The following is a 57,671-nucleotide window of genomic DNA, read 5'->3' on the forward strand; positions in this document are numbered from 1 at the left end:
GTTCACCGTGAATGCCTGTTGGACAGTTTGTAGGACAAAGTCCATTTCCAGCGTCTGATCCAATTCCCAGCTAATAATATAACGGGAATACCAATCTATAATTGCTGTTAAATACATCCAGCTATGATGCAGACGAATATACGTAATATCAATACTCCAAACTTGGTTGGGGCGGCTGATATTCACTCCTTTCAATAGATAAGGATAAATACGATGCTGCAGATTGCGTTTACTCACATTGGGACCGGGATAGATGGCTTGAATCCCCATCTCACACATATGACGTTGTACCCTTTTACGATTAATTTTCACTCCTTCCTGGTTTAATAATTGGGTAATCCTGCGTGAACCGAAGAACGGAAATTGGGTGTAAATCTCATCAATACGGTGCTTCATGTTCGGCTTTCATTTTTTCCAAGTCTTTGTTTTGCTTCTCAAAGATTTGAGGCATATCTTGCAGGAACTGTGTCTTCCATTTATGAATCTGGTTCACATGGATTCCGTGTTCCGATGCAATTTGACTCATAGATTTTTCTTCCTTTAAGGCTTCTAACACGATTTGTGATTTAAATTCGGCTGTATATCTTTTTCGTTTCATATACCTACCTTAGCATCTCCTTTTTTCGTGTCTAGATTCTTGGGTTCATTATAAAAAGCAGCATTATTCCATTAAAAAATGCGGCAGCCTCAAAATAAAGGTTAATTAAAAATACCAAAAAACCAGATTTTTAGATAAATAAAAAGAATCCATTTTGAAAAAGATTGATCAAAATGGATTCTTTCCCATAAGTTTATTTTTTATAAAGTAAAGGTAAGCTTATTAAAAGCATAAAAATCCCTAATGCTAAAAAATAAAGTGGCATCGCAAGCACTGTACCATTATGGAAAACACTCATACCATAGGTTGCAGCACTGACGAGTAAATAATAACCTAAGCTAAATATCGCACCCGCAGAACCAATGACATCTTGAAATTCAATGAGCGCTAAGCTTAAACAGTTTGGTAAAGCCGTTCCTGTGCCAAATAGAATAATAAATATACTAACAATCATGGTTGGCATTTGTAATGAAATCGGTAAAAAGTGTACTAATGTAGCAAGCACTGTACCGACGAACATAATGGCTAACCCGAAAACGATAATCTTCTCAGGTTTTGTGTGGCTGACGAGTCGTTTAGACAGCATCGCACCTGCGATAGAAGCGAGCGCAACGACAATACCTAAAAAACCATACATTGCACTTGTTAGTGTAAAGTATTGCGTGAAAATAAACGGTGCTTCAGTATAATAGCTAAATAATACACCGTTAATACCACCTATTATTACACCATAGCGCCATAGACGGGCATTTGTAACCATACGTTTTACTATTGGCAGCAGAGGCTTCATCTCGATATTAGCTAACGCTGTTTCAGGTAAGCGAAAAAACGTATAGCAAAATACAATAATACTCATAGTTACCAATACCAAAAATGTCACTTTAAAGCCAAAATAATAATCGGTAAAGCCACCTATTAACGGGCCAACGGCAGGTGTGAAGGCCATAGCAGCCGAAATTTGAGCGAACAATTTATGTCGTACAACGCCTGAAAAGCTTTCGCGTAATATTGTTTGTGTCACGACAGAACCAACACTTGCACCAAATGCTTGAATAAAGCGCGCGACTAATAAAACCACCATTTCACTTGCTATTAAACAAAGTACATTACCAACAAAATACAAAAACAGCCCATAAAGCATTGCCTTGCGCCGGCCGATTTTATCTGATAAACGCCCAAAGAAGAATACCCCGAAGGCAAAAGCAATAAAGTACACACTCATCGTAAGCTGTGCATCATTCATAGAAGTTTCAAATGCTTCTGCAATAGAAGGTAATGATGGGCTAAAAATAGTTTCACTAATTTGTGGAAAGCCTACTAATAAAATTAATAAGAATAAGCTGGGTGTTTTGTCCCCGATGTTTTTCTTCAATACAATCCTCTCCTAGATAATTATAGGTTTGAAAGAAAAACATCGCAGCTCGGGAATTGGCGGCTTCATGAGCTTAATTTTTTCTAATTCACTCATGAATTCACTTCCTTCTAATTTAAAATACAAAAAAATTGTACCATCAAAGACTAAAACAGTACAACTTTTTTTGAAACTGGTATAACTTTATTGTAAGGTGAATCACCATGTTATTCTATGTCAATTTTACAGCCGTTATCAATCTGCATTTGTTTTTTCTTTTCCACAGAATAAGATATACTGGACTAAGCAATAACGCAGGTTTCTTGTCTTTTCATCATTGACAATTTCAGCAAGCCCATTGAAATATTAATATTACCTTTTTATCCTGTAATAGAAAAACCACATCCTCACTGTCTCCCTCATAGTAAAATAAAATATCCCTAATTCCAAATTAATAGAATTAAGGATTTACTGCTTGAATCAAGCAATTTTATATTTAACTACATATCACATTTCTGAAAAAACCTTATTTACTTATGATACGGTTCCCCCCGATTAATCCGAAAGCTCCGATAAACCTGCTCCAACAGCGCCAGCCGCATCAACTGATGAGGAAACGTCATCTTAGAAAATGATAAAGCCAAATCACTTCGCTTTCGCACATCCTCACTAATCCCAAGCGAACCGCCAATCACAAACACAACCTTGCTTTTTCCGTAAGTCGCCAGCTCATCCAACTTTTTTGCCAGCTGTTCCGAGCTCAGCATCTTCCCCTCGATCTCAAGCGTAATCACAAAAGCATCCGGATGAACCTGGGCAAGAATACGCTCTCCTTCCTTACGTTTTACCTCTTCCATTTCCGCTTCACTCATCGTCTCAGGCGCTTTTTCATCTACTACCTCTACTATATTCACTTTCGCATAAGCACCTAACCGCTTTTTATATTCGTCTATACCTTGCTTTAAGTATTTTTCCTTCAGCTTTCCTACAGTGACAAGGGTTATATTCATTAAAATCTTCCTTTATGTTAAAATAATATTTTTCGTCATAATCTCCTTCTATTTTACCATATCCCCACCCCCTGAACACTTATTTCCCGACAACACACAAAAAGAGATACCTGATATTTTTCAATAAATATACAGACATCTCTTCTATTAAAATCACAATCTATTTTTCTATAAAAATACACACCTAAAACAAACTATCCTCTACAGCAAGACACAAACAATGATAAATTGGCAAATGTAACTCCTGAATCTTATAAGTCTCCGTCTCTGGAACTAAGATATTACAATTTGTATACTCCCCAATTGTTCCATGTTCCCGGCCGCTTAACAGAATAACATTCATTCCAATCATTTTCCCTATCATCGCTGCATATTTTACATTTTTCGAAGTCCCAATAAGCGCTTTAAATTGTCATCAATAAATGTATTATCAGTACTGTTAATTCCACGACCAGCAAAATGGCCCCATACTGATTCAATAGGATGATATTCAGAATTAGATACTAGATTAGCCTCATATTCATTATTATCTGCAGTGCAGAAAAGATCTGTACTTCCCGGCATGATATAAGTAATCGCTTCTATGCTTTTTAGTGCTTCATCAAACTCTCCATTATACACGGAGTTAGCACTAATATCTGCATGTTGTCCTGTCCATAACATGGCTAGTACATTGTGCGGATCCATACTCATAAAACTATTTTCCCAAACTCCTACTGCAAAACCTTCCAAGGAGTCAAATCCCATTTCTCGGAAAAGTTCTTCTTTATAGAAAGTCTGTGATAATCCCCATCCTGCATAGACACGCCCTACTGCACGCATGTCTTCAGAGGTCAATTGGTTTAACTTAGTAGAATTTGAGTCGATTGAGGCCATAAGCGCAGCCTTAAGTCCATCGAGGACCACATACGTTTGCGGCCAAGTCTTTGCATTTCCACAGAATGAGGCAATTCGTTCTACCATATCAGGATAAATTGCCCCCCATTGAAATGACTGAAGACCTCCCATTGACCACCCAACAACAAGAGCAATCTTCTGAACGCCAAATTTTTCGGTCACTAGTCGATACTGCAATTGAATATTGTCATAGATTGTTACCTGTGGAAAATTAGCCTTATCGAACGGTGCTGGCGTATTACTTGGAGACGAAGATAACCCGTTCCCTAATAGATTTGGAACAATAATGAAATATTTCTCAGGATCCAATGCCATCCCGTTTCCAATTAACCATTCATTATTAACATGCTGGTCACCAAAAGCCGTTGGATAAACGATAACGTTATCTTTCCTTTCATTTAATGTTCCATAAGTCTTGTAAGCAAGAAAAGCATTTGGTAATGTCACTCCAGACTGCAATGTTACTTCACCTAAATTATAAAGCTCAAAATCCTCCATGAGTTGTCACTCCTTTCTAAATGAAACACAACATTAAGAATGTATTTCTTGTTATTAAGTATAAAGCTGTGTTACATTCAATAAAAGTGAACAAAATTAATAGTAGCATTCAAAAATATTGAAAGCGAGAGGGGGAATTATGATGGAATTACGCCAACTGAATACATTTCATACGGTTGCAACAACTTTAAATTTCAGTCGAGCTGCTGAAGCACTAAACTATGTACCTTCAAACGTCACGATGCAAATAAAAGCATTGGAGGAAGAGCTTAATGTTCGTCTTTTTGACCGCTTGGGAAAGCATCTCGTTCTCACAGCTGCGGGTAAACGTTTTTTAACTCATGTCCAAGACATTCTAAACAAATTAGACGAAGCACGCAGCTCCGTTCATGACAATGAAATTCTTAGTGGTACTCTAACGATTAGTGCCAACGAGGTTGTTTGTGCCTATCGACTTCCAGAGGTCTTTAAACTTTTCCGTTTTCGGTATCCGGGAGTTCGCCTTATCTTTCGCTCTGTTTCAAATCAACAACTTAAACAAACGCTCTTTGAGGGTACCTCAGATGTCGCCTTTATACTTGACGAACCCATTCAATCAACGGGACTTGCAGTGGAAGCATTGACAGAAGAAAATTTTCGCTTGTTCGTTGCTCCAGATCATCCACTGGCTAAACAAACTGCAATACAGCTTGAAGATTTTTACGGAGAGGTGTTCCTGATTAATGAAAAAGGTTGTCCCTATCGAACAATGTTTGACCAAACATTTAAGAAAGGAGACATTGACAGTATTTCATCTTTAGAGTTCCAAAGTGCAGAAGCCATTAAACAATGTGCAATCTCAGGAATTGGTATTGCCTTTCTTCCTAAAATAGTAACTGAAGTCGAAGTTGAACGTGGCGAACTTGTTGCTCTTCCTTGGCCGTTTCCAAATTTGGATGTATATACACATATGGCATGGCATAAAGACAAGTGGCTTTCACCAATTATATTATCTTTCATTGAAACAGCAAGGGAGATTCTAGCTTTTACGGAAGACAATATGCCAAAGTAGTTTTTTAACTTTTAATAGCAGGGCTTTTTTCAGGTGCTTTTCCCAACAACTTGATCACACGTTTATATTTTTGTTTCTTTTCTTTATCTTCTTCACGAAAAACATTCATAACAAGAATGGGTCTATTCCCTCTTTTTGTTTGAACTAATACTATATCTCCCTGCGCAATCGGCGTATCTCTTAATCTTATATGAATATGCCAGTGATACATTTTATCTGTATTTAATTTCAAATTTCCATTTTCAAAATAAATATCCATTGCCTAGATCAATATCTAAGCAATGGATATTTATTGAAGTAATTTTATTGAGGAGCAATGTATATATGCATAAATAGATAAAACTTACTCTCTTTATCTATATTTGAGGGTATTAATTTACCGTTATTTATGGTAAGGAGCCCCTCTAATAATCCGAAAACTCCGATAAATCTGCTCCAACAGCACCAGCCGCATCAACTGATGAGGAAACGTCATCTTAGAAAACGACAAAGCCAAATCACTCCGCTTCCGCACATCCTCACTAATCCCAAGCGAACCGCCAATCACAAACACAACCTTGCTCTTCCCGTAAGTCGCAAGCTCATCCAGATTTTTGGCTAGCTGCTCTGAGCTCAGCATCTTCCCCTCGATTTCAAGCGTAATCACAAAAGCATCTGGATGAATCTGGGCAAGAATACGCTCGCCTTCCTTACGTTTTACCTCTTCCATTTCCGCTTCACTCATCGTCTCTGGTGCTTTTTCATCCGCCACCTCGACTATATTTACTTTTGCATAAGCGCCTAACCGCTTTTTATATTCATCGATGCCCTGCTTTAAGTATTTTTCCTTTAGCTTTCCTACAGTGACAAGGGTTATATTCATTAAAATCTTCCTTTATTTTTTTCGATTTTATCCACATCTTTTATTTTACCACGTATTTTCCTGACAGCTATACATAAAAACCGGGATTTCCTGCATCTATAACGCAGAAATCCCGGTTTTCTATTTTTATTCCATTTTCTCAAAGCCTTCCTTTATTCAATCAGCCCGCACATCTTCAATCCTTCCGCAATCCCGTCATCATCATGCGATTTCGTAATATATGTCGCGGCTTCCTTAATCTCTTCCACTGAGTTTTCCATTGCCACCGATGTTTTCACAAACTGAAACATTTCCAAGTCATTCAATCCATCACCAAAAGCATATGTATTCTCTTTGGAAAATCCAGCGGCTTCCAAGAATTCCTTTATACCTGTTGCTTTGGAGATGCCTTTTGGAAAGACATCGCAGTTATAAGGAGAGTTTCGGACAAAGTTGAGCTCCGGGAATTTTTCCTGATACGCTTCTTCGCCTTCCTCAATGAATACTTCGACCTGATAGACCGGCTTATTCATATAAATGTCATCATCAACCACTGGTATCTCTCTGTCGCAATACTCACAGTCCTTTTTTAACAGCTCGGATTTATCATTTGTTGTGTAGATCCGTTCAGCTGTGTGGTAACAGATTGTTACACCTCTTTGTTCTGTATACTCTTCCAGTTTCTTTAATTCAACAGGATTTATTCGGTTTCGGTAGATAACCTCTCCTTCATGCACAATGAACTGTCCATTCATTAATACAGCTGACTGAATCCCTGTTTCTGCCTGCAATTCCTTTGTTTCAAATACAGGTCTTCCAGTTGCGAGGACAGGTATGCCGTTATTTTCAATTAGTTTTTCAATTGCTTTTACGCTGCTTTCTGCTACTTTTTTTTCACTTGTCAGTAATGTTCCGTCTAAATCAAAGAATACGATTGGTCTCTTTGTCAATTTTTGACCTCCTCACATGTCCTGATGGAGTAATGTACCCTTATTCTAAAAGATAACGGGAGGAAAAGCTAGGCTTTCTGTCTTTTTCCGAATTGTTTTCATTTCCAATTTTTCCTATGCTTACAAGTTTCATGTTCTCCCTACCGTGGAATAGACTAACTAGGCAAAAAAATGTAGTTTGAAGCCGTTTTACCGCTTCATTGATATAAGAATTAAAATGCTCATAAAAAGGAGATGTGTTTTATGTTTGATGATCGTGCAGGAAAAATACTCGTTGAGTTGCTCTCAGACTGGGGTGTGGACCATATTTACGGAATGCATGGGGATTCGATTAATCATCTGATGGAAGAGCTGCGGAAAGCAGAGGATAAGATAAAATATATTCAGGTTCGTCATGAAGAAGCCGGGGCACTGGCTGCCTCTGCTTATGCAAAATTGACCGGCAAGCTTGGTGTTTGTTTATCAATCGCTGGACCGGGAGCAATTCATTTATTAAATGGCTTGTATGATGCGAAAAAGGATCACGCTCCTGTTCTAGTACTTGCCGGACAGGTCCCGACCGATCAAATTGGAACGGACAGCTTTCAGGAAGTGAATATGGAACGTATTTTTGATGATGTCGCAGTCTACAACAAACAGGTTGTCTCGGAGGAGCAGCTCCCTTCTATGGTCAACCAGGCCATCCGCACGGCTTATGCGGAAAAAGGCGTGTCTGTGTTAACCCTGCCGGATGATATTTCTGCAGAGAAAATTAAAAATAAGGTGCAGAAAAATGCCGTGATATATGAAGCACCAGAGCTTGCACCGGACACTGCTGCAATGCAGGAAGCTGTGTCTGCAATAGAAAAGGCGAAGAAGCCGATTATTTTAGCGGGAACCGGAACAAAAAAGGCAAAGGAAGAGCTGGCGGCATTTTCCGATAAGATTGCAGCTCCTGTCGTTATTTCTCTCCCTGCTAAAGGGGTTATGGAGGATGAACATCCTAATTTCCTTGGCAACCTGGGGATGATAGGCACTAAACCGGCCTATGAAGCGATGGAGGATGCCGATTTACTGATATTGATCGGCACGTCTTATCCGTATACGGAATTTTTACCAGAGGATGTCACCTGTATTCAAATCGATAGCAATCCGCTTCAAATTGGTAAAAGATATCCTGTTGATATCGGTATAGCCGGAGATGCGAAAAAAACGCTCACCTGGTTCAATGAACAGCTGCATCAGACGGAGAAACGTGATTTCTTAGAAAAGTACCAGGAGAAAATGGCAGACTGGTGGAAAGAAATGAGGGGTGATGAAGAACAGACCTCCACACCTATTAAGCCGCAGCAGGTCATTCATGAAGTACAGAAAATTACAGCGGATGATGCTATCCTATCTGTTGATGTCGGCAATGTAACTGTATGGGCAGCACGTCACTTCCGTATGAAAACAACACAGGATTTCCTAATCTCCAGCTGGCTTGGTACCATGGGCTGCGGACTTCCTGGAGCGATTGCAGGGAAGCTGGCTTTCCCTGACAGGCAAGTAATCGGTCTCTGCGGTGATGGCGGATTTACAATGAATATGCAGGATTTCCTGACTGCGGTGAAGTATAACCTGCCAATGATTATTGTCATTTTTAATAATGAACGGATCGGTATGATTAAATACGAGCAGGAAGCTGGAGGAAACCTGGATTATAAGACAGGCTTAGAAAGCTTTAACTTTGCCCGTTTTGCAGAAACCTGCGGCGGCAAAGGCTATCGCGTAGAGAAATTCGAGGAACTGAAGCCGTCTCTGGAGGCTGCTGCATCCTTTAACCAGCCGGCGATTATTGATGTCTGTATTGAGGATGAACCGCCGATTCCAGGCAAGCTTTCTTATGATCAGGTAACCAGCTATTCCAAGCAAACGATTAAGAAACTGTTTGAAAAAGGGAAACTGGAGCTTCCGCCGGTTCGTAAGGGGTTAAAGCGGATGTAAGGATATATTCCTTTACTTCGAAAAAGAAGGCATGACCAATTGGTTATGCCTTCTTTTTATACTGCCATCAACATGACACATACGCTTATAATCTTTCTATTGTTTCCAACATACTCATAAACGACCCTTTATCTGTTATCTGAATAAGTTTCTGCAGACTTTCCGGATGCTCAATTAACTTGCTGATCATTTCATAAAGCGGCTGCAGGTCTTCTATGCTGTTCTTCTTCACACTGAGCAGCAGCACAAATTGAACTGTCTTTTCTGCTGTCCATGAAATTGGCTCTGTTAAGGTGGCAATCGAAATAAAAGTCTGCTGCGACTGCGGTGTTAATGGATGCGGAATTGCCACCAGGTTGCCAAAGGCAGTGGGGGCAATTTTTTCTCTTTCATAAATGGATTCAAGAAATCGAGTTCTTTTTCTATCATCTGATTCTATTTTTCTGATCATAAATTCAAGAATATCTTCTTTGGCAGGGAATGATTGATTTAAAAATAAATAGTCCTCTTGTAAATAATTCTGAATGACGTTGGATGAGGTTCCGGCTATATAGGATGAAATATGCTGAAGATCCTCCTTGCTGATGATTGCATTCACTTCCACAATAGGAATACCTAAATCCTCATGAATCGGTATGGTCGTTATAATAAAATCAATATCCTCTAATGGATATGTGGATAAGCGATAATATTCTGTCGTTCCTGCGATATCCATTTTTCCATCAAATTTTGACTTTAGCCGATAATAAATTAATTGCGACGTGCCCATTCCGGAAGCGCAGACAATCAGACAGCGCTTTGGCCCCTGCTTCAGCTTCTGTCTCTCCATTGCCGCTCCAATATGAAGCGCCAGATAGGCGATTTCATTTTCATCAATGGCGATCTCTGTATGTTTCTCAATAACAACTCCAGCATGTACTGCCGCCTGGAAAGCAAGCTGATAGTTTTTCTTAATGCTTTCCAGCATAGGGTTTCTAATATTCATCCCATATTTATACCGATTCATTGCCGGTTTCAAATGAAGTCCCAGGTTAATCATCAGCTCCCTGTCATGGCGGATATTTAAGTGCATCTCCAGCTCAATCCGGTTTAACATGGCAATAACTAGTTCATAAATTACCGGATCAAGAAGGCTTTCTATATCCTGGTTTTCTCCTGTATCAGCAGCTGTAAGTATCTTTGTCCCCAATAAATGCAATGCAATATAGGAGGTTTCCGTCGGAGGAAAGGTTACTCCTAACTCCTCCTCTATATCCTCGACAATTTTTTCTGCAACTCTGTATTCTTTTGTGCGGTTTACCTCCTGCTTCGGATTAGCTTCATTATCGACCGGATGGCCGTTTTGAATACGCAGCACCGCAATAGCAATATGAATAAATAAATTCTGTATCGCTATATCTGAAAGGGTCATATCCTGCTCATCCAGACGCGCAATAATCGTATGCTTAATAAAGTCTGTCTGTTCCTTTGGCAGCCTGATAAAGCCGTCATACATATCGCCGCTAGAGTCACTTCCTCTTTGAATCAGGTATTCGGCCATACAAAACCGTATTTTAATCTCTTCCCCGATAATTCTAATCCCGTAATTCGGCTTCACACGAATATCCAGATAGAAATTAGATAAATGCTCTCTTACTAATTTCATATCGTTTTGAATGGTTGCTTTGCTGATGTACATCTCATCTGCCAAGTCTTCCAGCTTCAAATAGTCCATGGTTAAAAGTAATTTCTGAATAATATAACGTACACGCTGATCCGGTGTATTTGGGATTTGTTTCTGATCTTTATTTTCATATAATGCCGTGGTTAAGAAGTGGCGAAATAACTGCTCATCCTCGATATGCAAGTGATACCCGCGGCCTTTTATCGATTGAATCGATGCTCCGTGCGAAAGAAGCTGCTGATTCAATTTTTTTATATCTTCTTGCGTGGTACGCGGGGTTACTTGATTAATATTTGCTATAAATTTGCTTGTCAAAGCTTTCTTTGCCTGAATTAATTCCTTCAATATAGAACGAAGCCGCCTGTCCATCATGACACCCCTCGCGAAAGAGAAGACGTCTTAAAAACATCTTCTCCCTATCTTTGTAACGAATCTATCTATATTATACTTTTTTCTTCCATCTCGTAATTATTTTTCTTCGTCAAAGCCATTTTCTTCACTTATACGCTTAAACCAATGGGCACTTTTCTTTGGCGTACGCTCCTTCGTTTCCAGATTGACAGAGAAGAATCCATAACGATTTTTATAGGCATTCGCCCAGGACCAGTTGTCCATTGTTGTCCATAGATGATAGCCCCTTGCATGACAGCCTTCTTCCATCGCCTGGTGCAGCCATTTTAAATGATCTCTGATAAACGTAATCCGATAATCATCCTGAATTTGCCCATCTACTATAAAGCGCTCTTCGTTTTGCACACCCATCCCGTTTTCTGAAATAAATGAATCGATATTATGATAGTTATCTTTTAAATTTATCATAATATCATAGATTCCCTTCTCATAAATCTCCCAGCCGCGATATTCGTTCATCCGTCTTCCCGGCATTTCATAATTATCAAAGAACCAGTCCGGCATAAACGGCCCATGCGGATTCGGGAGATGTTCCTTTGCCTTCACTCTTCTTGGCTGGTAGTAGTTCACACCCAATAAATCAATCGTATTTTCTTTAATTAGGGCTGCGTCGCCATCCTTTGTGTGAGGGAGATGGCTGTATTCAGCCAGCAATTGAATCAGATCCTTGGGATAATGCCCCAACACAGCCGGGTCTAAAAAGCTTCGGTTAAAAAATAGATCGGCAATATGGGCTGCTTTTTTATCTGCGGGATGATCACTCCTTGGATAGGACGGTGTGAGATTAAGGATAATCCCGATTTTCCCGTCCTTTATATCAAGCTCTTTAAATGCCTTCACGGCCTTCGCATGAGCGATAATTGTGTGATAAGCTACCTGAAAGGCCCGTTTGGCATCGACAATATTCGGATAATGAAAATTATATAGATAGCCGCCTTCCACAGGTACAATTGGTTCATTAAATGTAAACCACTTCTTGACACGATCACCGAAAAGCTCAAAGGCTGTTTTGGCATATTGCTGATACATATCGGTGACATCACGGTTTTCCCAACCGCCTATTTCCTGTAGTTCAAGTGGCATATCAAAGTGAAAAAGATTTACAAAGGGCTCAATCCCCTGCTTAATCAGTTCATCAATGACATGGTTATAAAAAGAAACAGCTTCCTGATTCACTTCACCTGTACCGCCTGGAATCAGCCTGGACCAGGAAATGGATAAGCGAAAAGAGTTATGCCCATATTCCTTCATTAATGCAATATCCTCCTGATACCGATGATAAAAATCAGAAGTATACTCCGGACCCACTTGGTTATAAAACCGCTCAGGCTCTATCTCGTACCAGTAATCCCAGATGTTTTTTCCTCTTCCGCCTTCATCAGCCGCCCCTTCAATCTGTGTTGCAGAGGTAGCACTTCCCCACCAGAAATCTTTTGGAAATTGATATTGTTGTGTTGTCATATAGAAAACCCTCCATTATTTCATTCGATATAGCTCAATAATTTCAACTGCCAAATCGCGTGTCGTCATTGCATTCATTAAATGATCCTGCGAATGTACAAGCAACAGATTAATTTCCTGCTTATCCCCCTTCGCCTCATCTTGCAATAATGCAGTTTGATAGTGATGTGCATTCGTTAATTCGTTTCCTGCTGCTTGAATCAGCTTATCTGCTTCCTCAAATTTTCCTTCTTTGGCAACCTGGATTGCTTCCATTGCATTTGATTTCCCATTACCAGCATAAAGGATAATTTGAAAGGCGGTTTCTGTCATTTTTGATTGATCCATATTTATCTCCCCTACCTGTACAAGATTGCTTCTTTGGTGTATCTTTTCGATCAGCTTGCTTTGGTTTCTTCTCCTGATTTTTCTGTTTCATAATAGTTTTTATCGAGAATTTTCAGGAACGGCCACCAAATAATCATCACAACGAAGAGATTAAATGCCTGCAGTACAGCGCCCTGCCATGCATTTCCTGTAGCCAGAAAACCGCTGAGTAATGGCGGTGTTGTCCATGGCACGATAATCCCCGCAGGTTTTGGAACGAGCCCCGTCGACATGCTTACATACGTAATGACAGTTACCACCACTGGTGCAATAAGCCATGGAATAAGCACTAAGGGATTCATAATAATTGGAAGCCCGAAAATAATTGGCTCATTCACATTAAAAACGCCTGGCGGGCCGCCTAATTTCCCAATTTCTTTTAATTGTCTGCTTCGCCCGATAAGTATAATCAAAATAATGACAGCTAAAGTCATTCCCGAACCGCCCATTCCGACAAGAAAGGAATCAATAAATTGCTTGGTAATTATGTTAGGTAATTCTGCTCCAGCTTGAAAGGCAGATAAATTCTGTTCATTCAGGCTGTACCAGATAGGATCAAAAACAGAGTTTACGATAATTTGTCCATGCAATCCAAAGAACCAGAATACTTGGATAAGCAATACTGCAATAATTGTCGCCGGTAATCCGCTTCCCAATTGGGTCAACGGTTCCTGAACAACTGTGTAAATAAAGTTTTGGACCGTCTCAAATGGTGTAAAGCTCATCAGAATGCGCACGAGAAGAAAAACAGAAAGTGTGAACGCAATCGGCAGTAACGCACTAAATGACTTGGACACTGCTCCCGGTACACCGGCAGGCATTTTTATCATCCAATTCTTTTGGACAAAAAAACGATATAATTCCGCAGAAATAAAAGCAGTGAATATCCCTAAGAACATCCCTTGAGCTCCCAATGCTGATGCAGGGATCACCCCGGCTACTCCCTCCAGCACCTGGGGAGTTAAAATAATAAATGCAGCAACTGCCACTACACCGCCATAAATCGCCTCTCCTTTGTAGTGCTCAATTAATTTATAACCGATACCAATAATGACAAACAGTCCCATAATACTTAACGTTGATGCTGAAGCAGGCCCCAGAGCCTCCTGATACCGAGCGAACGCATTCTCACTCATCACAGAATCCAGGAACGGGAAGTTGGCGATAACCACAAAGATCGAACCAAATATAATTAATGGCAGCGCAACCATAAAACCATCTCTTAACGCGGATAAATAACGGTTATTATTTAATTTATCCGCAATTGGGAGCAGTATATTCTCTAGCATCTGCATAAATTTACTATTTTCCATCCGAATAAACCTCCTTTGTATTCAAAACATTTTTCCGCCCTATCAGGAAAATAAAGACAATGCTTTCTCTAATACAGCTGCTCCATCCACTCTCCCATATGCTACAGGATCAATCACGTCGACAGGGATGCCTTCCTCAGCGGCAGCTTTTTCAAATTTCTTTTTTAAGAATCGCATTTGCGGACCAATTAACAGAACGTCTGCCTTTCCCAATTCCGTAAAAGCTTTATCCTGTGCCACTGCCCAGATTTTTACATCTATTCCCTTTGCAGATGCCGCTTCTTCCATTTTTGATACTAGCAGGCTTGTTGACATTCCCGATGAACAAGCTAATAAAATGTGCTTCATTGTTATTCCCCTCCTTGAGTTTATCTTGTTTTTCTCTACATTCATTGTATTAAATAAGCGCTTACATTAAAATCGATTATTTTTCCGCTGCTTAACGGAAATGGTTATAAAATGAAATTTTTCCTTACTGACTCATCCCGCAAGCAATAAAATGCTTTCCCAATGTGAACGGGAAAGCATTTTCTACTTTTTCTCATGATACTGTAGGCTCGGATAAAGATCGATAATTTCAGATGTGTTCTTACGTTCTGCTTCTATATTTCTAATAAGATGCTTCACTAAACCTTCAGCAATTTGTTCGGCTGGTACACCGACGGAATAAATCGGCATCTCGATGGACTTAAATTGCTTGATATTATCGTAGGCAATAATGGTTTTCCGGGATTCCAGTCCATCGATATGATGTAAAGCTCCCATCGTAATATCATAACTCCCGCAAATAATACCGTCATGCAGTGTCTCCGTTTTTAAAAATTCTTTGACAGCCTGCTTTGTTGCCGTTTCGGTTAACCCGCCGGAATCAATGAGACGATAGTTTATCTGCTTCTCCCTGCAGTAATTTTCAATGGTTTCTTTCTTCACAATCTGCCGGATATCCTTTGTATGCAGCTCACCGATATAATCAATACTTTGATGCCCTTTTTCAATCAACAGGTCTACAGCCTGCTTCATGGCCCAATTATGATGGACGTTAATAATTGGATAAGGTAACTTCCGGGCAACCCCATAAGCAATGACAGGAATATTATTCGTGATTTTCTCTGGCAAGGTAGTAGCCTCTCCCTCATCAAAAACAATAACGCCATCAAAGCGTAATTCTAAAAACTTACTCGCTGCTGTAATTGGATTATCAATAGAGACAGCCATAAAGTATCCAGCCTGCTTTAATGCCTCATTTACCTGCGTTGCCAACGTTGTTATCGCTACTCTATCCACTGCCGGCCAAATCAAACCAATTGTATGACTCTTGTTTGATACGAGCGATCGGGCAGAGTTATTTGGAATATAATTCATCTCTTCTGCTTTTTCTTTAATTTTTCTTTTGGTTGCTTCTGTGACGAGCGGAGAATCCTTCAACGCCTTGCTCACTGTGGAATAACTCACCCCGCACTCGGTCGCAATATCCTTTAAAGTTACAGCCATTTGTTTACTCCTTAAAAATTATCTATTGATTTCTTCTTGATATAATTATATCATAAGGAATAGGAAGTTTGATTTTTTTTATACCCGAATAACAACGTTGTTATTTTAAGAGGAGGATAAATATGCGTATTTTTTTATTATGCATTGTAAGCGTTTTAACTTTATTGACAGGTTGCGCACAGGCGGATAGTTCAGGGGATACCAAGGAATTTGTTCTTGCTCATAACCAGCCTACCAACCATCCAATTCATGAATCACTGCTTGATTTCCAGAGGCTTTTAGATGAAAAATCAGATGGAAAGCTAAAGCTTAAAATTTATGCAAATGGACAGCTTGGCAGTGAACGGGAGGTTATTGAAATGACCCAGACCAACGCAGTACAGTTTACGAAAGTATCTGCAAGTGCATTAGAAAGTTTTTCAGAATCTTACTCTCTGTTTAGTATGCCATATCTATTTGATTCTCAGGAACAGTATCGTGATGTCATGAAAATGCCGGAAATTCAGGATGCTTTCTACAATAAAACAGAAGACAATGGATTTATCGGCATTACTTATTATGATGCAGGTGTACGGAATATGTATACCAAGGATCGAATGCTGGAAACCAATGAAGATATGCATGGCATAAAAACACGTGTTCAACCAAGTAAAACAAGTGTTCAAATGATTGAAGCGCTTGGTGGTACACCGACACCGATGGGATTTGGTGAAGTTTATACTGCTTTGCAGTCCGGGTTATTAGATGCAGCAGAAAATAATGAGTCTGCTCTGACTGATAATAAGCATGGTGAGGTTGCCAAGCATTATTTCTATACGGAGCACGCGATGGTTCCTGATATTTTAATTATGAATGTGGAAGCTTATAACCAGTTATCGGACGAGGAGCAGCAATGGGTTCGGGAAGCAGCAGAAGAATCCTCCGTTCTGCATGAGCCGCGTTGGGATGAGCGTATGCTGGAAGCTCGTGAAATTGCTGAGGATGAAATGGGAGTTACCTTCCACGAGATTGATAAAAGCAGCTTTATGGAAGCTGTAAAGCCATTACAGGATTCCTTCCAGGAAAATGAAGCTACGAAAGAACAATATGACTTAATTATGGGAGAGAAAGAGAATGAGTAATATTAAAAAGTATATTGATAAATGTCTTCTCGTCTTAACAGGAATTTTAATTGCTGTCATGTCCGTTCTATCTGTTTGGCAGGTTATCGCACGGTATATTCTTAACACACCCAGCACAGTCAGTGAAGAAGTCATCCGCATGCTTTTAATCTGGTTTGCTTTAACAAGCGCTGCGTATGTATTCGGCCAGCAAAAGCATATTGCAATTGTGTTTATCAAAGAAAAGCTGGCTCCGAAGGCACAGCTGGCGCTTCACCGTCTATCGAATGTTATTTTATTACTTGTTGCTGTTGTTCTTATGATTTGGGGAGGGATTCAGGTTATCAGTCTTACCTTGACCCAAACTGCTCCTTCTACAGGCATATCCATGGCATGGATGTATGGAGCCCTTCCAATTTCAGGACTCTTTATTATATTTTATGCTATCTATAACTTAGCAGTCGGGGATATGACATCATCTGAGGAAGGAAGTGAACAGCTATGACATTAATTGCAGGACTGGTACTATTTATTTCGTTTCTTGTAATGCTTATTTTGAGTATTCCGATTGCGATATCGATTATTTTAAGCTCCCTTTTGACAATGCTTTTGATTCTGCCCTTTGATGTAACTGTTGTTACTGCTGCACAAAGAATGGTTACAGGAATTGATAATTTTACAATGCTGTCCATTCCACTTTTTGTACTTGCGGGGATCTTGATGAATAATGGCGGGATTGCTTTCCGGCTGGTCAATTTCGCAAAGGTGTTAGTTGGAAAATTGCCTGGTTCCTTAGCTCATACAAACATTGTTGGGAACATGCTTTTCGGTTCTATTTCTGGATCAAGTGTAGCTGCCGCTGCCGCTATGGGTCGTATCATGACTCCTTTACAAGTAAAGCAAGGCTATCGGAAGGATTATTCTGCTGCTGCAAATATTGCTTCGGCACCGGCAGGGTTATTAATCCCGCCGAGTTCTTTATTAATCGTATACTCATTAGTTAGTGGCGGAACATCTATTGCAGCTTTATTTATGGCAGGATATATTCCAGGTATTTTATGGGGTATTACAGGAATGATTGTGGCTTATGTCTTAGCGAAAAAGCATAACTACCCTATATCTGAGAAAATCAGCTGGAAGGATCGTTTCTTTCTTATTCTGGATGCTATCCCAAGCTTGTTGCTGATTATTGTTGTTATTGGCGGTATTGTTGGAGGAATCTTCACTGCAACAGAAGGAGCTGCAGTTGCTGTTTTATACGCTTTTATTCTGTCTCTTATCTATAAGAGCTTTAAAATCGCTGATATCCCAACGATTATCAAAGAAACAGTTGAAATTACAGGTATGATTCTTTTATTGATTACCGCTTCCGCTCTATTCTCATTAGTAATGAGCTTTACAGGTCTGCCGGAAGCCATTTCAAATGGAATTCTATCACTGACAGAGAATCCGATTCTCTTATTACTTTTAATGAATCTTATTTTATTGCTTATCGGAACATTTATGGATATAACACCAGCAGTACTCATTTTCACACCAATTTTCCTGCCGATTGCAACATCTATTGGCTTAGATCCTGTTCATTTCGGTATCGTTATTGCATTCAACCTGTGTATCGGTAACATTACACCTCCTGTAGGAAGTGCATTATTTGTCGGAGCTAGTGTTGCCAATGTTAAAATTGAAAGTGTCATTAAGACACTTGTCCCTTATTTCATAGCGTTGATAGTGATGCTGCTCGCAATTACATTTATTCCGCAATTATCACTATTCTTACCGAATTTATTTGGACTATAAAGCAAGGAGAGTATATTTATGACACTCATTAATGAAAACTTTTTATTAACAACAACGAAAGCAAAAGAGCTCTATCAAGCTGTTAAAGATATTCCGATATATGATTTCCACTGCCACTTAAGCCCGCAGGAAATCTATGAGGATAAAAACTATGCCACAATTACGGATTTATGGCTCGGGCATGATCATTATAAATGGCGCCTGATGCGGGCTTACGGTATTGATGAAGCCCTGATTACCGGAGATGGCGACAGCTTTGAGAAATTTAAAGCGTTTATCGGTATGCTTCCAAAAGCCATCATGAATCCGATGTATCATTGGTGCTATTTGGAGCTTGCCCGTTACTTCAATCATTATGAAGGTGTACAGCATAGCGATGCCGGAGAGCTTTATAAGAAATTAAATGAAAAGCTCGGACAGCCAGATATGTCTCCGAGAAGTATCTTGCGGAAAAGCAATGTACAAGTAATATGCACCACAGATGATCCTTGCGATGACTTATACTATCATCAGCAGCTGGCAGCAGATAAATCCTTTGATATAGAGGTCCGTCCAACTTTTCGTCCGGACTTCTATGTTAGCCTGAAGCAGGAAACCATAGAGACCGCAATTCAGAAATTGCAGACAGCAACCGGTTCAGAAATTAATAGTTTATCTGATTATCTCGGTGCTCTTGAAAACAGAGTAGATTACTTTAACAAACATGGTGCAAAAAGCGCTGATCAAAGCTTTGCTCAAGTAGTATTAACAGGATTATCTGAAGAAGCAGCTGCAGCATACTTTACTAATTTAAAAAATGGAAAAGCACTTGATAACCGGGAAACACGCGAACTGGCTGGCTGGCTGTTGTCCCGCCTAGCAAAATCATATAAAAAATATGGCTGGGTCATGCAGCTGCATCTCGGACCGCTTCGAAATAATAACACGCTTCAATATGAGAAAATTGGTGCGGATGCAGGCTTTGACAGTCTTGGAAATTCGCTGAATGCAGAAGAATTGAATCAATTATTAGATTATCTGCATCAAAAAGACTGCTTGACCAACACCATTATTTACCCGCATAATGCCAATGATCATTCCATGGTACAGGCTGCTGCCGGTAATTTCACTTCAAAAGACGTGAAGGTACAGCTTGGTGCTGCCTGGTGGTATAATGACACGAAAGACGGGATGCTTCAGCATTTAATAGACTATGCAAACATCAGCCTGCTGTCAGAATTTGCAGGGATGCTTACTGATTCTCGAAGCCTGTTATCCTATTCCCGGCATGAATACTTCCGGCGTATTCTCTGCCAGCTTATCGGGTCTCTTGTGGAAAAGGGAGAAATTGAAGATGACCCGGTATTGCTGGAAGGTATTTTAAAGGATATCTGCTTTAACAATGCAGCACGCTTATTTAAAGTTGAAAATATTAAGGAGGTTTACTGATGCAATTGTCGTTTAGATGGTATGGAGATACCGATCCTGTTACCTTAGACAAAATAAAACAGATTCCCGATATGAAGAACATCGTTTCTGCAATTTATGATGTTCCCGTCGGTGAGGTTTGGCCAAAAGAGCGGATTGAAGGCTTAAAGGCTTCGATAGAAAAGGAAGGACTCTCTCTGGCTGTGATTGAGAGTCTGCCTGTTCACGAATCTATCAAACTTGGTGAAGCTGATCGGGATAACTATATTGCCAATTACAAAGAATCTTTGAAGAATCTTGCTGAAGCAGGAATCAAAACTGTCTGCTATAATTTTATGCCGGTTTTTGACTGGACAAGAACAGATTTAGAGCATGAATTAGAGGATGGCTCTACTGCTTTATTATATGATCATGATTTTATTAAAGAAATTGATCCTGTTACGACAAACTTGAATTTGCCCGGCTGGGATGAAAGTTATACAAAAGAAGATATGGCAGCTCTGATTGAAAAGTACCGCCAGATGACGGATGAAGATTTATGGGATAACTTGACCTATTTCTTAAATGAAGTATTGCCGGTTGCTATTGAGCATGATGTTGACCTGACAATTCATCCAGATGACCCACCTTGGTCTATCTTTGGGATTCCTCGTATCATTAAAGGAAGAGAAAGCTATCAGCGGCTGATTTCCATTAATGATGCAAAAAATAACGGAATCTGCTTCTGTACCGGTTCTCTTGGCTGCTTAGAAGAAAATAATCTTCCTGCACTTATTCGTGAATTTGGGGAACACATTCATTTTGTTCATATGCGGAATATTAAGCGGCTAGAAAACCATTCTTTTGTAGAGACAGCACACCTGTCTAAACTGGGATCGGTTGATATGAAAGAAGTTACGCGTGCATTAAAGGATATTGATTACACAGGAACCATTCGCCCAGATCATGGCAGAATGATTTGGGGCGAAACAGGAAGAGCGGGCTACGGCCTCTTTGACCGTGCATTAGGTGCAGCCTATATTAATGGCCTGATTGAAGGAGTCGAATAAGCTATGAAGTTATCATTTGAAGGACGGAATATTGTTATTACCGGAGCAAGTGGTGTGATTGGCAGTACTTTTGTGAAAGCTCTTGTTCAAGAAGGAGCGCATGTCGGCTTGATCGGCCGCAGCCGAGAAAAGCTTGAGAAGTTGATGGGAGAGGTAGACACGAAGAGCACACACACGATTGCTTTAGAAGCCGATGTGTTAGATAAAGCTTCTCTTGAAAAAGCAAAGCAGGCCTTTAACGCAAAGTTCGGAACAGTGAACGCGTTGATTAACTGTGCCGGAGGAAATCATCCTGATGCGACAACTGATGATGAGCACTATGAGAAGGATATCAAGAAAAACTTGTTCGGATTAAGTGAGGAAGGTGTGGAAAGTGTCTTTCGTTTAAATTACACTGGAACCTTCCTCCCTATCCAGGTATTTGGATCAGATTTAACAGAGGGCGAAGGAAATTCAATTGTTAACATTTCCTCTATGAATGCTTTTCAGCCTTTAACAAAAATACCGGCATATAGTGGTGCCAAGGCAGCAATCAGTAATTTCACACAATGGCTCAGTACTTACTTTGAAGGGAAAGTTCGTGTTAATGCCATCGCACCAGGGTTCTTTGAAACAGCACAGAATAAAGGTCTTTTACGTAATGACGATGGCTCTTATTCCGAGCGTGCAGAGAAAATTTTAGGGCAAACACCGATGAAACGTTTTGGTGACCCGGAAGATTTAGTCGGAACATTGCTATGGCTGCTTGATCCAAACGCAAGCCGATTTGTTACTGGAATTGTAGTACCTGTTGATGGAGGATTTTCTTCGTATTCAGGAGTGTAAAAATAAAGGGAGAGGACGTTAATTTAGCGTTCTCCCTTTTTAATTTAGTAATAAAGCTGATTCCCAAAAAAACCATCTGTATTCCAGTAAATAATACAGATGGTTTTTCCAGTTTATTAAAATGTCTTTGTTTCTACCTCTGTCAGCTCATCATTATACATCGGCAGGGAAGCTCCTTTTTTAACAAAGAAAGGAATATTAGCAAGCGAAACATCCAATGTAATCGTTCTTCCCCCTTCGTAAACATCGCCAGTATAATAATCGACCCAGCCTTCCGGATTTTTCGGCAGGTAGATTTGCCGTTCTGTTTGTCCCTTTTCTACAACAGGGCAGACAAGCAGTTTATCCCCCAGCATAAAATCATCACTATCTTTATACGTTTTCTCATCCTCTTCAAAAGCATAGAATGTCGGAAGAATAATTGGCTCATAATTATCGTGAGAATTTTCTACCAGACTTTGAATATAAGGATTCAGACGTTCATGAAGATGCATTGCTTCCTTCACTTCCTCCAGCACCTCTTCATGCATCCACGCCTCGTTTACAGACCCATCATCATTCCATGAATGAATAGAGAATCTAGGATAAAATACACCGCATTGCACCCATCTCAAAAACAATTCAGGATCTGGCTTTGGTCCCGAAAAGCCGCCGATATCATGCCCAAAATTATAAATACCGGATAAGCTCAATCCAAGCGCTATTTTATTATTAAACTTCAGTGTATGCCAGCTTGTCCTATTATCTCCTGTCCAAGTCTGTACATACTTGGACATCCCCGCACAGCCTGAACGGCTGATAATATAAGGGTGCTCCTCTGTATTGTATGCAAGCTGCACCTCCCGGGATGCCTTCATCATCAAGAGTGGCATGATGGCACGATAATCCTGGAAGTTTCCGCCTTTTCCAAATCCATGCACCTGCGCTTTTTGATCCCAAATTTCAAACTCGTTATTATCATTCCATGTGCAATTAATATGATTATCTAACAGCTTGGTTTTAATCTGATGCTTCCACCAGTTGATTGTATCTGGATTGGTAAAGTCTAAATAATATCCTTCATCATCCCAGAACTGAACCAGCAAAGGCTTTCCGTGTTCATCTTTAATAAACCCGTCAAACGCTAAAACCTCATCAAGCAAAGGATGGTTCAGCATAAGTGATGGTTTAATATTTGCTACAATTTCTACACCTTCATCAGTAAAATGCTTTCCAAATGCTTTGGGATCCGGGAACTTATCATAATTCCAGTTAAACACATAGCGTTTCCCGTCAATGGAAGTATAGCCGGAAGAAAGATGGAAAGAGCGCACTTTTATATCATGACGGTTACATTGCTCCAGAAACCCATTTAGTAACTCTTGTGAATCCGGCAAATCTGTATACTGCATCGTAGAGCCAGAATAGGAAATCGCCCATGCCGGCATTTTAGCCGGTCTTCCTGTCAGCCAGCTGAATCGCTTTGTTACATCCTTGATTTGCGGTCCGGCGATCACATAATAATCTAAGAAATTACTATTTGTCTCATAATAGCGGTAATAACCATGATAATTATCCAACTCCTGGCCAAAATCAAAAACCGAGTTCTGGTAATCATCATAGAAAATTCCGATAGATTGACGAATTTCCGGCTTATAAGTGATATAAAACGGAATATGCTTGTATAACGGATCTGTTGTTTCCGCATTATATCCCATTGCATCAATATTATTCATCCGAAATCTTCTTCCATGTCTATCAGCAGCACCGGCTTTCTCTCCTAACCCGAAATACATCTCTTCTAAACCACGTTCAAGATAGTGGCATGTAGGCTGATTGGCACTAATATGATGCTGGTAGCTCTGCGTCTTGCGGTCTGTCATCACCTGTTCAAAGGATCCATCAGCATTTTTTTGAAACCAAGTTAAATAGAATCCTTCCTTTTGAATATCTAATTTTAATTCTTCTGTTGTAATGGTAATCGACTCATCCGACTCTGAAAAGCTGTATTCTGGCAAAGAGAACGGTTTCATATTTTGACGTGAAAGTCCTTCAAATGGCAATTCCGTATCTCCTGGCGTAATTGTCCAGGTTGGAAAGCTGATTTCTTCTTCCGTACTTACTCTTACATTAATAATCGACGGCTCCAGCACACGAATATGCGTATATATTGACTGCTCCTGATTATGCAAAATAATCTGATTCTCTTTATGAGCGGTTACATCAAACCTTTTCATTCTATTCCTCCTAAAATAACAACGTTGTTATTTATAATATGACATAATTTTAGAGAAAAAGAAAGGGATAATACTTTCTTTCCAGAAAAAACATCTTCTTTTCATCCATAAAAATAAAGAGAGAGAAGAATCTTTTTTCTCCCCTCCCTTTTATTCGAAAGGAAACAATCAATCGTCTCCTTCCTCCCATTGCACGCGCTGCATAAATTCTGCCGAAGCTTTATAGCCCTGCTGCTGCAGGTACCAGTTATTTGCAGCTGCTTCTACTAACCCAGCTACATCCCGCCCTGGCTGGAGCTGAATTTCGATTCTTGGAATTTTCACACCCATGTATTCCTCATGATCTGTTTTTAACTCCAAATCATTATTGAGTGCATCCTTCTCCCACTTTGTCAGTTCAATATCCAGAGAAATACGTGATTCGTCCTGGAATGCCTTTCTGCCGTACATACGGACAACATTTAAGAGACCGACGCTGCGAAGAGCAAGAAATTCCCGGTTAATATCATTATGTGTCCCGAGAATTGTCTGATGGCTCACTTTTTTCAATATAACAATGTCGTCGGAAACAAGACGATGACCCCGGCCAATTAAGGTATGCGCCAGCTCACTCTTCCCTACACCGGACTCCCCGCGGATTAAAACACCAATGCCGGAGACATTCAGACATACACCATGAACGGCAATTTCTGTTGCCAGCTGACGTGTTAAATAATTATCTACTTTGGCGATAAAATCAACTGCCGTATCCGCTGTGCGCAGAAGAGGAATGTTCTCCTCCTGACAGAATTTAGTTAAATAAGTAAGCCCCTCTTGATTTGAAGTAACAATAAAGCATGGAGGATGATAACTCACCACATGGTCTATCCGTTCCTTCCGTTCTTCAATATTCTGCTGCTTCAAAAAGTTAATTTCTTTTTTCCCTAAAATCTGCACACGCTCCATCGGGAAAAAATCAAAATAACCAATAAACTCCAAACCTGGGCGATGTGTCCTGGCCTTTTTGATGGTACGATCTAATTTTTCTCCTCCAGCCAGCACTTCTAATTGAAATTCTTTTACTAAGTCATTTACACTGATAGATTTCAAAGCTCCGCACTCCTCTCTACCCTGCTAGTTTCCCTATATTATAACGAATTATAGGATAAAGAGACAGGCTCATGTAGGAAAAATCGCTATTTTGCGCATTTTATACCGTCAAATTTTGGACACGATAAAAATATGCTTGAATTTTTTCACTTCATTAACAAAAAGGAGCAGGAAAGCTGTGCGAGATCATATCACCTTTCTACACACTCTATTTAATAATTTGAACACGTTTAATATAGCGTCCATCTACTTCTAAGATGCAAAAGGTTAAATTCTCGCGTTCAAGAACATCTCCTTCTTCCGGGAAGGTAGTGAAATTTCTCAATATATATGCTGCAAGTACATCATCTTCTTCTGGGATATCCGTATCAAATGTATTGTTTAACTGATGCAGCGTAATCTTCCCATCACAGATAATTTCCGTTTCTGTCTGTTTTTCAATCAAAGCATCCTCTTCTATGTCTGTCTCATCTTCAATTTCCTGTCCAATCATCACTTCAATAATATCCTCTTGTGTTACAATACCTTCTGTACCGCCATATTCATCCAAAACAATGGCCATATGCTTTTTTTCCTCCAGCATTTTATGAAATACCCATTCGGTATTATTAAATTCATACACACGAAGCGGATCCATATCACTATAATTTGCCAGCGTTTTTTCTTTGTCATCGCTCCAGGCAATTAAGTATTTGGAATGAAAAACCCCGACAATATCATCGACATCCTCTCCAAAAACCGGATATCGTGTAAACGGACTGGAAAGAACTAATTCTTTGACCTCCTGGTAGCTTGCTTCATGCTCCAGACCGACAATTTCGACACGGGGGGTTTTAAGAACATCCTTTACATTCAAATGATAAAAATCAAATACACCTCGAATCCGTGATGACTCCTCTTTTTGAAAAGCTCCTTCTGAGTCTGCAATATCAACAATTGCCCGCAGTTCTTCCTTGGAAACAGATTCAGCCTGTACTTCTCCTTTGGATAGTGCATTGGTAATCAAGCTTGTCAATCCATTTAATAAAAAGGTGACTGGTTTAAGGATAAATACAACCGCCTGGATAATTGGGTATACGATAAATGAAATACGGTTTGGAAAACTGGCTGCCACAGATTTTGGCAAAACCTCTGAGAATACAATAATGGTGACTGTAATAACAGCTGAAGCAATACCTATGTTCCAACCATAGTCTATTGCAATGATTGTAACCAGTGTAGGAAGGATAATATTTGCAATATTATTTCCAATTAAAATAGCTGTAATAAATTCACTGGGCTTAGAAATAAGATGAAGAATTTTTTCTGCTTTTTTATTTCCATCGTTTGCCTTTGCCTGCAACTTAACTTTGTTTGCCGCAGTTAAGGCTGTTTCACTTCCTGAAAAGAAAAAAGAGACAAATAATAAGAAAATGATCGCAATGATCACGAGTAAATTCCTCCTAAATAAGATAAAGTTTTTAGTGTGCTGATAATGCTTTCTAAGTAGAGATAAAAAGATAGCTTTCCTCGATTTGAAAACTATCTTTTCTATACTTGTCGGGTCTTAAAATTTATATTTATAATAAATTCTGAATGAACACCCGGATAACATCCGCTCCGCCGATAAGTGTTCCTAAGGAGCTTCCAATATTGGCAAATACGACAACAAGCAGAATGCGTGTTACTTTGTTATTCCAGAAGCCTTTTACAGAATGCACATCATCTGCTAATGAATCAAAATCTCCTACATTTGGCCGCTTAATATAAGCCTGAACGAATCCTGCAAACCACCCGGCTGCAAGTAATGGATTCAGCGAAGTAAATGGCGCTGCGACAAATGCTGTTAAAGCAGCTAATGGATGCGCCAACGCTACAAATGCTCCGATAGCTGAGAGCGAGCCATTCCATAGCACCCAGCTGATTGTTTGTTGCCAGCCTGCGGACGGGTTCATCATAAATGTATAAGCAATAACCCCAATAATTAGAATAGGGATTGTCCATCCGATTACTTTCGGCCACTTTGATTTTGGCGGGCGCTCCCGCAGCTTTTCTAAATCCTGTTCTTTTTCAATTTCTTTTGTAATACCTGGAACATGCGCAGCGCCAAGTATAGCTACAACCTTCTCACCCGGAGCTTCTTTAATTTTTTGTGATAAATACTGGTCCCGTTCATCAATTAATGGCTTCTTTAAGTCTGGAAAATGCTCGGTAAACTCCTGAAGCATCGCATTAATCGTATCCTGCTGCTTCATTTTTTCTAATTCTTCTTCAGAAATTTCCTCTCTGCTGAAAATACTTCCAAATACCTGCATTAGCAGCATTGCCTTTCCTTTAAAGCTGATGTTTCCCCAAATTCTTGAGAATGTAATTTGAATATCCCGATCAGCTAAAACAAGCTCTGCACCTGTTTCTTCTGCAGATTCTATACCTTGTATCATTTCTTCTCCCGGGCGAATGCCGAATTGCTTAGCCATCCGCTTCTGAAAGGAAGAAACCGCCAAGTTCATTAATAGCATCACTGCTTTTTTATCCCGGATGACTTGAAAGATATCTGTGTTTTTCCATTTATTATTATCCTTCACAGATTGAAAACGCTGGGCGTCCAGCTCAATACATACAGAATCTGGATGCTCTCTTTCAATGACTTCCTTAACCTGCTCCGCACTATTTTTCGAAACATGGGCTGTCCCAATTAAAATATATTCTTTCCCATTTAAATGGATTCTTGTGATATTCTCCTCACTCATGTACCATCCTTCTTCCTGCTATGATAAAATCCAAAGCATTGTTCCTTTTTAAAGTTTGTATAACCTATTGTAATACATTTTCAACAAATAATTAAACATCAGCTCACAAATAACGTATGATATAGGAAGTAAGATAATAAAATGATTAAAAGTGCATGTTCAAAAAGCTGTCAGAGGAAGTCTTACAGGTTCATGTGAAATGCCTTTTTGAACATCCTCTAAAAAAGACACAAATATGGAGGATTACTTATGTTTCACTATCAAATAAATGAAGATTTGGTGATACGGCAGCTGCAAATGTCCGATGCGAATGCCTTATTTAGAACGGTAGAAAAATCCAGAGGCGAACTTCGTGAATGGCTTCCCTGGATTGAAACGACAAAAAAACCGGCGGATTGCTTAGCCTTTATTGATTTATGTCTTCAGGGCGCCCAGCGCAGACAGTCGCTCAATCTTGGTATTTTTAATCAGGATAAGCTTATTGGCTGTGTGAATTATAATTTTATTGATTGGCAAAATGGCAGCACCTCCATTGGTTACTGGTTAGATCCCGACTATCAAGGAAAGGGTGTTATGACAGCAGCTGTTCAAGTGTTGATTGATTATGCTTTTTACACATTACAGCTAAATCGGGTTGAAATCCGGGCAGCAACACATAATAAAAAAAGCAGAGCCATTCCAGAACGGCTCCGTTTTCAAAAAGAGGGCATTATCCGGCAGGGAGAATGGTTATACGATCATTATGAAGATTTAGTTGTTTATGGGCTCTTGGCAAGAGAATGGACACATTAATACTTTAAAATACAACAATTTTTGACACTGCTTTATTTCTGCGTTTCTCTCATTTTCACTTCAATAATTTCTTTTGTACTGGTTTTAAAATAAATATCAATAATCACGCCAAATTCTTTTTCCTTACCGACCAGCCATAGCTTAAATGTTTCGACAGTTTGTTCTCCTTCTGTTTGTCTGCCTACATGCAAATAATCTACAATTTTATCTTGAGGATATTTCGCCTTGACTTCTTTCATGGCAACCTGTCCCCATTCTGCATATTCCGGTTCTTCTGCATTCACCCATGTCCCGATCAGCAAAGGAATGATAATAATACCGGCAAAAATAAGCGCTCGATACATTCGGTTCATCATGCCACCTCCTAATTAACATTAGCTTTTGTTATTTTTATGTTTTTATGCTAATCAGATGCTCGCATTTATTTCCCGGGAAATGGGCGCACTGCTTTTCTGTAAATAGTTATCCACAAGGCAATAACTCTATAATTTCTTGCAACGCTAAAAAAACAGGCTGTGCTTTACCACAGCCTGTTCGATTATTTCATCTGCACCCCATGCAGGTGAGCAAAGATACCTTTTTTCTGTAAGAGTTCCTCATGTGTTCCTTCTTCTTCAATGCCTTTTTTCGTCACAACCATAATGCGATCTGCCTCTTTAATTGTCGCAAGACGGTGGGCAATAACAAGTGTAGTACGGTCGGCTGCAAGCTCGTTCAATGCTTTTTGAATGATCATCTCTGTTTCTGTATCAAGTGCAGAGGTGGCTTCATCCAAAATTAGGATTGGTGGATTTTTCAAGAACATACGCGCAATCGCTATACGCTGTTTTTGACCTCCTGACAGCTTCAGTCCCCGCTCTCCGACCTGTGTTTCGTAACCGTCTGGAAGCTCATTGATAAAATCTTCCATATGTGCACGTTTGGCCGCAAGCTCTATTTCCTCATTCGTTGCTTCTAAATTACCATAAGCAATATTCTCACGCAGCGTTCCAGTAAATAGAAATACATCCTGCTGAACAACACCTATATTGCTGCGGAGGGATTCCTTTGTCATATCCCGGATATCCATTCCATCAATCGTAATCGATCCCTCATTCACATCATAAAATCTTGGGATTAACGCAGAGATAGTGGTTTTCCCTGCCCCAGATGGTCCGACAAAAGCAACTGTTTCTCCTGGATTAATATGAAAGCTGATATCATTTAGAACAGGTTTTTTCGTTTTATCATAGCTGAAGCCGACTTGATTAAATCGGATATCTCCTTTTAAATCACTGACTACTGTGGCATCCGGCTTGTCCTCGACGTCCGGATTCACTGCCATCATATCTGAAAAACGTTTGAAGCCTGCCATTCCTTTTGGATACAGCTCCAAGAGTGCTGTAATTTTATTAATCGGTGTTGTTAATACATTTACAAACAAGATAAAACTGACTAATTCTCCATAGCTGAGACGATCCGTATAAGTGAACCAGGCACCTACTACAAGTACAAGCAGTGTCATTAAACGCATAAGCAGGAAAATATTCGAATGAACAATTCCCATTATTTTATACGCTCCTACCTTCACAAGGCGGAACTTTTCATTATTCTCCTGGAAGCGTTCCTTCTCAAATTCTTCATTTGTAAAGGATTGTACAACGCGCACACCTGAAACAGCGTCTTCTATCCTCGCATTAACTCCCGCAATATTTGCATACATTTTCCTCCATGCCTTATTCATGCGAATGTTTCCAAACGTAATAAGGAAAATCAATAGAGGTACAGTAATAAGAACAATAAGTGCTAAAACTGGATTAATAGTGAACATAATAAAGAATGCACCCATAAATGTCATAATCGAGATAAAGAAATCCTCTGGACCATGATGAGCCAGCTCTCCTAAATCGAATAAATCGTTGGTAATACGGCTCATAATATGACCTGTTTTCGTATTATCAAAGAAACGAAAAGATTGTCTCTGTACCTGATAGAATAAATCCCGGCGCATGTCTGTTTCTATATTAATACCGAGCTTATGCCCTAAATAGGAAACAACATATTGCAAGTAAGTACTGATAATATAAATAATCAACAGCAATACAGAGGTGACAACAATAGCATTCCAGTCCTGACCAGGCAACAGCTGATCGATAAACCACTGAACAGCTACCGGAAATGCCAATTCAAGCAGTGCTACAACTACTGCAGCTGAGAAATCTATAATAAATAACCGCTTATGTGGTTTATAATATGAAAAAAATTGACGCAGCATTCTTATCTCCCTTTCTTTTGTTTTTTTATAATGGTAAGCACATATTAATGAATTATATATTTAATCTCTTATGAAAACAATATACTTAACTTCATATTCGAATAAAAAACGCAGGCCACAGCCGATTTTAAAATGCAGAGACTTACTCGAAATCTTAATTTGCAGTCTAATTTAGCTGCCCTTGAATAAGAATAAAATTCCGCTAAAATGATACTTTTCCAATGTACTGAGAAAGTTTGTCCCAGTCCGTGCATACCATTAAAAAAGGGGGGCGTTTCACGTGAAACCAATGAAGCTTATTTGCTATCTGGTGGGGTTTGTTTTTCTCGTTTCCGGACTGATGAAATTTATAGACCTGTCGATGGTCAGCAGTTTTGAACAGATGGGGGTGCCTTTATCTAATTATGTTTATTTTTTTATAGCTCTTTTCGAAGTGATGGCGGGGATGCTATTAATCGGCAGAATATTTATCCACATATCCATTATTCCGCTTATCTTTATTATGCTTGGTGCACTCTTTTTTACAAAGGTGCCTGTTCTGACTGGCGATGGAGTATTCGCATTTCTCTTTGCATCGCGATTAGATATTACGTTACTTATATTGCTCATCCTCCTTTGGACACAACGCAAGGAAAAAGAAGCCTTTACTTAACTTTCCCACAACCAGATTGTGGACAACATCTGTGTAATTCTAAAAACCTGTATATATCCTATGGATAAACCAACTTTATCCACAATTATATCCACATATGCACAAATGTTCGCCGTTATCTTGTATAGGAACATGTTTTCCACACTAAATATAGAAAAAAGAATAATATTTATCCACCGTTTGTGCATAATTCTTTATTTCTGTGGATAATTAACAAACACAAAAAGAATGGATGATTCTTCTTTTCATCCATTCTTCTCTCATTATTCTTGAACCTCCAGCACAATCTCCGTTTGATTAAGCTCCCCGTCCCGATAATAGTCTACTTTTATATGATCTCCAACGTCTTTCTGCTCATAAAGGATTTTTCGCAAATCAATCGTGTTATACACAGGCTCGCCATCTAACGCTACAATGACATCATATTGTTCAATACCTGCTTTATCCGCTGGAGATGCGTTTTCCACACTCCATACATATACACCGCCATCTACTTCTAATGGCAGCTGCAAAGTATTTCTCCATTCATACTGAGGCAGCTCCTCAATTGAATAAATCTCTACACCTAAAAATGGACGGACGACTTCACCATGCTCCTCCAGCTCCTGCATAACAGGAAGAGCACTATCAATTGGAATCGCAAATCCTATCCCCTCTACTGCTTCTTCATTAATTTTCATGGAATTAATCCCAATTAATTGTCCATATAAGTTAATCAGTGCTCCGCCACTATTTCCCGGATTAATCGCTGCATCTGTCTGAACAACTTCTGCCTGCCAGTCAGGCTGCCCATCAAAATTAAAATCCATTGGAATTGTGCGCTCTGTTCCACTGATTACTCCTTGGGTAACTGTGCTCGATAAGTATGCTCCTAACGGGTTTCCAATAGCAATCGCGGGCTCTCCCACTTTTAAATTTGCTGAAGAGCCTACTTCCATTGCCTTATCTTTATTTCCACTCTCCATTTTAAGTACTGCTAAGTCTGTAAATAAATCACTTCCAATAATATCTGCTTCCATATGTGTATCATCATACATAATAACTTCCACTGCATCTGCATCTTCAATAACATGGTGGTTTGTTACAATATACGTTTCACCATTCTCTACTTTATAAATAACACCTGACCCAGTCCCTGCTTCAATACCATCTGCACCGGCTCCCCATGAAACATTCTGCTGAATATTGGTAATGCCGACTACAGCCGGGGTTACTTGTTCAATAATATCTGTCAGCTGCGTGGAGACATCTACCTGCATTGGCTGACCTGCTGAATCATCATTGCTACCGGAAGTCTCATTGTTTTCTTCTTCAGCAAGATTTGCCTGCTCAGTTTTCTCATTATTAAGAAAATCAGGGTTAATAAGCATCACAAGTATTCCACCAATGATAATACCTAATAATAGCGGGACAAGCCATTTATTTTTATTGCCTGGCGGCTGTGGTGGCTGTGGCTGATCCGGTTGATCATTATATTCCATATATCCTTCTCCTTATCAATTTATCTACCTAAGTATTCCCAAAATTCCTTTAGTACTAAACCCATAATTCCTACTTCTTTATTAAATAAAAAGGACTGCATTGGGCGGCTAATTTCAGTTTATGCATAAATGAAATTTTTATCCCAATACAGGCCTCTGTACCTTTTCCTTTGAGAAATTCTATCCCGTTCAGACACGCTCCGTTACAGTACTGACCTCGTAAAGCGGTGTTGGTGCTTCGGGGTCTGTATCATGCAGTTCTAATTCAATTCCCCGTTCAGCTAGAATCTGATTGACAGACATGCGCGCCAGATCCTTCATATTATTGTCTAAGCTAAGGTGAGCTAAATAAATCCGCTTGGTGCGGTTAGAGATAATATCCGCCAGAGCGAGGCCGGAATCTTCATTTGAAACGTGCCCGGAGTCTCCCAGAATACGTCGTTTTACATTCCATGGATAACGCCCCATCCGCAGCATCTCTACATCATGATTCGCCTCAAATATATAAGCATCTGCATCTTCGACAGTTTTCTTAATCCGTTCAGATACGTAGCCTAAATCTGTAACCAGTGCAACCTTTTGCCCGTTACTGCGAAAGGTATAAAACATTGGCTCTGCAGCATCATGAGATACACCAAAGGATTCGACTTCTATATCACCAAAGCTCCGGATCGAATCCATATCGAATTGAAACTTTTGGTCAATTGTCAGTTTGCCAAGGGAATTATCCATTGCCTGCCATGTTTTCTCATTTGCATAGATAGGCAGATTATACTTTCGGGCAAAGATACCCAGACCTTTAATATGGTCACTATGCTCATGTGTTACAAGAATTCCGTCAAGACGTGACGGATCAACATCAATCTCCCCAAAAAGTCCATCCATCTTTTTTCCGCTTAAGCCAGCGTCTACCAACAGGCGCTGCTGTTCTGATTCTATATAAAATGCGTTGCCTGTGCTCCCTGATGCAAGCACACTAAAACGTAAGGTCATTCTGACTCACTCCTAAAAGGCTCAATCTTATTCTCTATGACAGAAATAAGGTTATCAGCTAGAGAATCATCCTCATCCGCCATTAAATAGAGTTTTCTTAAATAATTATCCTCTAGCATTTTCACAAGATAATCTTTATAATTGCCGGAATACGTAGAGGATTCGGCTGCATTAACAAAATAATCACGCTCATCATCTACAGTTATTTTATAGGTCGGTGCGAATACTTGCGTTCCCTCTTCCGCTTCCGCAATTCTTGAGTAATAGCCATAGCTGACATCTGTTATATCATCTTCTGCATTTAAATAACGACTTTGAAGCAAGGAACTAATAGCAATCTTAGGAGTATTTAAGGTTGGGCTTCCCTGTGTATCGGTCTCCCCTAACATGGTTTGTGTATAATGTGTAATTTCATTATTATCATTAACATAAAAAGTAAGCATTGCATGTCGATTTAAGTAAATTGGATGCCCTTCCTTATTTTGAAAGAAAACAATAATATTTAAATCATCGTCCCATGCTCCAAAGGAAAAGTCGGATGCGTCTAGAATATAAGGGCTGACCAGACTGGAAAGCGTTTCTTCATCCGCATTGTCAGGAATCTTTAATGGAGAAGAAAACTCTACTATTAATAATTTACTGTCCAGGGTCTTCTCGGCCTTGATATCCTTGTTATCATTTAAATTACTGATTTCCGATCCTGTAAATTTCTTTTGTGCGGAGGAAATATAACTCAGTTCCGGGACCTCAAAATCAACATCAGCAGAAATAGTAATGTTTTCCTCTCTCAGCTCTTCGTCCAGGTCCATATTACTCGTATCCAGCTCTGGAATATTCATTTCATCCTGTTTGCTGATAAATTGATATAGTAAATATCCATTCAGGACAAGGAAGCTGAGGATAAACAGTGTTTTAATATGTGACCATCGCATCTCAGCTTCCTCCTTCAACGTTCTGTGTTCCTGTATTTTTTTCTGGTACTGCTGACCAGCTGTCATTCACACGCTGGTACCAATCCGGCTCTAATAATACATAGTCCTCACCATTAACATCCTTTTCAACCGTCAAACGATATCCAATCTGCACATCCTGAATATCTGCTATATTTTTACTCTGCTGAATGCTCGAAATGATTTCATCGCTGTCTCTTAATTTTTTGCTGGATGTATTAGCAACAGTATCCAATGTTATCAATGAACGGGTGTATTCACTCAATTGATCACTCTGCCATCTTTGATAAATTGTTGATAAATCCATATAAGAATTATTTATAACAGGATATTGAAACCGATACAAACGGTAAGTAACACTGTCATTCGTATAGCTGTCCAGACGATAATCATCTGTAAACCCTGCATGTTCATTAATATTTTCCAAGCTTTGCTGAAAGACACTTTTGTCTACCGGTTCTTTATTCCACTCAGCAACATTGATAAACTTCATCCCATGCCCTGTAATATTTAACTGTCTATCATCTGTCCGATACATAATTGATTCCGGAGCAGATTTCGATTCACTCACCAGATTGGGACGGGTGAACATGATATTTCTAACATCAGCAGAATTAGTCCTATCAAAGGTATACTTAAATGATTCCATTGATTTTTCTTCAACTGGAATATATATATTTCTGGCAGTCTCCGTCAATAAATAATTTTCTTCAAATTTTTTATCTGTCAGATTACTAAACATCGACAGCAATTGCTCATAGTTTGTCGTAGAATGGATAGTGCCTTCAACTGCTTCATCCCCATCCAAAGAAACAAAATAAACCTTTAATAACTGATCTTCTTCTTGTAATTGAATATAAAACCGATCTACATAAAAGTTCATATTATTCGACAATGTACGGTCTATATTTAAAATATTTTCAAATAAAGATAATGGAACTCCTGTTGGAAATATAATTTCTACTTCTGCATCAGCAGTCTTTTCTTCTGCATCTGTATTTTGCAAATCGGTAATTTCCCATGTCTGGATATCTTCAAATAATTCGGCACTATCTTCTGGATCCACATAGCTGTAGAATTCTCCGTTTATTTTAAAAACAACGTCATTTGGTTTTATAACATCATTTTCTTGCTTTTGCTCGCCGCCCAGATCAGCTTTATCAACCGACTCATCGTCATTTAGCGGTTCATACTCTGCTCGATAATTCCACATTCCAAAAGTGAGAATTAAGCTCGTTCCTATTAATATAATCAGCAACAATGATTTTGCAGTCTCTAACTTCATTTGCCTTTCCCCCGCTTCGAACCCATGAGTGGCAAGGTAAATAGAATTGTCGTTCCACGCCCTTCTTTACTTTGCGCCCAGATTTTCCCGTGATGGGCTTCTACAAGCTCTTTCGTGATAGCCAGACCAAGACCGGTGCCTCCAAGCTTTCTTGTTCTGGCGCGATCGGCACGGTAGAAACGATCAAATATTTTATCAAGCTTATCATATGGAATACCCACACCTTCATCCAGAATACTGATAATAACAATATGACGTCTTACATCGAGATTTACACGAACCTTTCCGCCTTCCGGAGAGTATTTGAAAGCGTTGGTAATAATGTTGTCAAACACCTGGGTAATTTTATCTCTATCCATCCATACAAATGATTTTCCTTTTGGTATATTACGCTCTAACGTAATTGTTTCGGGCAGATTCATTTCGTACCGGTCCAAAACCTGATGCACATAGCTCATGAATTCGGTTCTTTCCTTGTGCATCGGCAATTCATCCGAATCCATTTTAGATAGCTGCAGCAGGTCGTTTACCATCCGGATCATACGGTCTGTTTCTTTCTGTGTGACCTCTAAAAATCGCGGCGCAATTTCTTTGTTTTCCCAAGCGCCATCAGATAACGCTTCTAGATAACTTTTCATTGTTGTCAGCGGCGTCCGGAGCTCATGTGACACATTCGACACAAAGTCTCTGCGTTCCTGATCAATTTTCTCCTGCTCAGTAACATCACTAATCACGGTGATAAAACCAGTCGTTTCTTCTTCCTCATCAACAACTGTAGAAAAATTAGCCCGTATAATAAACGGCGTTTCTTCATCACTGAAATCAATAATTATCGAACCGCTATCCGGCAGCTTACTGATATCGACAACTTTTTCTTCCAGCTTTAAAACATCAATTAAGTCCTCTCCAATGACATCATCCGGATTTAAACCAATCATTCTGGCTGCAGCATCATTCATCAATGTTACGGCCCCAGACTCGTCTGTAGCAATAACCCCGTCACTCATATAGGAAAGAACAGAGCTTAATTTCCTCCGCTCCTCTTCAATGGTGGCATAGGAGTGCTTCAGTCTGCTGTTTAAATCATTAAATGCCTCCGCCAGCTGTCCGATTTCATCCCGGCCATAGATCTCGAGCTGCTGTGTAAAGTCTCCATTCGACATAATCAATGCTTGTTCACGCATTTCCTGAATCGGTTTAGTAATTGTACGTGCTACCAGAATCCCAAGTATTGCCGAGATACTTATCGCTAAGATGGAGCCCTGGAGAAAGATATTATTAATTCCTTCAATCTGATCATAAACCTCCTCCATAGAGGCTTTAAATTGAATTGCGCCGACTGTATTTCCTTCATCTCCGACCAACGGTTCCACATGTACATAGACTCTGCTATCTGTCTCCCGGTCAAAATATGGTTTTTGCTGGGATTTATCGAAAAGTAAGGTATTCCTTACATCGATATCTGTGGTTTTTCTCCCGATTTCCGATCTCCCATCGATCCGGTTTGTCCCTAAAGTCCTTCTTTGATTATCATATACATGGATTGTCGTTGCCAGATTATCTGTGTTGACATCATCAATAATTGTCTGAATTTCCTGCTCTAAACTCGGATCTTCTTCAGAACGGTCTCTTATAAAGGCTTGTTCCAGATTATAGCTCAGCATTTCGACACGCTCATTAATTGATTGTTTAAAGGTCGTCGTCAAGTCATCTTCCAACCTGTTGGTAAAAAAAGACCCAATAACCTGTACAGCTAAGATTAGCAGCAGGATGTAAATAATAATAAACTTTAACTGGATCGATCTGAAAAAACCAACTTTATTCATCATGCCTTACTCCTGCTCAGGATTACGTAAATAATACCCGACACCTCTTCTTGTTACAATCCATAATGGGTTACTAGGGTTTTCTTCAATTTTTTCACGCAAACGGCGGACCGTAACATCTACAGTACGCACGTCTCCAAAATAATCATAGCCCCACACAGTTTCTAACAAGTGCTCCCGTGTCATTACCTGTCCGATATGACGTGCCAAATAGTGTAAGAGTTCAAATTCACGATGGGTTAATTCAATTTCTACTCCTTTACGAGAAACAACATACGCATCCGGATGAACGGCTAAATCTCCGATGACAATATCCTTCGTTGTTTTTGCCGGCTCTTCTGTAACATTCTCACGACGCAGATTTGCTTTGACACGTGCAATTAATTCACGATTGCTGAATGGTTTGGTTACATAGTCATCTGCACCCAGTTCTAATCCAAGCACTTTATCAATTTCTGCATCCTTTGCAGTCAGCATAATAACCGGGATACTCTGTGTTTTACGCACTTCACGCAAGACCTCATTCCCGTCTTTTCCAGGCAGCATGATATCTAGTAAAATTAGATTAGGGCGCTCTGATTCTGCGAGTTCAATCGCTGTATCTCCATCATTTGCCACCACTACCTGATAGCCTTCTTTTTCTAAGTTAAATTGTAATATATCTGCAATTGGCTGTTCATCATCGACAACTAATATTTTTTGACTCATTGGTTGCACATCCTTTTTTAGTTAAATAATTTATAAAAATGTTATTAGATTGGAATTAAAATTTTGCCTTTATAGCCTTCGCTACTGAAAAACACTACGCTTTTCCACAGGATTTTCCGTGTTTTTCCTCCGCTAATTATAGTACTTAACCGTGGAATAAATGATTTTTATACAAATATCAAAAGATTTATTAATTATACTTCTGGTATTTGTATAAAATAATTTAATTGGATTCACTAAAATATAAATCCATATTATGAACAATGCTATTTCTACAAAGTCTATAGAAATAGAGACTTACTCTCTCTATTTTAACGTAAAACAGCGCTTCTGTCTTGTTGGCTGAATATAAATATACATTAGAAAAAATTGGATACATTATTTTTCAAAACTTACTTCATTCTATTTTTACGGAGTACCAGAAAAATAATCAGTCCAAAAGTAATATAGATTATAATTGCTGCTATCCCTAACCATGTATAGAGGCGGAAAAATTCAATTAGCTGATAGATAACACCAAAAACTATAAAGATATAAAAAATAAAATAACCAGGCTTCTGCTTGCCTCTTTTTAAGAAAGAATAAACAAGCGTCGCTGCCAAAAAGGTGAAAATGATTAACATAATAATCGATAATATTAGCATAAAAACATCGAACTCTGCCCCTGGCTGGACAAAATTCATCGCTATCTCTCCTTTATCACTTTCCCTCATTTTAACATAGATTAGAACGTTCATTTTTCTCCGCACAGGAAAAGGAGCTGATCGCAAAAATCAGCTCCTTTTCCTACATTCATTACTTTATTATGGACGATACACACTTCTTACTACGTTTGTCTGCGAACGATCCGGACCAACAGAGAAGATAGATAATGGAATTTCTGTCAGCTGAGAAATCCGCTCCAGGTAGTGACGCGCATTGGCTGGAAGTTCATCCAATGTCTTCACTCCAGTAATATCCTCTGTCCAGCCTGGCATTTCTTCATATACCGGCTCACATTCTGCTAATGCTTTTAAGCTTGCAGGAAATTCTTTAATAATTTCCCCTTTGTAGCGATACGCAACGCAGATTTTTAATGTTTCAATACCAGTCAGTACATCAATAGAATTTAGAGATAAATCCGTAATTCCGCTCACACGGCGTGCATGGCGGACAACGACACTGTCAAACCAGCCTACACGGCGCGCGCGTCCTGTTGTTGTACCATATTCACGCCCGACCTCACGAATTTGATTTCCCACTTCATCATGTAATTCTGTTGGGAAAGGACCATCACCAACACGTGTTGTATATGCTTTTGACACACCTACAACATGATTGATTTTTGTCGGGCCTACACCAGAACCAATCGTCACACCACCGGCAATCGGGTTAGAAGACGTTACAAACGGATACGTACCTTGGTCAATATCAAGCATAACACCTTGTGCACCTTCAAACAGGACACGTTTACCCTCATCAATAGCGTCGTTTAAAACAACAGATGTATCTACAACATAAGGAGCCATTTGCTGCCCATATTCATAGTACTCGTCTAAAATATCCTCGACTTGAATGGAATCGGACTCATATACTTTTTCAAATAAACGATTCTTTTCTTTTAAATTCTGTTCTAATTTTTCACGGAAGGCTTCTTTATCCATTAAATCAGCAATGCGGATACCGACACGTGCTGCTTTATCCATATAAGCAGGGCCGATCCCTTTTTTCGTCGTACCGATTTTATTAGCACCTTTTTCTTCTTCTTGAAGAATATCCAGCTTCAAATGGTATGGAAGAATCACATGCGCGCGATTACTGATACGAAGATTATCTGTAGAAACATTACGCTCATGTAAATAAGCAATTTCTTCTACAAATGCTTTTGGATCGATAACCATTCCGTTTCCAAGAACACAGGTTTTTTCACTAAAGAAAATTCCTGATGGTATTAAATGTAACTTGTACGTTACATCATCAAATTTAATCGTATGACCAGCGTTATTTCCGCCTTGATAACGAGCAACTACTTCTGCATTTTGAGATAGGAAATCGGTAATTTTACCTTTCCCTTCATCTCCCCATTGCGTACCTACAACTACTACTGAGGACATGGTGCACCTCCAAGATTGATTTTATATATGAAACTTTTTGTCCTGCCCATTTTTTGCCTTTTGATAATATAAACAGCTGAACAATCATTTATCATTATTTGTATTTTACTCACTAGTTAATATTTTATCAGTTAAAAAAATAAACGTCAATGTAGAACACGAACGTTGTTTTTCATTTTAACTTTATCATACGCTTAATTCGTCTATTTATATTTGTTACAACTTTAAAAACACGAACTAAATACAATAACAAAAATGGTAATGTTCGGATTTCATCTATAAATATAAAAAGACAACCCCAATATAATTATTGGAGCCGCCTTTCAAAAGGACATATCTATTTATTCAATACCTTCTGTCCATTCAGCTACTTTATCCTGATTAGCTTCTACCCAATCAGCTGCTGCGTCTTCTGGAGAAGCACCTTCGTTAATAGCTAGCATAACCTCTTCCATATCATCTGTATCCCAATAGAAGTTATCTAATACTTGATATGCTTCCGGAGCGTCGTCTTCTAAGCCTTCACGAACCATTGTTTCAATAGATTCTGCTTCACCGAAAACACCTTCCGGGTCTTCAAGATATTTCAAATCATATTTTTGGAATTTCCAGTGTGGAGACCATCCAGTAACAACAATCTCATCTTCATTATTAATAGCACTGCCTAATTCTGTGGCCATTGCACCACTGGAAGAAGTTTGTACAGTCCAGCCATCCAGATTATCATATTCTTCCACTGCATTTTCAGCAGCATTTACAACACCAGCACCAGCTTCAATACCTGTAATGGTTTGACCTGCTTCATCGGTTAGATCTTCAATAGAATCTACATCCATATATTCCGGTACGACAAGACCAATTGCTGCTCCTTCTAAGTTAGGTCCAAGCTGTTCAACTTGGTCACCATAAGCTTCGAATTGCTCGGCATGTGTTCCTGGTAACCAGGCAGCTACCATTCCGTCTGCTTCACCGCTTGCAACTGCTTCCCACATAATGGCATTATCAAGCGGGGTTAATGTCACATCATAACCTAAATCTTCTAGTACTTTTCCCACAACATTTGTAGAGGCTACCTCTGTATCCCACTCTACATAGGCTAATTCGATTTTGCCATCTACTCCGCCTTCTGCAGAATCACTATCTCCGCCATCGCTGTCATTACTTCCACAACCGGCAACAACTAGTCCAAGTGCTAATGAACCAATAAGTCCAGCACGTTTCAGACTCCATTTAGACATAAATAAAACTCCCCTTTTCTTAAAATTATTTTTCTATATTGACACTTTTCATATCAACAGAGGAATGAACCACTCTTAATTGAAAAGATTGTCATGCAGATTTATCTTTTTGCTTTATTCATATTTTGTGTAATACGGTCAATAATAATCGCCAGAATTACAATTCCGATACCAGCAACAAATCCGGTACCGACAGATGCACGTTGGAGAGAAGAAAGCACTTGACTTCCAAGTCCCGGCGCACCAATCATTGACGCAATTACAACCATTGAAAGTGCAAGCATTACCGTCTGGTTAATACCAGCCATAATCGTTCCTTTTGCCATAGGTAATTCTACTTTAAACAGCTTCTGTGACCCTGTAGCACCGAATGAATCAGATGCTTCAATTAAATCATTAGAAACCTGGCGGATACCTAAGTTTGTAAAACGGACAGTCGGCGGTGTCGCAAAAATAAGAGATGCGAATACACCTGGAACCATCCCGATTCCGAAGAATGCTACCGCCGGGATTAAATATACGAATGCCGGCATTGTCTGCATAAAGTCTAATACTGGTGTAAGAATCGAATTGGCAATTTTGCTTTTTGCCATTAATATTCCCACTGGTACACCAATAATGACAGACAATAAACTTGCTAAAATAACCAAAGTCACTGTAGACATTAACGCATCCCATAATCCCTGGTTATATACAAACCATAGACCAATGATAGAGAACACCGCTAATCCTAACTTCTTACCGGAAACAAAGAATGCAATCACGGCAACAATTAAGATAAACAGAATTGGCGGGATACCTGGCAGTAGATCTCCAGATACAAAGTCCATAAAATTGCCAAAATGGTCTTTAATTGGTTCGAAAAGAAATGCAAATGTATCCTGAATCCAACTTGTCGCTGACTCAGTCCATTCTGCTAATGGTATTTTATCCATAAAATCAAGCATCCATATTCACCTCACCATCATTTGCAAGTGCGGCCAATACCGCTCCCCGGACAATAATTCCGTTTAAACGATTATCATCGCCCACAACTGCAATCGGGATAGGAGTATCGTAAATCATAGAGAAAATTTCTTGCATCGGTGTATCCGGTGCAACTTTTAATATATCTGTTTTTAAGATTTTTTTAATATCTGACACTTCCTTTTTACGAGCTTCGGAAGCATCGTCTGCTGTGACATAACCTTGTAATCGTCGTTTTTCATCAACAACAAGAATGCTTGAGATTCCTTCCTTGCGCATTCTTTCTAACGCTGCTCTAGGACCGTGCTTATCAATATTGATTGTCTCCGGACGCTTCATGATATGACTTGCAGTGAGGATTTTCGAGCGGTCTACATCTTCCACAAATTTCTCAACGTAGTCATTTGCCGGATTCATTAGAATTTCTTCCGGTGTTCCGATTTGTACAATAACTCCATCCTTCATTAACGCTATTCGATCTCCTAAACGAAGAGCTTCATCAAGGTCATGCGTAATAAAGATAATGGTTTTCTTCATCGTAGATTGTAAATCAATTAACTCATCCTGCATTTCTTTACGGATAAGCGGATCAAGTGCTGAGAAAGCTTCATCCATTAACAGTACTTTTGGATCGTTAGCCAAAGCACGGGCCAGTCCTACACGCTGCTGCATCCCGCCAGATAGCTGGCCAGGTTTCTGATGCATATAGTCACCTAATCCCACAAGCTTTAATGATTCTTCTGCACGTTTTTCCCGTTCAGCTTTATCAACGCCTTGTACTTCTAAACCGAATCCTGCATTTTGTAAGATGGTACGATGCGGAAAGAGCGCGAATTGCTGGAATACCATTCCTAATTTTTCACGACGTACTTGTCTTAATGCTTTTTTATCTAATGTCGCTAATTCTTTTCCATCAATAAGGATAGATCCTTCACTTGGATCAATTAAACGATTTACTAATCGGACTAAAGTAGACTTCCCACTACCTGACAGCCCCATTATGACGAATATTTCTCCTTCTTCTACAGAGAAACTGGCACGATTTACTCCGACAGTATTCCCTGTCTTTTTCAATATTTCTTCTTTGGTCATACCTTGATCTAACATTTTGATAGATTGGCCGATATTTTTACCAAAAATTTTAGACAGGTTTTTTGCTTCAACTACTGCCATATAATCACCTCTCTATTTTATTTTGATTGGTAGTACATCTGTTTGAAGGCAAATCAATCTATGGTGCTCCGGAACGGTTTATCCTGTAAACAAAAATAAATGAATCAACTATAGACTCATTTATTTTACGGCATCCATTTAGATGTGTTCGCCTGTTTCTAGGCAACTCTATTTATTATAGGTATATTTATGGAAAATCTCAAACAGCCTATAACGCCGTTTCCCAAGAGTTTTAAGCAGTTTATCTCATCTGTTCCATACAATGTGATCTTTTCTGCCTTTTCCTGCGGTTTACTTTTAAATACTCTCTTATATTACAATTCGACATGTTTTATTACTCTAATATTTCCATCTTTTTTCATTGTTATTACGTGTTTTTCAAGTTATACCGTCTATACCTATTTAAAATATACAAAGCCAACACCAGGAGAAATGCAATTCCACCCATAATAATTCCTCCAAGCAGAATCATTTTTATCAGATCCCAGCCCACTTTTATATGTAAAATAAAGAAAATAATTAAAAAAATGCTTGAAAGAATTGTATATTTACCTAACAATCTTCCTTCCTGATTCAATTGCTCCAGCAGCTGTTCCTGGTTTCCTTCCATTGACAAGGCTTCCGGCGAGCCCTGAAAAACCGCCATATAATCGAGCGCATCGACCAGTTCCCAGCCCTCGTCTGTTTGAGGCATAGCTTCATCTGTATTTTGAAAAGACTGAAAATCTATACGATACTGTACTTCCTTAGGCTCATCTTCTTTCAATTGAAAAAGCAGGCCGCCCAATCGTAACTTCTCTACACTCCAGCCTTCTTTTGCAAGAGTTTCTAATTTCTCTGTCCCCGTATTATGAAAGAAAATTCTAGCAGGATTCCAAACAAATTTCTTCTTCACGAAATTCCACCTCTTTATAATCACTTAATCATGATATATCTTAAATTATTATCATTATACTAGATTTTCGACAATCCTTCCTGCTCTTATATAGGAAAGCATATAAATGCATTTTCGTCTCTCTCATATTTTAGAGTGCTTTGAAATCAGGTCATATTCACATTGGCTGTCTATTTTATAATTACATTATTATAGAAGAATTAAGTTCCTCAAGTCCGTTAGCATTCCTTAAATTAGATTTTAATAAATTAGAAAAGGGTGTCTTTTTTAATTAATACAAATTTTCGTATTTGAAATAGTATTACAAATTTAGTAGCATTCTCACATTATTCATTTAAATAAACCCTTTTGTATCAAGGTTTTACGTTTTTCGACAATTTTAAAAAATATGTATCTTTTCATGATTTTAAAATCAAATATATTTCTACAAACTTTTTCATGATATAATCAAGACTGACCTATAACACGAGAGAAAGGATGAAAAAAACCGATGAGTCGTTCAAACGAACATATCGAAAAGCCGCAGACAGCTATCAAGCCGCCTAATCCCCGACTTAAAAGCTGGAAAAGCGTCTTTAATAAACTTAAGAAAAATAAGTCGGCTGTTGTCGGCGGTGTTTTAATCATTTTACTTATCATTATTGCTCTTGTCGGGCCTTACTTAACCCCCTACGATCCTCTATATGATCAAGATGTAACCAATAAACTGGCTACACCATCTTCTGATCATTGGTTTGGAACAGATAACTTTGGAAGAGATATATTCAGCAGGGTAATCCAAGGAACTGGATTAACTCTAATGATAGGCTTTTTCTCTATCTTACTCGGGGCAACTATCGGGATATTTCTCGGCATTATCGCAGGATATTATGGAAAACGGACAGACAGTATTATCATGCGTATTATGGATGTTTTATTAGCATTCCCTAGTATTCTATTAGCTTTAACTATTGTTACTGTTTTAGGTGGTAGTATGTTTAATGTAATTATTGCTGTTGCTATTTCATCTATACCTATTTTCGCCAGAATTGTCCGGGGCTCTACTTTATCTGTGAAAAAGCTGGAGTATATTGATGCTATGAGAGCGCTGGGAGCCAGCGATTCCAGAATTATTTTCAAACATATTTTACCTAATATCACCTCTCCAATTATCGTTCAAGCTACGTTAAGTATTGCTACAGCGATTCTATCCGCCAGTGGACTTTCCTTCTTAGGTTTGGGAGCACAGCCTCCTACACCGGAATGGGGAGCGATGCTGAGTGACGGAAGAAACTACTTATATAACGCACCCCATGTAGCATTATTCCCGGGGCTTGCTATTGTCGTAGCTGTTTTAGCATTTAACTTACTTGGAGATGGATTACGTGATGCATTTGATCCAAAAACGAGAGAATAGAAAGAGGTGAACCATTTTGTTTCAATTTATCATTCGACGTATTTTACAAACGATACCTGTATTAATCGGTGTATCTATTATCGTGTTTAGTATGATGCATTTGGTTCCCGGAGACCCTGCGCAAGTAATTGCCGGCGAAGGTGCTCCACAGGAACAAATTGATAACATCAGAGAGCGGCTGGGCTTAAATGACCCGCTGCCAAAACAGTACTTAGATTATGTAACCAATGCTGTCCAAGGTGATTTAGGAACCTCGATGCGAAGCGGACGGGATGTCTCGTCTGAAATCGGCGCCAGATTTTGGGTAACTGTCGAACTCGCCTTTTATAGTACAGTATTAGCTGTATTTGTAGGATTAATTGTCGGTATTATTTCTGCCACACGTAAATATTCTGCAATTGATACAACACTTATGCTGATAGCTTTATTCGGTTTATCTATGCCAAACTTCTGGCTTGGTTTAATGTTAATTCAATGGTTTGCGATTGGAATTGATTTACCATCCTGGGTACCTTTCTTTAGTAATACAGCTTGGTTCAGCCCTTCAGGATGGGGCAGCTTCAGTCAAATTGTCTTGCCTGTTATCACATTAGGTACAAGCAGTGCAGCCATTATTGCACGTATGACCCGATCCAGCATGCTGGATGTTATTGGCCAGGATTATATCCGGACTGCCCGTGCCAAAGGGGTAAAAGAACAAATCGTTATTTATCGTCATGCATTGAAAAATGCACTGATTCCTATTGTTACTGTAGTTGGTTTACAATTTGGCGGACTTCTTGGCGGAGCTGTGTTAACAGAGTCTGTATTCGCTGTTAATGGAATGGGTAAATTAATTATCGATTCTATTCAGGCTCGTGATTTCCCAGTTGTTCAAGGTACCATTTTAGTTGCGTCACTTCTTTTCGTTTTTGTAAACTTAGTTGTAGACGTTGCTTACCGTTTATTGAACAAGCGAATTGATTTAGACTAGTATTCTTTAATTACTAGATTTTAGAAAGGAGCTACTTACTATGACAGGTGCACCTGACACTTCATATGATAATATATTAGAAATTAAAAATTTACAGACTTCTTTCTTCACAAAGGATTTAGAAGTAAAGGCTGTAGATGGCGTTTCATTTAGTATTCCAAAAGGGAAAGTACTGGGTGTCGTTGGAGAATCTGGTTCCGGTAAAAGTATTACCTCATTATCTATTCTTCGCCTGATTGAAGAACCGGGAAAAGTCAAAGGGGGAGAAATTCTCTTCAAGGGAGAAAACCTCTTAGATAAAAGCGAAGCACAGATGCGTAAAATCCGTGGTAATGAAATATCAATGATTTTCCAGGAACCAATGACTTCTCTTAATCCAACCTTTACCGTTGGACAGCAAATTGGTGAATCATTCCGTATTCATCAGGGACTCAGTAAGAAAGAAGCAAAGAAAAAATCTGTTGATATGTTAAAGCTTGTAGGAATTCCTTCTCCAGAGAAGCGTGTCGATCAATATCCTTTTGAGCTATCGGGCGGAATGCGCCAACGTGTAATGATCGCAATTGCTCTTGCATGTAATCCTGATCTACTTATTGCCGACGAGCCGACAACAGCCCTGGACGTAACAATTCAGGCACAAATTTTGGATTTAATGAAAGAATTGCAGGAAAAATTAGATATGGGTATTTTATTAATTACGCATGACTTAGGCGTTGTTGCCGAGACCTGTGATTATGTTGCCGTTATGTATTGCGGTAAAGTGGTTGAATTTACCGATAAGAAAACATTATTCACGGAACCAAAACATCCATATACTGTCGGTTTAATGGAATCTATTCCTCAATACGATCAAGATATTGAAGGAGATTTGGCAGTTATTAAAGGGTCTGTTCCCAGTCCTGCTGATATGCCTAAGGGCTGCCGATTTGCACCAAGATGCCCATTCGCAACGGATTTATGCCGAAATAAATTACCTGATTTAGAAACAGATGAAGATGGTAACCAAATTCGTTGCTGGATTTATTCTGATGAATGGGATGGAGATCCGGAGGTGAACGTTTATGAGCGATCAGAAAGTACTTCTTAAAGTAAATGACTTAAAACAATATTTCCCGATTAAAGGCGGGATTTTTGGACGTACTATTAATCACGTAAAAGCAGTAGATGACGTATCCTTTGAAATTTTCGAGGGAGAAACACTTAGTATTGTAGGAGAATCCGGCTGCGGAAAATCAACAACTGGACGAGCCATTCTCCGCCTGGATGAGCCAACTGCCGGGGAAGTAGAATTCGATAATACTAACATTCTTGAGCTGAACAAAAAAGAAATGAATAAATTCCGTAAAGATATGCAAATTATCTTCCAGGATCCATATGCTTCGATTAATCCTCGTCACACTGTACGACAAATCTTAACAGAAGCAATGGAAATTCAAAATGCTGTACCGAAAAAAGAAAGAAATGATCGTGTCAAAGAATTAATGGATACAGTTGGTCTCGGACCGCATCAGGCAGACCGCTATCCGCATGAGTTCAGTGGCGGACAACGTCAACGTATTGGTATCGCCCGGGCCTTATCAGTAAACCCAAGGTTAATTATTGCAGATGAAGCTGTTTCTGCGCTTGATGTGTCCATTCAGGCTCAGGTAATCAACTTATTAAAAAAGCTGCAGCGCGAATTTAAATTAACGTACCTTTTCATTTCCCATGATTTAGGTGTTGTTCGTCATATTTCCGATCGAATCATTGTGATGTACTTAGGAAAAGTGGTCGAGATAGCAGATAAAAATTCATTATTCACCAATAATATGCACCCTTACACAAAGGCTCTGCTGTCAGCAATACCTAGTACAGACGTTGAGAAGGAAAAAGAACGCATTATGTTAAAAGGAGATGTGCCTTCTCCGATTGATCCTCCAGAGGGCTGCCGCTTCCATACCCGCTGTCCATTTGCAACGGATTTATGCCGTACAAAAGTACCTGAACTTCGGAACACAGAAGGTATGAAGGACGGCCATCGTGCAGCTTGTCACCATATGGAGGCAATACGCTCCGGTGAACATCAGCCACAGGTGAATGCTTAAGCAACTTACCTGGGCATACCGACTATAGAGAGATTTCATGTATGCTATGTAATATTATAAAACCAATTGTTCGTTCATAGAGCTGTCATGCTTTTTGTAAATAAAAGCATGATCCTCTACACATGATTAACAAGCAAATACCCCGTATCAAGCCAGGCTTTTACTGGTTTGATACGGGGTATTTTAGTGGGTTAAAATGACTTACTTATTATGATTATAGTTTGCTTTATATTGTTCAAACTCTTTTTCTGAACAGTTAACAAAATGCCCCGGAGAAATTTCACGCATACGGACGTCCTCTCCATCCTCATACTGATGAACATCTGGATGGTATGCTTGCCGTTTCCTTGTGCGTTCATATTCCGGATCTGGAAGAGGTATTGCTGAAAGCAGTGATTGCGTGTATGGATGAACCGGATTCCGATACAAATCATCTGCAGATGCCAGCTCAACCAATTTCCCGAAATACATAACGCCAATCCGATCACTGATATATTTGACCATGGATAAATCATGGGCAATAAACAAATAGGTTAATCCACGTTCTTTTTGCAATTTTTTCAACAGATTAACTACCTGTGCCTGAATAGATACATCCAGAGCAGATATTGGTTCGTCAGCGATAATAAATTCCGGTTCTACCGCAAGTGCACGGGCAATCCCGATTCTTTGCCGCTGCCCCCCGGAAAATTCATGCGGATAGCGATTAGCATGCTCCTTATTCAGCCCTACTGTTTCAAGAAGCTTGTGAACCTTTTCCAATCGTTCTTTTGGCGATTTAGCAAGCCCATGAATATCGATGCCCTCTGCAATAATGTCAGATATCTTCATTCTTGGATTCAGTGATGCATAAGGATCCTGAAAAATCATCTGCATTTTTTGGTTGAATTCTTTTAATTCCTTACCAGATTTTTTACCATGAACATTTACGCCATTATAGAGAACTTCTCCGCCTGTAGCGTTATACAAACGAATCAGTGTTCTTCCTGTTGTTGACTTCCCACAGCCTGATTCTCCAACCAGTCCAAGGGTCTCACCTTTATAAATATCAAAGCTTATATCATCAACAGCCCGTACTTCCTTTGGCTTGCCGATATTAAAATATTGCTTCAGATTTTTTACTTCTAACAGTTTCTCTGCCATTTTACTTGTCCCCCTTTATAGAAGCGCGGAACTTCGCCTGCCGCTCTTGAACTGCCAATGGGGGCTCTACTTTAGGTGCATCTGGATGCAGCAGCCAGGTTGCCGCATAATGCGTATCAGATACTTTAAACATTGGCGGCTCTTCTTCCTTGTCTATTTTCATAGCATAAGGATTTCTCGGTGCAAACGCATCGCCCTTAGGCGGATGGAGCAGGTCCGGCGGTGTACCGGGAATCACAAACAGCTCCTCATCCTGTGAATCCAGACTAGGCATTGAGCTGATTAATCCCCATGTATATGGGTGCTGCGGATTATAAAATATCTCATCTACTGTCCCTACTTCGACAATTTTACCGCCGTACATAACAGCCACACGGTCAGCAACATTGGCTACCACACCTAAATCATGTGTAATAAATATAATAGATGTTTCAATTTTCTTTTGCAGATCCTTCATCAAATCCAATATTTGCCCTTGAATTGTTACATCCAGAGCAGTTGTCGGTTCATCCGCGATTAATACCTTCGGAGCACAGGCCAGTGCAATTGCAATAACCACACGCTGTCTCATTCCACCTGAAAATTGATGCGGATATTGTTTCAAACGCGTCTCCGGTTTTGAAATACCAACCAGATCCAACAATTTTACCGCCCGCTTTGATGCTTCACTTTTACTCAAATCTCGATGTTTTATTAATGGTTCCATAATCTGCTTACCAATAGTCATGGTAGGATTCAGTGAAGTCATTGGATCCTGGAAAATCATTGAAATATCTTTTCCGCGGATTTTTTGCATCTTCTTTTCCGACGCCGTTGCGAGATTCTCTCCATTAAAAAGAATCTCTCCTGATTTAATTTCAGAATTACCCTGCGGAAGCAATCTCATAATTGACTTTGTTGTTACCGATTTACCTGAACCAGATTCTCCAACAATCGCAAGTGTCTCACCTTCGTATAAATCAAAGTCTACACCACGGATTGCCTGCACTTCCCCGGCAAATGTATGGAACGATATATGAAGATCTTTTACTTCTAATAATTTTTTCATATCATTTCACCTCAACTTTAATCGCGCATTTTTGGATCAAATGCATCACGTAGTCCATCTCCAATTAAATTACATACAATCAAAATCACACAGATAAGGATACACGGAATAATCATCAGATGAGGTAAAAATTGAAACGTTTTATAACCGTCCTCAATCAGTGTACCTAAGGATGCCGATGGAGCCTGTAATCCAATTCCGATAAAGCTTAAGAAAGCCTCAAAGAAAATAGCACTGGGAATCGTGAACATTGTGTTTATAATAATAACGCCTGATAAATTCGGCAGCAGATGCTTAAACAGTAATCGATTATTTTTTGCACCTAATGTCCGCGAGGCCAGTATATATTCCTGATCTTTTAATTTAAGAACTTGTCCACGTACGACCCTGGCCATACCGACCCATCCCGTAATAACCATCGCTATCGTGATAGACATGATACCTGGTTTCAGGATTAAAAGCATTAAAATTACTACAATCAGGTTTGGAATACCAGAAATAACTTCCAAAATACGCTGCATCACATTATCTGTTCTACCGCCTTTAAATCCGGAAACTAAACCATAAATAACACCGACCAGCATATCAATGGCAGCTGCTAATACAGCAATATATAGAGAAACTCTCGTTCCAAGCCAGACACGGGTAAATAAGTCTCTTCCAAGGCTGTCCGTACCAAACCAGTAGTATTCTTCTATATTCATTTGTTCGTATTTATTTACTTCTTCCCCGCCAACTTTCTGAGTGCCGTCAAAGATACCCATATTCTCTAAAACTGGTACACGCGGTGGAAGGTTACTTTTCGCGACATCCTGCTCGTAACCATCATGACCCGAAAGATGTGGTCCAATAATAGCCATAATAACTATCAGTGCCAAAATAATTAAACTGACGATAGCAGCTTTATTCTTTCGAACCCGCAGCCAGGCATCCTTCATAAACGAAAGCTGCGGTTTCTCCAGCCTCTCGCCAGCTTCATGATCAATCGGAGCAGGCTCAAATTGTTCTTTCGGTATTTCTTTTATTTCTTCTCTATTCATTATTTATCGCCTCCATTCAGACGAATTCTCGGATCGATAATTCCATACAGGATATCAATAATTAAAATAATAACCGTCAGTAAGAAAGCAAAAAATAAAGTGGTTCCCATAATAATAGGGAAATCATTTGTCATAATTGATTTCACAAATTGCTCACCAATCCCCGGTACAGCAAATACTTTTTCCACAACCATCGAACCGGTCATTAGTCCGACAGCCATCGGTCCTAAAACCGTAATTAAAGGAATTAACGCATTACGAATAGCATGCTTCACAGCTACTTCGCCACGTGAATTTCCTTTTGCTTTTGCTAGTGTAATATAATCAGATCCAAATACTTCTATCAGTTCTGTCCTCATAAAACGCGCTGCTGTAGCTATTGGGAAACAAGCTAACGCAATGGTGGGTAAAATAGATGAAGAGAAACCATTCCATGAGGCGACTGGCAGCCATCCCAATTTTACTCCAATGTAATATTGTAATAATGCTGCTAAAACAAAGGAAGGAATTGATTTACCGAGTATAGCTAAAAAGGTGCTTCCATAATCAATCCATGTATTCTGGAACATAGCAGCAAGTACTCCAAGCGCAATACCGATGATTGTACCTATAATCATAGCCTGTACACCAAGCTGCATCGAAGGTCCAATCCGATTCATCAATAAATCCATAACAGGTTGGTTTTCGAACTGAAAGGATACACCTAGATCACCTTTTACGATATTTACCATGTAGTTCATATACTGAATAGGAATAGGCTGATCCAATCCATACTTCGCATTTAAAATTTCACGTTGCTCAATTGTTAACCGTTCCTCATTTGAGAATGGGGTACCCGGCAGAAACTTCATTAGAAAAAAGGTAACAGAAGCAATAATAAACAGCGTAATAATCAAATAAATTATCCGCTTGGTAATATATTTCGCCATATTGTGTCCTCCTTATATACGAATAAATGAAAATATTCTAAACTTCTGTAAAAATGAGGAAAAGAGAGCACTTTTCACTAAAAGTCTCTCTCTTTTCCATACAATATTAATTTCAGCGGACTTTTGAATGCGCGCTTTTAAGAAACATTATTTTTCGATTGTTACATTTTTTAGTGAATAATCAGGGCCAAACAAATGCTCTTCTAAACCTTTTACATACGGCTTAATAAGTGTTAATCTTCCGCGTTGGTAAATAGGTGCAATTGCTGTGTCTTCCTGAACGAGAATTCTTTCAGCTTCAAGCATTGCTTCCCAGCGTTTTTCAGGATCATTTGCATAAGTTACTTTTGCATCTTCAATAAGCTGATCGTATTCTTCATTGGAAATACTTGCTTGGTTATTCGCTCCATCTGTAACATATAAATCTAAGAAAGTAAGTGGATCCAGGTAATCTGGTCCCCAGCCGTGCATTACTACATCGTAATCTTGAGCTGTTGTTCTATCTAAACGGTTTTTAAATGGTACATTTTCTAAATTAAGTGTTAAACCATCAAGATTTGTCTCTAATTGATTTTTGAAATATTCAGCAGTTCTTTTTGCATTTTCAGTATCATCACTCAAGTAATCTAGAGAAAGTTCATCTACACCTAATTCTTCTAAACCTTTATTCCAGTATTCTTGTGCTTTTTCCACATCATAGCTGATCAGGTTTCCACTTTCTTCACGGAAATCTTCTCCTGTTTCAGGATTTACAGCTAAACCGCGTGGTACATAACCGTCACTAGGAATGGAACCATTTGAAAGAACTTGTTCTGCAAATGCTTCTTTATCAAAAGCCATTGCCAGTGCTTTACGGATATTTTCATTTGCTAATGGTGTTTCTTCGCCATCACGTTCCTGGTTAAATTTAAGATACCAGGAGCTTCCTTCTTCAAATGTTGAAGCATCTTCATGGTTAGCATATTGTTTTGCATACTCTGAGCTTAATGCAGCTGTACGGTCAGCTTCTCCTGTTTCATACAGGTTTACAGCTGTACTTGGCTCTTTAGCAACTTGTACATTTACTTTATCAAGGCTTACATTATCTATATCATAGTATTCTTCATTTTTTTCATATGTCCAGGTTAATCCGGAACCATCCCAACCTGTCAATACAAATGGACCATTTGCAAGCATGTTATCACTGTTGGTTCCGAAGCTGTCACCTTTTTCTTCTACAAAATCTTCATTTAATGGCAAATACGTACCAAAAGCCAATAATGAATTTAAGTATTCCACGGGTTGTTCCAAAGTTATTTCTAAAGTATAATCATCTACGGCTTCTGCACCTAACTCTTCTACAGCTGCATCACCATTCATAATATCTGTTGCGTTTTCAATAACTCCTGAGAACATATATGCATATTGTGAACCAGTGTCAGGATTTAAGGCTCTTTGCCATGCATAAACAAAATCATGCGCTGTCACAGGATCTCCATTGGACCATTTTGCGTCTTCTTTTAATTTAAATGTATAAACAAGACCATCTTCACTTATTTCCGGATCACCATCAGCAATAGCTGGAACCGGTTGATCTTCCCCATCTAATACATAAAGGCCTTCCATTGTTTGTCCAAATACGATGAAACTGGCAGCATCTGTAGCCAAGGCAGGATCTCCTGTTGGAATTTCTGCTGTTTCTACCATATTTAATACTTGCTCACCTGAAGCAGATGAGTCGCCGTTATCTGAACTTCCTTCATTATCATTGTTTGATCCACATGCTGAGATGACAAACATTGTTAACGCCAAAACAATAATGAGATAATATTTAGACTTTTTCACTTTTTCTGTACACCCCTTTTTTAGATTACAAGTTACATATTACACCACATTTACTTTATATGTAAATTTTTTTAATAATTTCCCCAATACAGAAATAATAGATAATTCAACTTGTTTAATCGCTTACAAATCCATTGCAAAGCCTTTGTATTAACACTTTAACGTCCTAATCTTTGTCATTATTTACGAGTGAAATTTGATTGTTTTTGTATATTTTTCCAAAAAAATAGCTTTTTTAGTCCATTTGTTATGTAATAATTTTGTAAATTTATTGTTTTCGAATTTTCCTATAGAAGGAAAATTGTGTTTTTTCAGTGTTCTTTTTGAGATTTTGAACATCCTTATTTAGTGATATACTAATACATATATTTTTTTGGAGGATATTACTGTTATGGTTAAAAAAATCTTGATTTGGATTGGTATTTCTCATTTATTTATATTTTTGTTTTGTTTTATTTTTTACCATCGAGTTGATCTTTTATCCTATATAAATGTTTCTTTTATCATTGGAGCTGCTCTTATTTTATACGCTATGGCCGGTTATGTAATAAAAGGAAGATTTTTTGATATTGTTTTTTACAGCTTTCAGCATTTTTTCAGCAGAATGTCTGATTCAGATCGACGTCCGCTTTCTGAGCTGGTTCCACAAAAGTACATGATTCCATTTATCACAGGAATCATAACTCTATTGCTAATGCTTGGCAGTTTATTTTTTTATCAGTTGTCATGATAAGTCGGGACGGTTAGAAGTCTGCATAACGGATTAATAGTAGCGTGAAACTTTATTTATATGGATGTTTTCTGCACATAAAAACAGCCGCTTCTCTTCAATAAAAGAGAAACGGCTGTTGATATTTATTTAATTATTGTTTTAAAGATACATCATGTAATTGCAAAATCTGAGTCGGTAATTGTGTTAATCCCTGTACATCATCACTTACACCCAGCAGATACTCTTGATGATGAAGGTAAAGCATTGGAGCAAGCTCTGTTAGTTCCGCCTGAATATCACTGTAAAGCTGCAGACGAGTATCTTCGTCTTCCTCACGGCGGGCATCTTCAAGCATAGCGTCTAAATCATCATTTTCGAGGAAAGTACGGTTACCAGGTTCACCTACATTATCAGAATGGAATAATGGATATAATCCATAATCAGCATCCCCAGTTACAGTTGACCAGCCAAGTACAAACATTTCATGATCTCCTTGAGCTGTTCTGTCTAAATACGTACCCCACTCCATCACTTCTACTTCTACATCAATATTCAATTCTTTTAACTGAGATTGAACGTTTGTTGCAGCATCAATACGTTCTTGTGTATCATTTGTCCAGATTGTTGTAGAGAAACCATCTTCATAGCCAGCATCTGCTAACAATTGCTTCGCTTCATCTAAATTATACTCCAGACCAGGTGCATTTTCGTCATAACCAAATACCGGCGGTGCTAATGGACCAACGGCTGGAATCCCAATTCCATTGTAAATACCATCAATAATTTGGCTTTTATCAATTGCCATATTGATTGCTTTACGTACATCTGGATTATCAAACGGCTCTTTTTGAACATTAAATCCAATATAAGATAAGCTTACACTTTCTTGTGGAGCTACATGAACACCATCAGTTCCTTCTACTTGCTCCACATCATTTACGTTTAGAGGGTCAACAATATGAGAGTCCCCAGTTTGAAGTTCCGCCACACGAGTAAGACCTTCACTTACAACCTTAAACACAACAGAATCAAGGTGTGCAGGCTCTCCCCAATAGTCTTCATTCTTCACTAAACGGATTTCTGTACCAGGGTTCCAGGAATCGAATTTAAAGTAACCTGTACCAACTGGGTTTTCACT

52 protein-coding genes and 1 pseudogene (1 of these 53 running past the window's edge) are annotated in these 57,671 nt (G+C 39.1%); 15 read left to right on the plus strand and 38 right to left on the minus strand.

Annotated elements, in window-relative coordinates; genetic code table 11:
- The 5 genes and pseudogenes from OSO01_RS21215 to OSO01_RS21240 all read right to left on the minus strand — a co-directional run.
- Positions 1-598 (minus strand): annotated as a pseudogene (locus tag OSO01_RS21215) (IS3 family transposase); the annotation flags it as partial.
- A gap of 193 nt (positions 599-791) precedes the next feature.
- On the minus strand, positions 792-1,970 hold the full coding sequence (locus OSO01_RS21225) for a multidrug effflux MFS transporter (RefSeq protein ID WP_147212466.1): 1,179 nt from the start codon (positions 1,968-1,970) through the stop codon (positions 792-794).
- 509 nt (positions 1,971-2,479) lie between these two features.
- The gene (gene rlmH / locus OSO01_RS21230) at positions 2,480-2,959 is read right to left on the minus strand and encodes a 23S rRNA (pseudouridine(1915)-N(3))-methyltransferase RlmH (protein WP_147212467.1); all 480 of its coding nucleotides are present in this window, start codon (positions 2,957-2,959) and stop codon (positions 2,480-2,482) included.
- Between the two features lie 184 nt (positions 2,960-3,143).
- Positions 3,144-3,302, minus strand: coding sequence for a phosphoheptose isomerase family protein (locus tag OSO01_RS21235; RefSeq protein ID WP_186813731.1), 159 nt, complete (start codon positions 3,300-3,302; stop codon positions 3,144-3,146).
- 32 nt (positions 3,303-3,334) lie between these two features.
- Complete coding sequence (locus OSO01_RS21240) at positions 3,335-4,354, minus strand: alpha/beta fold hydrolase (RefSeq protein WP_147212469.1); 1,020 nt, start codon at positions 4,352-4,354, stop codon at positions 3,335-3,337.
- A 142-nt stretch (positions 4,355-4,496) separates the two neighbouring features.
- On the opposite strand from OSO01_RS21240, the gene OSO01_RS21245 reads away from it, so the two are divergent.
- On the plus strand, positions 4,497-5,405 hold the full coding sequence (locus OSO01_RS21245) for a LysR family transcriptional regulator (RefSeq protein WP_147212520.1): 909 nt from the start codon (positions 4,497-4,499) through the stop codon (positions 5,403-5,405).
- A gap of 4 nt (positions 5,406-5,409) precedes the next feature.
- On the opposite strand, the gene OSO01_RS21250 is transcribed toward OSO01_RS21245, so the two are convergent.
- The 3 genes from OSO01_RS21250 to OSO01_RS21260 form a co-directional block, all read right to left on the minus strand.
- Positions 5,410-5,664 carry a DUF5839 family protein gene (locus OSO01_RS21250; RefSeq protein WP_147212470.1) on the minus strand — a complete coding sequence of 85 codons (255 nt, stop codon included), beginning with the start codon at positions 5,662-5,664 and terminating at the stop codon, positions 5,410-5,412.
- A 123-nt stretch (positions 5,665-5,787) separates the two neighbouring features.
- Entirely contained in the window at positions 5,788-6,267 is a 480-nt protein-coding gene (gene rlmH / locus OSO01_RS21255) for a 23S rRNA (pseudouridine(1915)-N(3))-methyltransferase RlmH (protein ID WP_147212471.1), read from the minus strand.
- A 152-nt stretch (positions 6,268-6,419) separates the two neighbouring features.
- Positions 6,420-7,196 carry a Cof-type HAD-IIB family hydrolase gene (locus OSO01_RS21260; RefSeq protein ID WP_147212472.1) on the minus strand — a complete coding sequence of 259 codons (777 nt, stop codon included), beginning with the start codon at positions 7,194-7,196 and terminating at the stop codon, positions 6,420-6,422.
- Between the two features lie 243 nt (positions 7,197-7,439).
- Here OSO01_RS21260 and OSO01_RS21265 point away from each other — a divergent pair, with 243 nt between their 5' ends.
- Entirely contained in the window at positions 7,440-9,161 is a 1,722-nt protein-coding gene (locus OSO01_RS21265) for a pyruvate oxidase (protein WP_147212473.1), read from the plus strand.
- Between the two features lie 85 nt (positions 9,162-9,246).
- Here the strand turns inward: OSO01_RS21265 and OSO01_RS21270 are convergent, their stop codons facing one another.
- The 6 genes from OSO01_RS21270 to OSO01_RS21295 all read right to left on the minus strand — a co-directional run bounded on the left by OSO01_RS21270 (position 9,247) and on the right by OSO01_RS21295 (position 15,866).
- The gene (locus OSO01_RS21270) at positions 9,247-11,193 is read right to left on the minus strand and encodes a BglG family transcription antiterminator (RefSeq protein WP_147212521.1); all 1,947 of its coding nucleotides are present in this window, start codon (positions 11,191-11,193) and stop codon (positions 9,247-9,249) included.
- Between the two features lie 99 nt (positions 11,194-11,292).
- Positions 11,293-12,696, minus strand: coding sequence for a 6-phospho-beta-glucosidase GmuD (gmuD, locus tag OSO01_RS21275; protein ID WP_147212474.1), 1,404 nt, complete (start codon positions 12,694-12,696; stop codon positions 11,293-11,295).
- Positions 12,697-12,711: 15 nt separating this feature from the next.
- A complete protein-coding gene (locus OSO01_RS21280) occupies positions 12,712-13,023 on the minus strand; it encodes a PTS sugar transporter subunit IIA (RefSeq protein ID WP_147212475.1) in 312 nt (103 codons plus the stop codon).
- 50 nt (positions 13,024-13,073) lie between these two features.
- Positions 13,074-14,375, minus strand: coding sequence for a PTS cellobiose transporter subunit IIC (gene celB / locus OSO01_RS21285; protein ID WP_147212476.1), 1,302 nt, complete (start codon positions 14,373-14,375; stop codon positions 13,074-13,076).
- Between the two features lie 42 nt (positions 14,376-14,417).
- Complete coding sequence (locus OSO01_RS21290) at positions 14,418-14,723, minus strand: PTS sugar transporter subunit IIB (protein ID WP_147212477.1); 306 nt, start codon at positions 14,721-14,723, stop codon at positions 14,418-14,420.
- Positions 14,724-14,906: 183 nt separating this feature from the next.
- A complete protein-coding gene (locus tag OSO01_RS21295; RefSeq protein ID WP_147212478.1) occupies positions 14,907-15,866 on the minus strand; it encodes a LacI family DNA-binding transcriptional regulator in 960 nt (319 codons plus the stop codon).
- 122 nt (positions 15,867-15,988) lie between these two features.
- Here OSO01_RS21295 and OSO01_RS21300 point away from each other — a divergent pair, with 122 nt between their 5' ends.
- From OSO01_RS21300 to OSO01_RS21325, 6 genes are read left to right on the plus strand one after another with little or no spacing between them, the layout of a single operon-like run.
- On the plus strand, positions 15,989-16,987 hold the full coding sequence (locus tag OSO01_RS21300) for a TRAP transporter substrate-binding protein (RefSeq protein WP_147212479.1): 999 nt from the start codon (positions 15,989-15,991) through the stop codon (positions 16,985-16,987).
- Positions 16,980-17,471: a TRAP transporter small permease gene (locus tag OSO01_RS21305; protein ID WP_147212480.1), complete on the plus strand. Its 492-nt coding sequence runs from the start codon at positions 16,980-16,982 to the stop codon at positions 17,469-17,471. Before OSO01_RS21300 ends, OSO01_RS21305 begins: the two co-directional genes overlap by 8 nt.
- Entirely contained in the window at positions 17,468-18,763 is a 1,296-nt protein-coding gene (locus tag OSO01_RS21310; protein WP_147212481.1) for a TRAP transporter large permease, read from the plus strand. The genes OSO01_RS21305 and OSO01_RS21310 overlap by 4 nt, the downstream gene beginning before the upstream one ends.
- Positions 18,764-18,781: 18 nt before the next feature.
- Positions 18,782-20,191 (plus strand): glucuronate isomerase, encoded by a 1,410-nt coding sequence (gene uxaC, locus OSO01_RS21315; RefSeq protein WP_147212482.1) that lies wholly within the window; start codon positions 18,782-18,784, stop codon positions 20,189-20,191.
- Complete coding sequence (locus OSO01_RS21320; protein WP_147212483.1) at positions 20,191-21,219, plus strand: mannonate dehydratase; 1,029 nt, start codon at positions 20,191-20,193, stop codon at positions 21,217-21,219. Before uxaC ends, OSO01_RS21320 begins: the two co-directional genes overlap by 1 nt.
- Before the next feature lie 3 nt (positions 21,220-21,222).
- Positions 21,223-22,044 carry an SDR family oxidoreductase gene (locus OSO01_RS21325; protein WP_147212484.1) on the plus strand — a complete coding sequence of 274 codons (822 nt, stop codon included), beginning with the start codon at positions 21,223-21,225 and terminating at the stop codon, positions 22,042-22,044.
- Positions 22,045-22,160: 116 nt separating this feature from the next.
- Here OSO01_RS21325 and OSO01_RS21330 read toward each other — a convergent pair whose 3' ends face one another.
- The 4 genes from OSO01_RS21330 to OSO01_RS21345 all read right to left on the minus strand — a co-directional run bounded on the left by OSO01_RS21330 (position 22,161) and on the right by OSO01_RS21345 (position 28,078).
- Positions 22,161-24,260 carry a glycoside hydrolase family 31 protein gene (locus OSO01_RS21330; RefSeq protein ID WP_147212485.1) on the minus strand — a complete coding sequence of 700 codons (2,100 nt, stop codon included), beginning with the start codon at positions 24,258-24,260 and terminating at the stop codon, positions 22,161-22,163.
- Positions 24,261-24,428: 168 nt separating this feature from the next.
- On the minus strand, positions 24,429-25,349 hold the full coding sequence (gene hprK / locus OSO01_RS21335) for an HPr(Ser) kinase/phosphatase (protein WP_147212486.1): 921 nt from the start codon (positions 25,347-25,349) through the stop codon (positions 24,429-24,431).
- Positions 25,350-25,557: 208 nt separating this feature from the next.
- On the minus strand, positions 25,558-26,778 hold the full coding sequence (locus tag OSO01_RS21340; RefSeq protein WP_147212487.1) for a CNNM domain-containing protein: 1,221 nt from the start codon (positions 26,776-26,778) through the stop codon (positions 25,558-25,560).
- Between the two features lie 130 nt (positions 26,779-26,908).
- Positions 26,909-28,078, minus strand: a complete 1,170-nt coding sequence (locus OSO01_RS21345; protein ID WP_147212488.1) for a TraB/GumN family protein — start codon at positions 28,076-28,078, stop codon at positions 26,909-26,911.
- Positions 28,079-28,327: 249 nt separating this feature from the next.
- Between OSO01_RS21345 and OSO01_RS21350 the strand changes: the two genes are divergently transcribed.
- Positions 28,328-28,870: a GNAT family N-acetyltransferase gene (locus OSO01_RS21350; protein WP_147212489.1), complete on the plus strand. Its 543-nt coding sequence runs from the start codon at positions 28,328-28,330 to the stop codon at positions 28,868-28,870.
- A gap of 32 nt (positions 28,871-28,902) precedes the next feature.
- Here the strand turns inward: OSO01_RS21350 and OSO01_RS21355 are convergent, their stop codons facing one another.
- Positions 28,903-29,223 carry a DUF3889 domain-containing protein gene (locus OSO01_RS21355; protein ID WP_246145274.1) on the minus strand — a complete coding sequence of 107 codons (321 nt, stop codon included), beginning with the start codon at positions 29,221-29,223 and terminating at the stop codon, positions 28,903-28,905.
- Between the two features lie 185 nt (positions 29,224-29,408).
- Positions 29,409-31,124 carry an ABC transporter ATP-binding protein gene (locus OSO01_RS21360; RefSeq protein ID WP_147212491.1) on the minus strand — a complete coding sequence of 572 codons (1,716 nt, stop codon included), beginning with the start codon at positions 31,122-31,124 and terminating at the stop codon, positions 29,409-29,411.
- Between the two features lie 289 nt (positions 31,125-31,413).
- Between OSO01_RS21360 and OSO01_RS21365 the strand changes: the two genes are divergently transcribed.
- Positions 31,414-31,776 (plus strand): DoxX family protein, encoded by a 363-nt coding sequence (locus OSO01_RS21365; protein ID WP_246145275.1) that lies wholly within the window; start codon positions 31,414-31,416, stop codon positions 31,774-31,776.
- A 263-nt stretch (positions 31,777-32,039) separates the two neighbouring features.
- On the opposite strand, the gene OSO01_RS21370 is transcribed toward OSO01_RS21365, so the two are convergent.
- The 12 genes from OSO01_RS21370 to OSO01_RS21425 form a co-directional block, all read right to left on the minus strand.
- On the minus strand, positions 32,040-33,257 hold the full coding sequence (locus OSO01_RS21370) for a S1C family serine protease (protein WP_147212493.1): 1,218 nt from the start codon (positions 33,255-33,257) through the stop codon (positions 32,040-32,042).
- 189 nt (positions 33,258-33,446) lie between these two features.
- A complete protein-coding gene (locus OSO01_RS21375) occupies positions 33,447-34,250 on the minus strand; it encodes an MBL fold metallo-hydrolase (RefSeq protein ID WP_147212494.1) in 804 nt (267 codons plus the stop codon).
- Positions 34,247-35,182, minus strand: coding sequence for a two-component system regulatory protein YycI (locus OSO01_RS21380; protein WP_186813732.1), 936 nt, complete (start codon positions 35,180-35,182; stop codon positions 34,247-34,249). Before OSO01_RS21380 ends, OSO01_RS21375 begins: the two co-directional genes overlap by 4 nt.
- A 1-nt stretch (position 35,183) precedes the next feature.
- Complete coding sequence (locus OSO01_RS21385) at positions 35,184-36,485, minus strand: YycH family regulatory protein (RefSeq protein WP_147212496.1); 1,302 nt, start codon at positions 36,483-36,485, stop codon at positions 35,184-35,186.
- Positions 36,482-38,311 (minus strand): cell wall metabolism sensor histidine kinase WalK, encoded by a 1,830-nt coding sequence (walK, locus tag OSO01_RS21390; RefSeq protein WP_147212522.1) that lies wholly within the window; start codon positions 38,309-38,311, stop codon positions 36,482-36,484. The genes OSO01_RS21385 and walK overlap by 4 nt, the downstream gene beginning before the upstream one ends.
- A 6-nt stretch (positions 38,312-38,317) precedes the next feature.
- Positions 38,318-39,019, minus strand: coding sequence for a response regulator YycF (yycF, locus tag OSO01_RS21395; protein ID WP_147212497.1), 702 nt, complete (start codon positions 39,017-39,019; stop codon positions 38,318-38,320).
- Between the two features lie 392 nt (positions 39,020-39,411).
- Entirely contained in the window at positions 39,412-39,702 is a 291-nt protein-coding gene (locus OSO01_RS21400) for a hypothetical protein (protein ID WP_186813733.1), read from the minus strand.
- A 120-nt stretch (positions 39,703-39,822) separates the two neighbouring features.
- On the minus strand, positions 39,823-41,112 hold the full coding sequence (locus OSO01_RS21405; RefSeq protein WP_147212499.1) for an adenylosuccinate synthase: 1,290 nt from the start codon (positions 41,110-41,112) through the stop codon (positions 39,823-39,825).
- Between the two features lie 341 nt (positions 41,113-41,453).
- Complete coding sequence (locus OSO01_RS21410; protein ID WP_147212500.1) at positions 41,454-42,350, minus strand: glycine betaine ABC transporter substrate-binding protein; 897 nt, start codon at positions 42,348-42,350, stop codon at positions 41,454-41,456.
- 101 nt (positions 42,351-42,451) lie between these two features.
- Entirely contained in the window at positions 42,452-43,297 is an 846-nt protein-coding gene (locus OSO01_RS21415; protein WP_147212501.1) for an ABC transporter permease, read from the minus strand.
- Entirely contained in the window at positions 43,290-44,489 is a 1,200-nt protein-coding gene (locus tag OSO01_RS21420; RefSeq protein WP_147212502.1) for a quaternary amine ABC transporter ATP-binding protein, read from the minus strand. The genes OSO01_RS21415 and OSO01_RS21420 overlap by 8 nt, the downstream gene beginning before the upstream one ends.
- A 367-nt stretch (positions 44,490-44,856) precedes the next feature.
- On the minus strand, positions 44,857-45,384 hold the full coding sequence (locus OSO01_RS21425) for a DUF2812 domain-containing protein (protein ID WP_186813734.1): 528 nt from the start codon (positions 45,382-45,384) through the stop codon (positions 44,857-44,859).
- A 490-nt stretch (positions 45,385-45,874) separates the two neighbouring features.
- On the opposite strand from OSO01_RS21425, the gene nikC reads away from it, so the two are divergent.
- From nikC to OSO01_RS21445, 4 genes are read left to right on the plus strand one after another with little or no spacing between them, the layout of a single operon-like run.
- On the plus strand, positions 45,875-46,780 hold the full coding sequence (nikC, locus tag OSO01_RS21430; protein WP_147212504.1) for a nickel transporter permease: 906 nt from the start codon (positions 45,875-45,877) through the stop codon (positions 46,778-46,780).
- A gap of 16 nt (positions 46,781-46,796) precedes the next feature.
- On the plus strand, positions 46,797-47,753 hold the full coding sequence (locus tag OSO01_RS21435; RefSeq protein WP_147212505.1) for an ABC transporter permease: 957 nt from the start codon (positions 46,797-46,799) through the stop codon (positions 47,751-47,753).
- A gap of 40 nt (positions 47,754-47,793) precedes the next feature.
- Positions 47,794-48,840, plus strand: a complete 1,047-nt coding sequence (locus OSO01_RS21440) for an ABC transporter ATP-binding protein (protein ID WP_147212506.1) — start codon at positions 47,794-47,796, stop codon at positions 48,838-48,840.
- Positions 48,815-49,837, plus strand: a complete 1,023-nt coding sequence (locus OSO01_RS21445; protein WP_147212507.1) for an ABC transporter ATP-binding protein — start codon at positions 48,815-48,817, stop codon at positions 49,835-49,837. The genes OSO01_RS21440 and OSO01_RS21445 overlap by 26 nt, the downstream gene beginning before the upstream one ends.
- Before the next feature lie 201 nt (positions 49,838-50,038).
- On the opposite strand, the gene OSO01_RS21450 is transcribed toward OSO01_RS21445, so the two are convergent.
- From OSO01_RS21450 to OSO01_RS21470, 5 genes are all read right to left on the minus strand, one after another.
- The gene (locus OSO01_RS21450) at positions 50,039-50,980 is read right to left on the minus strand and encodes an ABC transporter ATP-binding protein (protein WP_147212508.1); all 942 of its coding nucleotides are present in this window, start codon (positions 50,978-50,980) and stop codon (positions 50,039-50,041) included.
- Between the two features lies 1 nt (position 50,981).
- Positions 50,982-52,028 carry an ABC transporter ATP-binding protein gene (locus OSO01_RS21455; protein WP_147212509.1) on the minus strand — a complete coding sequence of 349 codons (1,047 nt, stop codon included), beginning with the start codon at positions 52,026-52,028 and terminating at the stop codon, positions 50,982-50,984.
- A gap of 17 nt (positions 52,029-52,045) precedes the next feature.
- Positions 52,046-53,068 carry an oligopeptide ABC transporter permease gene (gene opp3C, locus OSO01_RS21460; RefSeq protein WP_147212510.1) on the minus strand — a complete coding sequence of 341 codons (1,023 nt, stop codon included), beginning with the start codon at positions 53,066-53,068 and terminating at the stop codon, positions 52,046-52,048.
- Positions 53,068-53,997, minus strand: coding sequence for an oligopeptide ABC transporter permease (gene opp3b, locus OSO01_RS21465; protein ID WP_147212511.1), 930 nt, complete (start codon positions 53,995-53,997; stop codon positions 53,068-53,070). The genes opp3C and opp3b overlap by 1 nt, the downstream gene beginning before the upstream one ends.
- A gap of 147 nt (positions 53,998-54,144) precedes the next feature.
- Positions 54,145-55,821 (minus strand): peptide ABC transporter substrate-binding protein, encoded by a 1,677-nt coding sequence (locus OSO01_RS21470; protein ID WP_147212512.1) that lies wholly within the window; start codon positions 55,819-55,821, stop codon positions 54,145-54,147.
- A 391-nt stretch (positions 55,822-56,212) separates the two neighbouring features.
- On the opposite strand from OSO01_RS21470, the gene OSO01_RS21475 reads away from it, so the two are divergent.
- Positions 56,213-56,551, plus strand: a complete 339-nt coding sequence (locus OSO01_RS21475) for a DUF3899 domain-containing protein (protein ID WP_147212513.1) — start codon at positions 56,213-56,215, stop codon at positions 56,549-56,551.
- A 133-nt stretch (positions 56,552-56,684) separates the two neighbouring features.
- Here OSO01_RS21475 and OSO01_RS21480 read toward each other — a convergent pair whose 3' ends face one another.
- Positions 56,685-57,671, minus strand: the 3' portion of a protein-coding gene (locus OSO01_RS21480) for a glutathione ABC transporter substrate-binding protein (protein WP_147212514.1). It continues 633 nt past the right edge of the window; 987 of the gene's 1,620 nt are visible here — the last part of the coding sequence; its start codon lies off the right edge, out of view; it ends in the stop codon at positions 56,685-56,687.

The sequence above is a fragment of the Oceanobacillus sojae genome, assembly GCF_007991515.1.
Taxonomy (GTDB): domain Bacteria; phylum Bacillota; class Bacilli; order Bacillales; family Amphibacillaceae; genus Oceanobacillus; species Oceanobacillus sojae.

What these genes read in the sequence shown, in the direction of transcription:
- rlmH (WP_147212467.1), bottom strand. Translation starts at nt 2,959, where the DNA reads ATGAATATAACCCTTGTCACTGTAGGAAAGCTGAAGGAAAAATACTTA.
- OSO01_RS21235 (WP_186813731.1), bottom strand. Translation starts at nt 3,302, where the DNA reads ATGAATGTTATTCTGTTAAGCGGCCGGGAACATGGAACAATTGGGGAG.
- OSO01_RS21240 (WP_147212469.1), bottom strand. Translation starts at nt 4,354, where the DNA reads ATGGAGGATTTTGAGCTTTATAATTTAGGTGAAGTAACATTGCAGTCT.
- OSO01_RS21245 (WP_147212520.1), top strand. Translation starts at nt 4,497, where the DNA reads ATGGAATTACGCCAACTGAATACATTTCATACGGTTGCAACAACTTTA.
- OSO01_RS21250 (WP_147212470.1), bottom strand. Translation starts at nt 5,664, where the DNA reads ATGGATATTTATTTTGAAAATGGAAATTTGAAATTAAATACAGATAAA.
- rlmH (WP_147212471.1), bottom strand. Translation starts at nt 6,267, where the DNA reads ATGAATATAACCCTTGTCACTGTAGGAAAGCTAAAGGAAAAATACTTA.
- OSO01_RS21265 (WP_147212473.1), top strand. Translation starts at nt 7,440, where the DNA reads ATGTTTGATGATCGTGCAGGAAAAATACTCGTTGAGTTGCTCTCAGAC.
- OSO01_RS21270 (WP_147212521.1), bottom strand. Translation starts at nt 11,193, where the DNA reads ATGGACAGGCGGCTTCGTTCTATATTGAAGGAATTAATTCAGGCAAAG.
- gmuD (WP_147212474.1), bottom strand. Translation starts at nt 12,696, where the DNA reads ATGACAACACAACAATATCAATTTCCAAAAGATTTCTGGTGGGGAAGT.
- OSO01_RS21280 (WP_147212475.1), bottom strand. Translation starts at nt 13,023, where the DNA reads ATGGATCAATCAAAAATGACAGAAACCGCCTTTCAAATTATCCTTTAT.
- celB (WP_147212476.1), bottom strand. Translation starts at nt 14,375, where the DNA reads ATGGAAAATAGTAAATTTATGCAGATGCTAGAGAATATACTGCTCCCA.
- OSO01_RS21290 (WP_147212477.1), bottom strand. Translation starts at nt 14,723, where the DNA reads ATGAAGCACATTTTATTAGCTTGTTCATCGGGAATGTCAACAAGCCTG.
- OSO01_RS21295 (WP_147212478.1), bottom strand. Translation starts at nt 15,866, where the DNA reads ATGGCTGTAACTTTAAAGGATATTGCGACCGAGTGCGGGGTGAGTTAT.
- OSO01_RS21300 (WP_147212479.1), top strand. Translation starts at nt 15,989, where the DNA reads ATGCGTATTTTTTTATTATGCATTGTAAGCGTTTTAACTTTATTGACA.
- OSO01_RS21305 (WP_147212480.1), top strand. Translation starts at nt 16,980, where the DNA reads ATGAGTAATATTAAAAAGTATATTGATAAATGTCTTCTCGTCTTAACA.
- OSO01_RS21310 (WP_147212481.1), top strand. Translation starts at nt 17,468, where the DNA reads ATGACATTAATTGCAGGACTGGTACTATTTATTTCGTTTCTTGTAATG.
- uxaC (WP_147212482.1), top strand. Translation starts at nt 18,782, where the DNA reads ATGACACTCATTAATGAAAACTTTTTATTAACAACAACGAAAGCAAAA.
- OSO01_RS21320 (WP_147212483.1), top strand. Translation starts at nt 20,191, where the DNA reads ATGCAATTGTCGTTTAGATGGTATGGAGATACCGATCCTGTTACCTTA.
- OSO01_RS21325 (WP_147212484.1), top strand. Translation starts at nt 21,223, where the DNA reads ATGAAGTTATCATTTGAAGGACGGAATATTGTTATTACCGGAGCAAGT.
- OSO01_RS21330 (WP_147212485.1), bottom strand. Translation starts at nt 24,260, where the DNA reads ATGAAAAGGTTTGATGTAACCGCTCATAAAGAGAATCAGATTATTTTG.
- OSO01_RS21345 (WP_147212488.1), bottom strand. Translation starts at nt 28,078, where the DNA reads ATGAGTGAGGAGAATATCACAAGAATCCATTTAAATGGGAAAGAATAT.
- OSO01_RS21350 (WP_147212489.1), top strand. Translation starts at nt 28,328, where the DNA reads ATGTTTCACTATCAAATAAATGAAGATTTGGTGATACGGCAGCTGCAA.
- OSO01_RS21355 (WP_246145274.1), bottom strand. Translation starts at nt 29,223, where the DNA reads ATGAACCGAATGTATCGAGCGCTTATTTTTGCCGGTATTATTATCATT.
- OSO01_RS21360 (WP_147212491.1), bottom strand. Translation starts at nt 31,124, where the DNA reads ATGCTGCGTCAATTTTTTTCATATTATAAACCACATAAGCGGTTATTT.
- OSO01_RS21365 (WP_246145275.1), top strand. Translation starts at nt 31,414, where the DNA reads ATGAAGCTTATTTGCTATCTGGTGGGGTTTGTTTTTCTCGTTTCCGGA.
- OSO01_RS21370 (WP_147212493.1), bottom strand. Translation starts at nt 33,257, where the DNA reads ATGGAATATAATGATCAACCGGATCAGCCACAGCCACCACAGCCGCCA.
- OSO01_RS21375 (WP_147212494.1), bottom strand. Translation starts at nt 34,250, where the DNA reads ATGACCTTACGTTTTAGTGTGCTTGCATCAGGGAGCACAGGCAACGCA.
- OSO01_RS21380 (WP_186813732.1), bottom strand. Translation starts at nt 35,182, where the DNA reads ATGCGATGGTCACATATTAAAACACTGTTTATCCTCAGCTTCCTTGTC.
- OSO01_RS21385 (WP_147212496.1), bottom strand. Translation starts at nt 36,485, where the DNA reads ATGAAGTTAGAGACTGCAAAATCATTGTTGCTGATTATATTAATAGGA.
- walK (WP_147212522.1), bottom strand. Translation starts at nt 38,311, where the DNA reads ATGAATAAAGTTGGTTTTTTCAGATCGATCCAGTTAAAGTTTATTATT.
- yycF (WP_147212497.1), bottom strand. Translation starts at nt 39,019, where the DNA reads ATGAGTCAAAAAATATTAGTTGTCGATGATGAACAGCCAATTGCAGAT.
- OSO01_RS21400 (WP_186813733.1), bottom strand. Translation starts at nt 39,702, where the DNA reads ATGAATTTTGTCCAGCCAGGGGCAGAGTTCGATGTTTTTATGCTAATA.
- OSO01_RS21405 (WP_147212499.1), bottom strand. Translation starts at nt 41,112, where the DNA reads ATGTCCTCAGTAGTAGTTGTAGGTACGCAATGGGGAGATGAAGGGAAA.
- OSO01_RS21410 (WP_147212500.1), bottom strand. Translation starts at nt 42,350, where the DNA reads ATGTCTAAATGGAGTCTGAAACGTGCTGGACTTATTGGTTCATTAGCA.
- OSO01_RS21415 (WP_147212501.1), bottom strand. Translation starts at nt 43,297, where the DNA reads ATGCTTGATTTTATGGATAAAATACCATTAGCAGAATGGACTGAGTCA.
- OSO01_RS21420 (WP_147212502.1), bottom strand. Translation starts at nt 44,489, where the DNA reads ATGGCAGTAGTTGAAGCAAAAAACCTGTCTAAAATTTTTGGTAAAAAT.
- nikC (WP_147212504.1), top strand. Translation starts at nt 45,875, where the DNA reads ATGAGTCGTTCAAACGAACATATCGAAAAGCCGCAGACAGCTATCAAG.
- OSO01_RS21440 (WP_147212506.1), top strand. Translation starts at nt 47,794, where the DNA reads ATGACAGGTGCACCTGACACTTCATATGATAATATATTAGAAATTAAA.
- OSO01_RS21445 (WP_147212507.1), top strand. Translation starts at nt 48,815, where the DNA reads ATGAGCGATCAGAAAGTACTTCTTAAAGTAAATGACTTAAAACAATAT.
- OSO01_RS21450 (WP_147212508.1), bottom strand. Translation starts at nt 50,980, where the DNA reads ATGGCAGAGAAACTGTTAGAAGTAAAAAATCTGAAGCAATATTTTAAT.
- OSO01_RS21455 (WP_147212509.1), bottom strand. Translation starts at nt 52,028, where the DNA reads ATGAAAAAATTATTAGAAGTAAAAGATCTTCATATATCGTTCCATACA.
- opp3C (WP_147212510.1), bottom strand. Translation starts at nt 53,068, where the DNA reads ATGAATAGAGAAGAAATAAAAGAAATACCGAAAGAACAATTTGAGCCT.
- opp3b (WP_147212511.1), bottom strand. Translation starts at nt 53,997, where the DNA reads ATGGCGAAATATATTACCAAGCGGATAATTTATTTGATTATTACGCTG.
- OSO01_RS21475 (WP_147212513.1), top strand. Translation starts at nt 56,213, where the DNA reads ATGGTTAAAAAAATCTTGATTTGGATTGGTATTTCTCATTTATTTATA.